The sequence below is a fragment of the Micrococcus sp. TA1 genome, from assembly GCF_014199555.1.
In the GTDB taxonomy this organism is placed as follows: Bacteria; Actinomycetota; Actinomycetes; order Actinomycetales; family Micrococcaceae; genus Citricoccus.
This window is the reverse complement of sequence record NZ_JACHNW010000001.1, coordinates 2,407,943-2,463,958: the sequence shown is the minus strand read 5'-3', so window position 1 is coordinate 2,463,958 and position 56,016 is coordinate 2,407,943. Positions and strand designations below refer to the sequence as shown.

At 73.1% G+C, this 56,016-nt stretch carries 49 protein-coding genes, 2 pseudogenes and 1 riboswitch (2 of these 52 only partly in view); of the genes and pseudogenes, 33 read left to right on the top strand and 18 right to left on the bottom strand.

Annotation, left to right across the window (positions count from 1 at the left end):
* The 4 genes in view from GGQ69_RS10850 to mnhG are tightly spaced (each overlapping or abutting the next) and all read left to right on the top strand, a layout consistent with a single transcriptional unit that may run on beyond the window.
* Window positions 1-1,624: the 3' portion of a Na+/H+ antiporter subunit D gene (locus GGQ69_RS10850; RefSeq protein WP_183527917.1), read on the top strand. Its footprint begins 197 nt before the window's first position; the window shows 1,624 of its 1,821 coding nt (coding positions 198-1,821); its start codon lies off the left edge, out of view; its stop codon occupies window positions 1,622-1,624.
* Window positions 1,621-2,214 carry a Na+/H+ antiporter subunit E gene (locus GGQ69_RS10845; RefSeq protein WP_183527915.1) on the top strand — a complete coding sequence of 198 codons (594 nt, stop codon included), beginning with the start codon at window positions 1,621-1,623 and terminating at the stop codon, window positions 2,212-2,214. The genes GGQ69_RS10850 and GGQ69_RS10845 overlap by 4 nt, the downstream gene beginning before the upstream one ends.
* Window positions 2,211-2,498 carry a monovalent cation/H+ antiporter complex subunit F gene (locus GGQ69_RS10840; protein WP_183527913.1) on the top strand — a complete coding sequence of 96 codons (288 nt, stop codon included), beginning with the start codon at window positions 2,211-2,213 and terminating at the stop codon, window positions 2,496-2,498. The genes GGQ69_RS10845 and GGQ69_RS10840 overlap by 4 nt, the downstream gene beginning before the upstream one ends.
* Window positions 2,491-2,925, top strand: coding sequence for a monovalent cation/H(+) antiporter subunit G (gene mnhG / locus GGQ69_RS10835; RefSeq protein ID WP_183527911.1), 435 nt, complete (start codon window positions 2,491-2,493; stop codon window positions 2,923-2,925). The genes GGQ69_RS10840 and mnhG overlap by 8 nt, the downstream gene beginning before the upstream one ends.
* Before the next feature lie 113 nt (window positions 2,926-3,038).
* Here the strand turns inward: mnhG and GGQ69_RS10830 are convergent, their stop codons facing one another.
* Together GGQ69_RS10830 and GGQ69_RS10825 are read right to left on the bottom strand one after the other, a co-directional pair.
* Entirely contained in the window at window positions 3,039-3,326 is a 288-nt protein-coding gene (locus GGQ69_RS10830) for a DUF4235 domain-containing protein (protein ID WP_183527909.1), read from the bottom strand.
* Between the two features lie 37 nt (window positions 3,327-3,363).
* Window positions 3,364-3,924, bottom strand: a complete 561-nt coding sequence (locus tag GGQ69_RS10825; RefSeq protein WP_370577154.1) for a MarR family winged helix-turn-helix transcriptional regulator — start codon at window positions 3,922-3,924, stop codon at window positions 3,364-3,366.
* A gap of 122 nt (window positions 3,925-4,046) precedes the next feature.
* On the opposite strand from GGQ69_RS10825, the gene idi reads away from it, so the two are divergent.
* From idi to GGQ69_RS10780, 9 genes are read left to right on the top strand one after another with little or no spacing between them, the layout of a single operon-like run.
* The gene (idi, locus tag GGQ69_RS10820) at window positions 4,047-4,613 is read left to right on the top strand and encodes an isopentenyl-diphosphate Delta-isomerase (RefSeq protein WP_183527907.1); all 567 of its coding nucleotides are present in this window, start codon (window positions 4,047-4,049) and stop codon (window positions 4,611-4,613) included.
* A complete protein-coding gene (locus GGQ69_RS10815; RefSeq protein ID WP_183527905.1) occupies window positions 4,610-5,782 on the top strand; it encodes a polyprenyl synthetase family protein in 1,173 nt (390 codons plus the stop codon). Before idi ends, GGQ69_RS10815 begins: the two co-directional genes overlap by 4 nt.
* Window positions 5,779-6,627: a squalene/phytoene synthase family protein gene (locus GGQ69_RS10810; protein ID WP_183527903.1), complete on the top strand. Its 849-nt coding sequence runs from the start codon at window positions 5,779-5,781 to the stop codon at window positions 6,625-6,627. Before GGQ69_RS10815 ends, GGQ69_RS10810 begins: the two co-directional genes overlap by 4 nt.
* Entirely contained in the window at window positions 6,624-8,309 is a 1,686-nt protein-coding gene (crtI, locus tag GGQ69_RS10805) for a phytoene desaturase family protein (protein ID WP_183527901.1), read from the top strand. The genes GGQ69_RS10810 and crtI overlap by 4 nt, the downstream gene beginning before the upstream one ends.
* Window positions 8,300-8,710: a lycopene cyclase domain-containing protein gene (locus GGQ69_RS10800; protein WP_183527899.1), complete on the top strand. Its 411-nt coding sequence runs from the start codon at window positions 8,300-8,302 to the stop codon at window positions 8,708-8,710. Before crtI ends, GGQ69_RS10800 begins: the two co-directional genes overlap by 10 nt.
* Window positions 8,707-9,075, top strand: a complete 369-nt coding sequence (locus GGQ69_RS10795) for a lycopene cyclase domain-containing protein (protein WP_183527897.1) — start codon at window positions 8,707-8,709, stop codon at window positions 9,073-9,075. Before GGQ69_RS10800 ends, GGQ69_RS10795 begins: the two co-directional genes overlap by 4 nt.
* A complete protein-coding gene (locus tag GGQ69_RS10790; RefSeq protein WP_183527895.1) occupies window positions 9,072-9,950 on the top strand; it encodes a prenyltransferase in 879 nt (292 codons plus the stop codon). The genes GGQ69_RS10795 and GGQ69_RS10790 overlap by 4 nt, the downstream gene beginning before the upstream one ends.
* Window positions 9,943-10,554 (top strand): hypothetical protein, encoded by a 612-nt coding sequence (locus tag GGQ69_RS16875; RefSeq protein WP_183527893.1) that lies wholly within the window; start codon window positions 9,943-9,945, stop codon window positions 10,552-10,554. The genes GGQ69_RS10790 and GGQ69_RS16875 overlap by 8 nt, the downstream gene beginning before the upstream one ends.
* Window positions 10,551-11,303 (top strand): glycosyltransferase family 2 protein, encoded by a 753-nt coding sequence (locus GGQ69_RS10780; RefSeq protein ID WP_183527891.1) that lies wholly within the window; start codon window positions 10,551-10,553, stop codon window positions 11,301-11,303. The genes GGQ69_RS16875 and GGQ69_RS10780 overlap by 4 nt, the downstream gene beginning before the upstream one ends.
* Here GGQ69_RS10780 and GGQ69_RS10775 read toward each other — a convergent pair.
* Entirely contained in the window at window positions 11,278-11,859 is a 582-nt protein-coding gene (locus GGQ69_RS10775; RefSeq protein ID WP_183527889.1) for a pyrimidine dimer DNA glycosylase/endonuclease V, read from the bottom strand. The two genes, GGQ69_RS10780 and GGQ69_RS10775, sit on opposite strands and share 26 nt — an antisense overlap.
* 55 nt (window positions 11,860-11,914) lie before the next feature.
* Complete coding sequence (locus tag GGQ69_RS10770) at window positions 11,915-13,288, bottom strand: APC family permease (RefSeq protein ID WP_183527887.1); 1,374 nt, start codon at window positions 13,286-13,288, stop codon at window positions 11,915-11,917.
* Window positions 13,289-13,454: 166 nt separating this feature from the next.
* Here GGQ69_RS10770 and GGQ69_RS10765 point away from each other — a divergent pair, with 166 nt between their 5' ends.
* The 4 genes and pseudogenes from GGQ69_RS10765 to GGQ69_RS10750 all read left to right on the top strand — a co-directional run bounded on the left by GGQ69_RS10765 (window position 13,455) and on the right by GGQ69_RS10750 (window position 18,416).
* On the top strand, window positions 13,455-14,972 hold the full coding sequence (locus tag GGQ69_RS10765) for an FAD-dependent oxidoreductase (protein ID WP_183527885.1): 1,518 nt from the start codon (window positions 13,455-13,457) through the stop codon (window positions 14,970-14,972).
* Window positions 14,973-15,041: 69 nt separating this feature from the next.
* Window positions 15,042-15,145, top strand: a riboswitch (TPP riboswitch).
* 93 nt (window positions 15,146-15,238) lie between these two features.
* A pseudogene (locus tag GGQ69_RS10760) lies at window positions 15,239-15,982 on the top strand (ECF transporter S component).
* Window positions 15,979-17,610: an ATP-binding cassette domain-containing protein gene (locus GGQ69_RS10755; protein WP_183527883.1), complete on the top strand. Its 1,632-nt coding sequence runs from the start codon at window positions 15,979-15,981 to the stop codon at window positions 17,608-17,610. Before GGQ69_RS10760 ends, GGQ69_RS10755 begins: the two are co-directional and overlap by 4 nt.
* Window positions 17,607-18,416, top strand: a complete 810-nt coding sequence (locus GGQ69_RS10750; RefSeq protein WP_183527881.1) for an energy-coupling factor transporter transmembrane protein EcfT — start codon at window positions 17,607-17,609, stop codon at window positions 18,414-18,416. Before GGQ69_RS10755 ends, GGQ69_RS10750 begins: the two co-directional genes overlap by 4 nt.
* 35 nt (window positions 18,417-18,451) lie before the next feature.
* On the opposite strand, the gene GGQ69_RS10745 is transcribed toward GGQ69_RS10750, so the two are convergent.
* Together GGQ69_RS10745 and GGQ69_RS10740 are read right to left on the bottom strand one after the other, a co-directional pair.
* Window positions 18,452-19,522, bottom strand: coding sequence for an aminotransferase class IV (locus tag GGQ69_RS10745; RefSeq protein ID WP_183527879.1), 1,071 nt, complete (start codon window positions 19,520-19,522; stop codon window positions 18,452-18,454).
* A 116-nt stretch (window positions 19,523-19,638) separates the two neighbouring features.
* Complete coding sequence (locus GGQ69_RS10740) at window positions 19,639-22,356, bottom strand: MMPL family transporter (RefSeq protein ID WP_183527876.1); 2,718 nt, start codon at window positions 22,354-22,356, stop codon at window positions 19,639-19,641.
* A gap of 198 nt (window positions 22,357-22,554) precedes the next feature.
* Between GGQ69_RS10740 and GGQ69_RS10735 the strand changes: the two genes are divergently transcribed.
* Both GGQ69_RS10735 and cls read left to right on the top strand, forming a co-directional pair.
* Window positions 22,555-23,157 (top strand): TetR/AcrR family transcriptional regulator, encoded by a 603-nt coding sequence (locus tag GGQ69_RS10735; protein WP_221243390.1) that lies wholly within the window; start codon window positions 22,555-22,557, stop codon window positions 23,155-23,157.
* 9 nt (window positions 23,158-23,166) lie between these two features.
* Window positions 23,167-24,666, top strand: a complete 1,500-nt coding sequence (gene cls, locus GGQ69_RS10730; RefSeq protein WP_183527874.1) for a cardiolipin synthase — start codon at window positions 23,167-23,169, stop codon at window positions 24,664-24,666.
* 23 nt (window positions 24,667-24,689) lie between these two features.
* Here the strand turns inward: cls and GGQ69_RS10725 are convergent, their stop codons facing one another.
* The 3 genes from GGQ69_RS10725 to GGQ69_RS10715 form a co-directional block, all read right to left on the bottom strand.
* Window positions 24,690-26,132, bottom strand: a complete 1,443-nt coding sequence (locus GGQ69_RS10725) for an FAD-dependent oxidoreductase (RefSeq protein ID WP_221243389.1) — start codon at window positions 26,130-26,132, stop codon at window positions 24,690-24,692.
* A gap of 34 nt (window positions 26,133-26,166) precedes the next feature.
* Window positions 26,167-28,338 (bottom strand): chorismate-binding protein, encoded by a 2,172-nt coding sequence (locus GGQ69_RS10720; protein ID WP_183527872.1) that lies wholly within the window; start codon window positions 28,336-28,338, stop codon window positions 26,167-26,169.
* A 97-nt stretch (window positions 28,339-28,435) separates the two neighbouring features.
* Window positions 28,436-28,933 carry a MarR family winged helix-turn-helix transcriptional regulator gene (locus tag GGQ69_RS10715; RefSeq protein WP_183527870.1) on the bottom strand — a complete coding sequence of 166 codons (498 nt, stop codon included), beginning with the start codon at window positions 28,931-28,933 and terminating at the stop codon, window positions 28,436-28,438.
* 126 nt (window positions 28,934-29,059) lie between these two features.
* On the opposite strand from GGQ69_RS10715, the gene GGQ69_RS10710 reads away from it, so the two are divergent.
* Entirely contained in the window at window positions 29,060-31,540 is a 2,481-nt protein-coding gene (locus GGQ69_RS10710) for an MMPL family transporter (RefSeq protein WP_255459480.1), read from the top strand.
* Window positions 31,541-31,640: 100 nt separating this feature from the next.
* On the opposite strand, the gene GGQ69_RS10705 is transcribed toward GGQ69_RS10710, so the two are convergent.
* The gene (locus GGQ69_RS10705; protein ID WP_183527868.1) at window positions 31,641-32,210 is read right to left on the bottom strand and encodes a Dps family protein; all 570 of its coding nucleotides are present in this window, start codon (window positions 32,208-32,210) and stop codon (window positions 31,641-31,643) included.
* A gap of 477 nt (window positions 32,211-32,687) precedes the next feature.
* Between GGQ69_RS10705 and dnaK the strand changes: the two genes are divergently transcribed.
* The 5 genes and pseudogenes from dnaK to GGQ69_RS10680 all read left to right on the top strand — a co-directional run bounded on the left by dnaK (window position 32,688) and on the right by GGQ69_RS10680 (window position 38,057).
* Window positions 32,688-34,571 (top strand): molecular chaperone DnaK, encoded by a 1,884-nt coding sequence (gene dnaK / locus GGQ69_RS10700; RefSeq protein WP_183527866.1) that lies wholly within the window; start codon window positions 32,688-32,690, stop codon window positions 34,569-34,571.
* A gap of 123 nt (window positions 34,572-34,694) precedes the next feature.
* Window positions 34,695-35,399 carry a nucleotide exchange factor GrpE gene (locus GGQ69_RS10695; RefSeq protein ID WP_183527857.1) on the top strand — a complete coding sequence of 235 codons (705 nt, stop codon included), beginning with the start codon at window positions 34,695-34,697 and terminating at the stop codon, window positions 35,397-35,399.
* A gap of 104 nt (window positions 35,400-35,503) precedes the next feature.
* Entirely contained in the window at window positions 35,504-36,520 is a 1,017-nt protein-coding gene (locus tag GGQ69_RS10690) for a DnaJ C-terminal domain-containing protein (protein ID WP_183527855.1), read from the top strand.
* A gap of 56 nt (window positions 36,521-36,576) precedes the next feature.
* Window positions 36,577-36,760: pseudogene (locus tag GGQ69_RS16870) on the top strand (MerR family transcriptional regulator); the annotation flags it as partial.
* Window positions 36,761-37,046: 286 nt separating this feature from the next.
* Window positions 37,047-38,057: an alpha/beta hydrolase gene (locus GGQ69_RS10680; protein ID WP_298044134.1), complete on the top strand. Its 1,011-nt coding sequence runs from the start codon at window positions 37,047-37,049 to the stop codon at window positions 38,055-38,057.
* A gap of 74 nt (window positions 38,058-38,131) precedes the next feature.
* On the opposite strand, the gene GGQ69_RS10675 is transcribed toward GGQ69_RS10680, so the two are convergent.
* From GGQ69_RS10675 to GGQ69_RS10665, 3 genes are all read right to left on the bottom strand, one after another.
* Window positions 38,132-40,120: a BCCT family transporter gene (locus GGQ69_RS10675; protein ID WP_183527853.1), complete on the bottom strand. Its 1,989-nt coding sequence runs from the start codon at window positions 40,118-40,120 to the stop codon at window positions 38,132-38,134.
* A gap of 141 nt (window positions 40,121-40,261) precedes the next feature.
* Window positions 40,262-41,206, bottom strand: coding sequence for a tRNA (guanosine(46)-N7)-methyltransferase TrmB (gene trmB / locus GGQ69_RS10670; protein WP_183527852.1), 945 nt, complete (start codon window positions 41,204-41,206; stop codon window positions 40,262-40,264).
* Between the two features lie 33 nt (window positions 41,207-41,239).
* On the bottom strand, window positions 41,240-43,303 hold the full coding sequence (locus tag GGQ69_RS10665) for a penicillin-binding transpeptidase domain-containing protein (protein ID WP_183527850.1): 2,064 nt from the start codon (window positions 43,301-43,303) through the stop codon (window positions 41,240-41,242).
* 64 nt (window positions 43,304-43,367) lie between these two features.
* Between GGQ69_RS10665 and GGQ69_RS10660 the strand changes: the two genes are divergently transcribed.
* A complete protein-coding gene (locus GGQ69_RS10660) occupies window positions 43,368-43,808 on the top strand; it encodes a YccF domain-containing protein (protein WP_183527848.1) in 441 nt (146 codons plus the stop codon).
* A 27-nt stretch (window positions 43,809-43,835) separates the two neighbouring features.
* Here GGQ69_RS10660 and GGQ69_RS10655 read toward each other — a convergent pair whose 3' ends face one another.
* Window positions 43,836-44,627 (bottom strand): DedA family protein, encoded by a 792-nt coding sequence (locus tag GGQ69_RS10655; protein WP_183527846.1) that lies wholly within the window; start codon window positions 44,625-44,627, stop codon window positions 43,836-43,838.
* Window positions 44,628-44,729: 102 nt separating this feature from the next.
* On the opposite strand from GGQ69_RS10655, the gene GGQ69_RS10650 reads away from it, so the two are divergent.
* From GGQ69_RS10650 to GGQ69_RS10640, 3 genes are all read left to right on the top strand, one after another.
* A complete protein-coding gene (locus GGQ69_RS10650; protein ID WP_183527845.1) occupies window positions 44,730-46,391 on the top strand; it encodes an alpha/beta-hydrolase family protein in 1,662 nt (553 codons plus the stop codon).
* Window positions 46,392-46,481: 90 nt separating this feature from the next.
* Complete coding sequence (locus GGQ69_RS10645) at window positions 46,482-49,391, top strand: cation-translocating P-type ATPase (RefSeq protein ID WP_183527842.1); 2,910 nt, start codon at window positions 46,482-46,484, stop codon at window positions 49,389-49,391.
* A gap of 34 nt (window positions 49,392-49,425) precedes the next feature.
* Entirely contained in the window at window positions 49,426-49,974 is a 549-nt protein-coding gene (locus tag GGQ69_RS10640; protein ID WP_183527840.1) for a VOC family protein, read from the top strand.
* 10 nt (window positions 49,975-49,984) lie between these two features.
* On the opposite strand, the gene GGQ69_RS10635 is transcribed toward GGQ69_RS10640, so the two are convergent.
* Window positions 49,985-50,593 carry a bifunctional 2-polyprenyl-6-hydroxyphenol methylase/3-demethylubiquinol 3-O-methyltransferase UbiG gene (locus GGQ69_RS10635; RefSeq protein ID WP_183527838.1) on the bottom strand — a complete coding sequence of 203 codons (609 nt, stop codon included), beginning with the start codon at window positions 50,591-50,593 and terminating at the stop codon, window positions 49,985-49,987.
* A 97-nt stretch (window positions 50,594-50,690) separates the two neighbouring features.
* On the opposite strand from GGQ69_RS10635, the gene GGQ69_RS10630 reads away from it, so the two are divergent.
* On the top strand, window positions 50,691-51,284 hold the full coding sequence (locus tag GGQ69_RS10630) for a hypothetical protein (RefSeq protein WP_183527836.1): 594 nt from the start codon (window positions 50,691-50,693) through the stop codon (window positions 51,282-51,284).
* Window positions 51,285-51,407: 123 nt separating this feature from the next.
* The gene (locus GGQ69_RS10625; RefSeq protein ID WP_183527834.1) at window positions 51,408-52,886 is read left to right on the top strand and encodes a glucose-6-phosphate dehydrogenase; all 1,479 of its coding nucleotides are present in this window, start codon (window positions 51,408-51,410) and stop codon (window positions 52,884-52,886) included.
* Here GGQ69_RS10625 and GGQ69_RS10620 read toward each other — a convergent pair.
* Complete coding sequence (locus GGQ69_RS10620) at window positions 52,883-53,524, bottom strand: sugar O-acetyltransferase (RefSeq protein ID WP_255459479.1); 642 nt, start codon at window positions 53,522-53,524, stop codon at window positions 52,883-52,885. The genes GGQ69_RS10625 and GGQ69_RS10620 overlap by 4 nt on opposite strands.
* A gap of 25 nt (window positions 53,525-53,549) precedes the next feature.
* Between GGQ69_RS10620 and GGQ69_RS10615 the strand changes: the two genes are divergently transcribed.
* Both GGQ69_RS10615 and GGQ69_RS10610 read left to right on the top strand, forming a co-directional pair.
* Window positions 53,550-54,104 (top strand): SRPBCC domain-containing protein, encoded by a 555-nt coding sequence (locus tag GGQ69_RS10615; RefSeq protein ID WP_183527832.1) that lies wholly within the window; start codon window positions 53,550-53,552, stop codon window positions 54,102-54,104.
* On the top strand, window positions 54,101-54,826 hold the full coding sequence (locus GGQ69_RS10610) for a Crp/Fnr family transcriptional regulator (protein WP_298044138.1): 726 nt from the start codon (window positions 54,101-54,103) through the stop codon (window positions 54,824-54,826). Before GGQ69_RS10615 ends, GGQ69_RS10610 begins: the two co-directional genes overlap by 4 nt.
* 84 nt (window positions 54,827-54,910) lie before the next feature.
* Here the strand turns inward: GGQ69_RS10610 and GGQ69_RS10605 are convergent, their stop codons facing one another.
* Both GGQ69_RS10605 and GGQ69_RS10600 read right to left on the bottom strand, forming a co-directional pair.
* Window positions 54,911-55,270: a cupin gene (locus GGQ69_RS10605; RefSeq protein WP_183527830.1), complete on the bottom strand. Its 360-nt coding sequence runs from the start codon at window positions 55,268-55,270 to the stop codon at window positions 54,911-54,913.
* A 63-nt stretch (window positions 55,271-55,333) separates the two neighbouring features.
* A protein-coding gene (locus tag GGQ69_RS10600) for a YihY/virulence factor BrkB family protein (RefSeq protein ID WP_183527828.1) crosses the window boundary here: on the bottom strand, window positions 55,334-56,016 show its 3' portion. Its footprint extends 457 nt past the window's final position; only the last 683 of its 1,140 coding nucleotides appear in the window; the start codon falls outside the window, past its right edge; the stop codon is at window positions 55,334-55,336.

The window sequence follows — 56,016 nt, the reverse complement described above, 5'->3', positions numbered from 1 at the left end:
GGGGTGGGAGGCCCCGTGGGGCATCACCATGGTGGTGGACCGGTTCTCGGCGCTGATGCTGGTGATCTCCTCGGCCGTCGTGCTCGCCGTCCTCGTCTACGCCTCCGCCCAGGGCGTCACGGACCAGGACCAGGGCGGGCCGGTCTCGATCTTCCACCCCACCTTCCTCATCCTGGTGGCCGGGGTGTCCAACGCGTTCCTCGCCGGGGACCTGTTCAACCTGTACGTCGGCTTCGAGATGCTGCTGACGGCGTCGTACGTCCTGCTCACCCTCGGCGGCACCGGGCCGCGGGTGCGGGCCGGCGTGACCTACGTGGTGGTCTCGGTCATCTCCTCGGTGGTCTTCCTGGCGGCCATCGCCATGATCTACGGTGCGACCGGGACCGTGAACATGGCGGACCTGGCCGGCAAGCTCGCCCAGCTCGACCCGGACGTGCAGATGGTGCTGCACGTGATGCTGCTCGTGGGCTTCGGCATCAAGGCGGCGGTGTTCCCGTTGTCCTTCTGGCTGCCGGACTCCTACCCCACCGCCCCCGCGCCGGTGACCGCGGTGTTCGCGGGGCTGCTCACCAAGGTCGGCGTCTACGCGATCGTGCGGACCGAGACCCTGTTGTTCCCCGGTGACCGGGTGAACGCCGTCCTGCTCTGGATCGCCCTCCTGACGATGATCGTGGGTATCCTCGGGGCCCTCGCGCAGAACGACATCAAGCGCGTGCTCTCCTTCACCCTGGTCTCGCACATCGGCTACATGATCTTCGGGCTGGGGATGTCCAACGTGCTCGGCCTGGGCGCCACCATCTTCTACGTGGTCCACCACATCACGGTGCAGACCTCCCTGTTCCTGGTCACCGGACTGATCGAGCAGCGTGCCGGCACGGCGAACGTGGACCGGCTGGGTGGACTGGCCCGGATCTCCCCGCTCATCGCCATCCTGTTCTTCCTGCCGGCCATGAACCTCGCGGGCATCCCGCCGTTCTCGGGTTTCCTCGGCAAGGTGGGACTCGTCCAGGCCGGCGTGGGGGCGGACAGCATGATGGCCTGGGCCCTGGTCATCGGCTCGGTGGTCACCTCCCTGCTCACCCTGCTCGTCATGGTCCGGGTGTGGACCCGTGCGTTCTGGCGCCGCGTGGAGGACGTCGAGCACCCGCCCGCCAAGCTCGTGCTGGCCATGGACTCCCACGAGGCCTCGCTGGCGTCCTCGACGGCCACCCGGGAGGCCGGAGACGGGAGGGGCCGTACGGTCCGCGGCCCGACGGTCGGCCTCGTCGCCCCGACCATCGGCCTGGTCGCCTTGGGACTGTCCTTCACGGTGCTCGCGGGGCCGCTGTACTCCTTCTCCGACCGTGCGGCCACGGACATGCTCGCGCGGACCCCGTACATCGAGGCCGTGCTGGGGGAGGAGGCCGCCGCGCAGGCCGCCCTGGACGTCGGCCAGCTCGAGGACCGGGGCATCGTGACGCCCCAGGAGCAGGAGAATTCCGGGCCGGGGACCTTCCGGCCGATCGACGGCGCTGACAGCGAGGGCGAGGACGCCGGCACCCGCCCGGGCGGAGAGGTCCCCGGCGACCCGGGCGGCTCGCAGGACGAGGACACGAGCCCGGGTACGGAAGGGGGCACGCCGTGAGCGTGAGCGATGACCAGCAGGACGGTCCTCCGTTCTGGACGCAGTGGCCCATCCTGCTCGGGCTGACGCTGACCTGGGGCGCGCTGTGGCAGGACTTCTCCCCGGGCGTGCTGCTCGCCGGCGTCCTGTTCTCGGTGCTGATCCTGTGGTTCTACCGGTTGCCCCGGGTGCAGTTCTCGGACCGGTTCAACCTCTGGTACTTCCTGGTCTTCACTGTGCGGTTCCTCGGGCACGTGGTGACGGCCTCGGTCAGCGTGGCCTGGGACGCCATCACCAAGGGCCCGAGCATCGTGAACTCGGTGGTGGCCGTGCAGCTGCGCAGCCACGACGACCTCATCGTCACCCTCACCGGCCATGCCCTCGCCCTGGTCCCCGGCTCGCTGGTCATCGACGTGGACCGGCCCAGCTCCACGCTGTTCCTGCATGTGCTGGACGCGGGGAACGCCGAGGCGGTCGAGGGATTCCGGAACGAGGCACTGGCCACCGAGGCCGCCATCATCCGCGCCATCGGCACGAAGGCCGACCTCGCCCTGGTCAAGGACGACGAGGCCCGACGCGCCACCGTGGGCACGGGGAGGGGGAGGTCATGAGCCTGCTGGACATCGCCGGGTACCTCAGCCTGGCCCTGCTGGCCGGGGGCGGCATCGCGGCCATCTACCGGATCGTGGCGGGGCCGTCCATCCTGGACCGCGCCATCGCCACCGACGTCCTGCTGATCGTCATCTCCTCGGCGCTGTGCGTGGAGATGGCCCTGAACCACCACACGGACAACATCGTGTTCGTGGTGGTGGCCTCCGTGATCGGGTTCGTCGGATCGGTGACGCTGTCCCGGTTCGTCGCCGAGCGCAAGAAGGAGCCGGTCGAGCATGCTTGAGTCGTGGCCCGAGATCGCCGACGGGATCGCCGCCGTCCTGCTGATCCTGGGGGCCTCCCTGTCCACCGTGGCCGGCATCGGCCTGCTGCGCTTCCCGGACCAGCTCTCGCGGATGCACGCCGGGACCAAGCCCCAGGTGCTGGGCCTGCTGCTGGTCCTGGTGGCCCTGGCCTTCGCGTGGCGGGCGTGGGTCTGGGTCCCCGTGCTGATCCTGGCCTGGGTGCTGCAGATGCTGACCGCACCGGTCTCCGCCCACCTGGTGGGCCGGGCCGGGTACCGGACCAAGCACCTGAAGCGGGAGATGCTCTTTACGGACGAGCTGGCCGACGTCGTGGCCAGCCACGACGACCAGGGCCGGCCGGCGGCCACCGCGGACCGGCGCACCGTGCCCCAGCCCGATCCCACGGACCATCACGGCCGGGACTGAGCGCCGAGCGCTCTGAGGGACAGGGTCCGAGGGGCTGGGGACTGAGAGCCTGGGACCAGGCCGGCCGGGAGCGCGGCTGCGCGAGGCGCAGGGCCCACTCCCGGCCGGCTGGATCAGACCTCCCCGCGGCCGACCTTGACGGACTTCGCGGACCGGGCCTGCATCCGCTCGATGGCCTCGTTGGCCCCGCGCTGGGAGGTCACCCGGATCAGCGCGGCGATGCCCGCGGCGATCGTGGCGAAGGCGATGGCCTCCCACATGTTGTTGTCCGTGTCCTCGAGGTCCTTGGGGGCATCGTGACCGGTGACCTTCTTCCAGCCGAACTCGACGACCTTGGTGCCGATGAGGCCGCCGGCGATCGTGACGCCGGTGGTGATGAGCTTGCTCACGAGGGTGTTCATGCGGGGTACCTCCGAAGACGATGGGCGATGTCCGGGTTCAGCCTATCGGCTCGTCGGACCCCTCAGGCGGCGGGGGTGCAGCCGTCAGCGGGCCCGCGACCTCGAGGGTGTCCTCGGCGCTGAGGCACTCCGCCATCTCCTCCAGGAACCGGGCCACGTCCGGCCGCGACGCCTCCGGGACGGCCTGGGCCACCTCCATCATGCGCCGGTGCATGAGCGACAGGCGCGCCCGGACCTCGGCGTGGGCGTGGTCGGTGGCCACGACGACCACGGAACGCCGGTCCCGGGGATGGGGTTCCCGGCGCAGGTGACCGGACCGGCCCAGCCGGTCCAGCAGCTTCGTGGTCGAGGCCGTGGAGATGCCCAGGTGAGTGGCCAGCGCGCGGGGAGTGACGGCCTCGCCGGCCCCCTGGCGGGCGATGACGAAGCGCAGGGCGTCCACGTCGGTGGCGTTCATGTCCATGCCCTCGCTCATCCGCCGGCGCATGTCCCGGTCGGCGACCCGGAACCGGCGCAGGGCGCGCAGGATCTCCACGGCGCCGTCCGACTCCTCGAACCAGTACCCGCGAGCCCGCTCATCACCCGGTAGATCGACCACGCCCCTGATGGTACGCTCAATTTCACTAGCCAGGCTAGAAACACTACGATCGTGATACATCGCATCCGGGACGCTTAGGCTATGAGCGACGACGCCGGCACCGCCCGGAAGGGGAACCCGCCATGGAGCAGACGACCGACGACCACGTGATCCTCGTGGACGACGAGGGCCGCACCGTGGGCCTGGCCCCCCGGGCCACCGTCCACGACGAGTCCACCCCGTTGCACCGCGCGTTCTCCTGCTACGTCTACCGCGACGACGGCCACGTGCTGGTCACCCGGAGGGCTCTGTCCAAGCGCGCGTGGCCGGGCGTCTGGACCAACTCCTTCTGCGGGCACCCCCGGCAGGACGAGGACGGCCTCGACACGGTGAACCGCTATGCGCGCCACGAGCTGGGCCTGGTGGTCGAGGACGTGCGCTGCGTCCTGCCGGACTTCCGGTACCGCGCCGTGGACGCCTCCGGGATCGTGGAGAACGAGCTCTGCCCGGTCTACGTGGCCCGGGCCGCCGGTGCCGTGCAGCCCAACCCCGAGGAGGCGATGGAACACCGGTGGGTGAGCCCGCAGGAGCTGGAACGGTGGGTGGGCGCGGCCCCGTGGTCCGTGAGCCCCTGGCTGGTCGAACAGCTCCCCGGCGTCCTGCCGGTCCTGGCCGGTGGTGTCCCGCAGCGCGGGGGGAGCGGGTCATGAGCGGCGTCGAGCGCGAGATCCAGGACGTCCTGGACGAGGGCGCGGCCCGGTCCGGGCGGTTCGGCACCGGACACCGGGACCTGTGGGCCGCCCTGGCCGCGGCGGTCGAGGGCGGCAAGCGCTTCCGGCCGCACCTGCTGACCGAGACCCACGCCGCGCTGGGCGGTACCGAGCCCGGACTCGTGGACCGCGTCGGTGCGGCCCTGGAGATCCTGCACACCTCCTTCGTGGTGCACGACGACGTCATCGACGGTGACGAGGTGCGGCGGGGCCGGCTGAACGTGTCCGGCACCTTCGCCGCGGAGGCCCGACGGCGGGGCGCGGCCGAACCGGTCGCCCACCACTACGGGGCGGCCGCAGGGCTGCTGGCCGGTGACCTGGCCCTCGTCACCGCCACCCGGATGATCGCCCGCTGCGGGGCGTCCCCGGAGGTGACCGAGGACCTGCTGGACCTGCTCGAGGACGCGGTGCACGCCTCCGCGGCGGGCGAGCTGGCCGACGTCGGGCTCGCCCTGCCGGTGGACGGGCGGACGGCGAGCGTGGCGGACGCCGTGCGCGTGGCCGAGCTGAAGACGGCCGTCTACTCCTTCGTGCTGCCCCTGCAGGCCGGTGCCGTGCTGGCGGGCGCCCCGGCGGCGGCGGTGGCTGCGCTGGCCCCGGTCGGGCGCCACCTCGGCATCGGCTTCCAGCTGCTCGACGACCTGCTCGGCGTGTTCGGCGACCCGGAACGCTCGGGCAAGGGCACCCTGTCCGACCTGCGCGAGGGCAAGCCCACCGCGCTGATCGCGCACGCCCGGTCCACCGGCGCCTGGACCGAGTTGCGCGCGCTGGTGGGGAACCCCGCCCTCGACGGCCGCGGCGCCGACCGCGCCCGTGCGCTGCTGACGGACTGCGGTGCCCGCCAGCGGGTCACCGCCCTGGCCAATGAGTTCCTCGACGACGCCCTGGCGGCCGCCGGCCGGCCACCCCTGACCCCGGCGCTGCACGCCGTGCTGGCCGGGATGGCCGAGGAGATCCGGCAGGCGGCGACGTCGGCCCTGCTGGCGGCCCCGGACCGCGGGCGGACGACCGCCCCGGCGTCGGACACGGTGCCCGGCGCGGTGCCCGGTGCCGCTCCCGCAGGCCTGTCGCGCCGCGAGGGGGCCCAGTCGATGGCGGGGCGGTCATGAGCGCCCCGGACCACCGCTATGACGACGTCGCCCAGGCCAGCGCCGCCCAGGTCATCGCCGGCTACTCGACATCCTTCGGCTGGGCGACCCGGTTGCTGGCCCGGCCGGTCCGGACCCACGTGCGGAACATCTACGCCCTGGTGCGGGTGGCCGACGAGATCGTCGACGATCCGGACCCGGCCCTGACCCCGGCATGGCGCCGGGAACAGCTGGACGAGCTCGAGGCCGAGACCTACCGCGCCCTGGACAGCACCCGCAGCTCCAACCTCGTGGTGCACGCCTTCGCGCTGACGGCCCGCCGGTTCGGGATCGGGCCCGGGCTCGTGGGGCCGTTCTTCGCCTCCATGCGCGCCGACCTGGTCCGCTCCCGGCATGACGCCCAGAGCCTGTCCGACTACGTGCACGGGTCCGCCGAGGTGGTCGGCCTGATGTGCCTGCGCGTGTTCACCGGTGGTGACGTGGCGGCCTACGAGCGGCTCCGGCCCGGGGCCGAGCGACTGGGTGCGGCGTTCCAGAAGGTCAACTTCCTCCGTGACCTCGCCGACGACCACGACCAGCTGGGCCGGACCTATTTCCCCGGCCTGGACCCGGCCGCGTTCAGCGACGCCCACCGGGACGAACTCCTGGACGACATCGACGCCGACCTCGCGGCCGCCGCGGAGGCCATCCGGCTGCTGCCCGACTCGAGCCGGCGGGCGGTGCGGGCGGCCCACGCGCTGTACTCGGCGCTGTCCAGGCGCCTGCGGTCCACGCCGGCGGCCCGGATCCGCGAGTCCCGCATCCGGGTCCCGGACGGACAGAAGGCCGTGATCCTGGTGAAGGCCCTGGCAGGAAGGACAGCATGAGCGAGCGAGTCGTGGTCATCGGCGGGGGGATCTCCGGACTGGCCTCCGCGGCCCTGCTGGCGCGGGACGGATACAGCGTGGACCTCGTGGAGGCCCGCGAGGACTTCGGCGGCCGGGCGGGGAGCTGGGAACGGGACGGCTTCCGGTTCGACACCGGACCGTCCTGGTACCTGATGCCCGAGGTCTTCGACCACTTCTTCCGCCTGCTGGGCACCTCCGCCGCCGCCGAGCTGGACCTGCAGCAGCTGGATCCCGGCTACCGGGTGTTCTTCGAGGGGGAGTCCCGGCCGCTGGACATCGCGGCGGACCGGCAGGCCAACGTGGAGCTCTTCGAACAGGTCGAGCCCGGAGCCGGCCGTGCGCTGGAGCGGTACCTCGACTCCGCGCAACGAACCTACGACATGGCCATCGGCCGGTTCCTGTACACCTCCTTCACCTCCTACCGCCCGTTCCTCGACCGCGACCTGCTCACCCAGCTCCACCGACTGGGTCCGCTGCTGCTGGAGTCCCTGGAGCGGTTCACCGGCCGGCACTTCACCGACCACCGGTTGCGGCAGGTGCTCGGTTACCCGGCGGTGTTCCTCGGTTCCTCCCCGGACCGGACCCCGAGCATGTACCACCTGATGAGTGCCCTCGACCTGACCGGCGGGGTGCTGTACCCGCAGGGCGGGTTCACCGGGCTGATCGACGTGATGGTGCGCCTGGCCCGCGAGTCCGGCGTCCGCCTGCACGCGGCGACCCCGGCCACGGCCATCCTCACGGAACCGGCCGGCACCGGTCGCCGCGGGAACCGCGGGGTGCGTGACCTGGTCTCGGGGGCCCGGGCCCGCGCCACGGGCGTGCGCGTGCGCGGACGGGACGGGGCCGAGCGCGTGCTGCCGGCCGACGTCGTGGTCTCCGCCGCCGACCTGCACCACACCGAGACCACCCTGCTCCCGCAGGGCCTGCAGACCTACCCGGAGGCGTACTGGCGCAAGCGCACGTCCGGCCCCGGCGCGGTGCTGGTGATGCTCGGGGTGCGCGGGGACCTGCCGCAACTGCCCCACCACTCCCTGTTCTTCACCCGTGACTGGGACGCCAACTTCGGGGCCATCCGCGCCGGTGACGTCCCGGACCCGGCCTCGGTCTACGTGTGCCGGCCCTCGGCCACGGACCCGCACGTGGCGCCGGCCGGCCACGAGAACCTCTTCGTCCTGGTTCCGATGCCGGCCGATCCCGGTCTGGGCGGCGGAGGGCCGGACGGTGGCGGGGACCGGGCCGTGGAGGCCATCGCCGACGCGGCCATCGACCAGGTCGCCCGCTGGGCGGACGTGCCGGACCTGGCCGAGCGGGTGGTGGTGCGGCGCACCGTGGGACCGGCCGACTTCGCCCGTGACCTCGGGGCCTGGCGGGGCGGCATGCTCGGCCCCGCGCACACCCTGGCCCAGAGCGCCATGTTCCGCACCGGCAACGTCTCCCGCCGCGTGAGGTCCCTCTACTACGCCGGCTCCAGCACCATCCCGGGCATCGGCCTGCCGATGTGCCTGATCAGCGCGGAGATCCTGCTCAAGAGGCTGCGCGGGGACCACTCCGCCAGTCCGCTGGCCGCACCGCTCCTTCCCACGATCGGTGGCCCGACGCCGTCCGGCCCGGTCCCGGCGGCCGGGCCGGCCCCGGTGGGGACGGGGGACTCATGGCGGTGATCTACCTCGTCTCACTGCTGGCCAGCCTCGGCTGCATGGCGCTGCTCGACCGCCGGTTCCGCCTGGTGCTGTGGCGCGCCCCGCGGGCCGGTGCCGTGGTCCTGGCCGTGGGACTGGCCTTCTTCCTGGCCTGGGACCTGGTCGCCATCGCCTCCCAGCACTATGCGGCGGGCACGAGCGAGGCCATGACCGGCATCATGCTGGCTCCCGAGCTGCCGCTGGAGGAGATCCTCTTCATCCTCTTCCTGTGCTACCTGACCCTGGTGCTGCGCGGGCTGCTCGTGCTGGCCCTGGGCGGACGGACACGGACGGAACAGGCGGACCGGACGGCCCGGACGGACCGCCGAGACCGGACTCACCGGCCGGCACGCCGGACGCTGGCGACGGGGGAGCGGTCATGAGCTACCCGGTCCTGGCCCTGGCCTTCCTGGCGCTCGCCGCGGCGGTGGCCGTGGTCGCCACCCGGCGACGGCGGCTCGGGCCGAGGTGGTGGGCCGTCACCGGCCTGACGGTCCTCGCCCTGATGGTCCTGACCGCCGTGTTCGACAACCTCATGATCGCCGCGGACCTGTTCCGGTACAACGAGGAGCTGCTGGTGGGCTGGTATCTGGGCCTCGCGCCCGTGGAGGACTTCGCCTGGCCGCTCGCGGCCGGACTGCTGCTGCCCTCGCTGTGGGAGCTGCTGCACCCCGCCCCCGCCTCTCCTGCCGGCCCCCGGACCAACGCCCGGACCGACGCCCGGAACCACCCCCGGGAGCGGCCATGACGATGGTGCTGGGTGAGGCGACGCGCCAGCTGCTGGGCTCCTCCCGGCCGGTGAGCTGGGTCAACACCGCCTATCCGTTCGCGGCGGCCTACCTGCTCTCGGGCGGCGGGCTCACCGCGGAGCTGGTGATCGGGACCCTGTTCTTCCTGATCCCCTACAACCTGTTGATGTACGGGATCAACGACGTCTTCGACTACGAGTCCGACCTGCGCAATCCGCGCAAGGGCGGCATCGAGGGCATCGTGCTGTCGGACCGGTGGCACGGGGTGACCCTGTGGGCCTCCGGCCTGCTGGCCCTGCCCTTCGTGGTGGCCCTCGTGGCGTTCGGGGACCTGGTCTCGACCCTCGTGCTGGCCGTGACGCTGGCCGCGGTGGTCGGTTACTCGGCCCCGCGGATCCGGCTCAAGGAACGACCGGTGCTGGACTCGATGACCTCGTCCACGCACTTCGTGGGCCCGGCCGCATTCGGCCTGGCCCTGGCCGACGGCGCCTGGACGGTGACGGCGGCCGCCTCCCTCGTGGCGTTCTTCCTGTGGGGCATGGCCTCGCAGGCCTTCGGCGCCGTGCAGGACGTCACCGCGGACCGCGAGGCGGGCATCGGGTCGATCGCCACGGTCCTGGGGACCGCGACCACCGTGCGCGTGGCCATCGGGCTCTACGCGGCGGCCGGCGTCGTGATGGTGCTGGCCGGCTGGCCCGGGGTGCTGGCGGGACTGCTGGCGATCCCGTACATCCTGAGCATCCTGCCGTTCCGGTCCCTGCCCGATGATCGCTGCGAGGCGGCCAACGCCGGCTGGCGGCGGTTCCTGTGGCTGAACATGCTCACCGGTTTCGCGCTCACGATGCTCTTCCTCTGGATCGGCCTGCGTGGCTGAGCGGACCCGCACCCGGACCCGGGCACGGCCCCTGCGGACGGAGGCCTGGCGGACCCTGAAGGTCGAGGGACGGTGGACCGGACTCGTCGCGGACGCCGCAGCCGTGCTCACCGTGGTCAGCCTGCTGGCCGGCCTGCTCGACGGTGCCGTGGCGGTCGCCCTGTTCGCCCTGGTGCTGCTGGGCCACGTGGTGATCCGGCTCGCCCCCCTGCGGCCCGCCGTGCAGGCCGCGACCGCCGTGGCCCTGCCGGCCGCCGCCGGGGCGGCCATGGCCGACGCCTACCAGCGGGTCTCCTGGCTGGACATCGCCGCGCACTTCGCCGTGACCGGGCTGCTCGCCGTCCTGGTCACGGCCGGGGTCTACCGGGCGGGCTGGCTCCGCCCGGGTGGGGCCGCCGCCGGGACCGTCCTGCTCGCCACCGCCCTGGGGGTGCTGCTCGCCGTGGCCTGGGAGTTCGGGGAATGGGTGGGCCACACCTATCTGGATCCGGCCATCCAGGTCGGGTACGACGACACGATCGGGGACCTGGCCGCCGGCCTGGCCGGTTCCCTGACCGCGGGCGTGCTGTACCGCCGGCTGACCGCGGACGGCAGGACGCCGTGACCGCGGGCGACCACGACGTCACCGTGGTGATCCCCGCACGCAACGACGCGGTCCTGCTGGATCGGTGCCTGCGCGCACTGGCCCGCCAGACCCGGGAGCCGGCGGAGGTGATCGTGGTGGACAACGCCTCCACCGACGCCACGGGCGAGGTCGCACGGGCCCACGGGGCCACCGTGGTCCAGGAGGAGCGGATCGGGATCTGGGCCGCCGCGGCGGCCGGTTATGACGCCGCGTCCAGTCCGGTCATCGCCCGGCTGGACGCGGACTCCGTGCCGCCCGCGGACTGGGTCCAGAAGGTGGCGGCCGGGCTGCGGCGCCGGCCGTCCGCCGTGGCGCTCACGGGCTGGGGGGTCTTCGAGGACCTGCCCAGGCCCGTGGGGGTGCCGGTGGCGACCCTCTACCTCGGCGCCTACTACGTCCTGGGCCACGCGGCGGCCGCGGGCCCCGTGCTGTGGGGGTCGAACATGGCCCTGCGCCGCACGGCCTGGCACCAGGTCAGGGATCGGGTGCACCGCTGGGAGCGGGAGGTGCATGACGACATGGACCTCGCCCTGGTTCTCGGCCCCGGCCAGGCGGTGAGCTTCGATCCCCGGCTCGTGGTCGGCGTCTCCGCGCGATCGCTCAAGGGGGCCTCCCAGCTCGTGCGGCGGGTGCGTCGTGCCCGGCGCACCCTGGAGCTGAACTTCCGCGAGGCCCAGCCGTGGGAACGGTGGGCGGAACGGCTCAGGGCCGCTCCCAGTCCTCGATAGGACCCGGCACCACCTGGAACAGCGGATGGACCTCCGGATCGGTCACCGCGCGGAGTGCGGCGTGCCGGTCCGGGCTGCGCTCGGCGAGCTTGGCCAGCAGGTGCTGCCACTCGAAGGCCACCTGGCCCTCCGTGACCGGGATGGGCCTCACCGGCATCGTCGGTGACACGGGCGGCACGGGCGGCACGGGTGGCACGGGCGGGATGCCCGGGGGTGTCACCGACGGGGTGCCCTCAGCCCCGGATGCCCCGGGCGCTCCGGGTGTCCCGTCCTTTGTGCCCGTACCCGTACCCGTCTCGGACGCCGCCGGCGGACAGTCGATCCGGGAGCGGTCGAAGCGGTAGCCGCGCCGCTCGGCCTCGTCGGCCAGGGCGGCCAGGTACGCACCCATCGCCGCAGGGGTGTCCGCGTGCCGCCGGAAGCGGACCAGCTGTGGATGGGATCGGTAGCCGCGCGTGCGCCCCGCCAGGACCGCCTGGGCCAGCAGGGCCTCCCGCCAGCCGCCGGTCAGGCCGGGTCGGTCGAGGTACCGGGGGTGCAGGGTCCACAGGCGCATGCACCCATCCTCTCGCGGATGCCGCCCACCCGTTCCCGATGCGCTCCCGGAGGGGTCAGCGGGACCGGCCCCGGCCGGCGTCGATCGTCTCGACGGCCGGTTCATCGGTCGCGCCGGACCGGGCCCGCCGGTGGCGCCAGGCGGCGATCCCCGCGAGGACGGCGGCGCCGGCCAGGAACGGCAGGCCCAGCCGCCACACCTCCCACTCCACCTGCGTGGCCAGCGCGATGCAGGACATCAGCCCGGCGACCGGCAGGAACGCGGGCACCCGGAAGTGACGGTGCCCCACCGCGTCGCGGCGCAGCACGAGCACGGCGGCGTTGACGGCCGCGAACACCACCAGCAACAGCAGGACCATCGTGCTGGCCAGGATGTCCAGGGTGCCGGTGAGGGCCAGGACCAGGGACAGGGCGGTGGTGACCAGGATGGCCACCCACGGGGTGCGGCGCCGGGGCAGCAGCGCGGCCAGCACCGGCGGCAGCAACCCGTCCCGGGCCATCCCGTAGGCCAGCCGGGAGGACATGATGCCGGTGAGCAGCGCGCCGTTGGCCACCGCCACCAGGGCGATGACGCTGAAGACCACGGGCGGGATGATGCCGGCGGCCTCGACCACCTGCAGCAACGGGGCGGTGCTGGCGGCCAGCTCCTCGGTGGGGATCACCGCCGAGGCGGCCATGCCGACCAGGGCGTAGACGACGCCGGCCACGGCCAGCGCCCCGAACAGGGCCCGCGGGTAGGACCGTGAGGGGTCCTTGGTCTCCTCGGCGACGTTCACGCTCGTCTCGAAGCCCACGTAGGAGTAGAAGCCCAGGACGGCACCGGCCAGCACCGCGGAGACCGGACCGCGCTCCGGCGTGCCCAGCTCGACCAGCCGGCCCAGGTCCCCCTCGCCGCGGGCGAGCACGACCACGCCCAGGGCGATCACGAGCAGCAGGCCGGAGACCTCGATGATCGTCGCCACCCGGTTGGCCCCCATCGACTCCGTGATGCCGCGGGCGTTCAGCGCGGCCAGCAGTCCCAGGAACACGATGACCACCAGGGCCGTGGGCAGGGTGATGAACTCGGTCAGGTAGTCGCCGGCGAAGCCGAGGGCCAGGGCTCCCACGGAGACGATCCCGGCGGACAGCATGCAGAACCCGACGAGGAATCCGGTGAACGGCCCGAAGGCACGGGTGGCGTAGTGCGAGGAGCCCCCGGCCCGCGGGTACTTCGTCGCCAGTTCGGCATAGGACCCCGCGGTCAGCAGGGCCAGCACCAGGGCCGCCACCAGGGGGACCCAGACGGCCCCGCCGGAGAGGCCGGCGATCTCGCCGACCAGGACGTACACCCCGGCCCCGAGGACGTCACCCAGGATGAACAGGAACAGGCCCGTGGTGGTGACCGTGCGGCGCAGGGACCGGGTCTCGCCGGAGGCTGTGGTGGAGGGCATGGGATCACAGTAGACGGCGCCGGGGCGGGGTGCCGAGTCCCCGTGCGCATCCGGGGTCTGAGAGGGTGCGATGCGCACGGGGCCCCTCTACGATGACGGTGTTCGCCTCCCCGCGCGGGACGCGTCCGCCATCGGATCCCGCAGGACGGAACAGGACGGATGCAGCATGGACCCCAGGACGTCCCTCTGGCATGACACCCACCCGGTCCCCGCCACCGGCACCGACCACCTCTCCCCGGGTGACCGGTTCGACACCGTGGTCGCCGGCGCGGGCTTGACCGGGCTGGCCACCGCCGTCCTGCTGGCGCGCGCGGGCCAGCGCGTGGCCGTGGTCGAGGCCCGCTCGGTGGGGGCCGTGGCCACCGGGAACACTACCGCGAAGGTCTCGCTGCTCCAGGGCACCACCCTGGCGGAGATCAGCCGTCACCAGTCGGACCAGGTGCTGCGCTCCTACGTGGAGGGCAACCGCCGGGGGCAGTCCTGGCTGCTGCGCTACCTGGACGAGAACGGGATCGACTACCAGCGCAGGCCCGCCTACACCTACGCCACCACCCACGAGGGCCTGTCCCGGCTGCACTCCGAGCTGGAGGCCGACCGCGCCGCGGGCCTGGACGTGACCTGGACACGGGAGACGGACCTGCCCTACCCCGTGGCCGGGGCGATCCGGCTGGAGGACCAGGCGCAGGTGCACCCGATGCAGGTGCTCGACGCCCTGGCCACCGAGTTCCGCCGGCTCGGCGGGACGCTGGTGGAGGGGGTGCGGCTCACGGGCGCGGGCTACCGGTCCCCGCTGGCCGTGCACACCTCCGCGGGGGAGATCAGGGCCGGGCAGCTGGTCCTGGCCACAGGGGCCCCGGTCCTGGACCGCGGCGGTTACTTCGCCAAGCTCAGTCCACACCGTTCCTACGCACAGTCCTACCGGGTGCCGGGGCCCGTTCCCCAGGCGATGTACCTCTCCGCGGACAGTCCGTCCCGCAGCCTGCGCACGGCCCCCATCGACGACGGTGAGCTGCTGCTCGTGGGCGGCAACGGCCACGTGGTGGGGCGATCGGCCTCACCGCAGGCCGCCGTGGACGCCCTCGAGGCGTGGACCCGGGAGCACTTCCCCGGAGCGGAGCGCACGCACGCCTGGTCCGCGCAGGACTACCGCTCGGCCAACCTCGTCCCCTTTGTGGGGACACTGCCCCGCGGCGGTGGCCACGTCTACCTGGCCACCGGCTTCAACAAGTGGGGCCTGACCAACGGCGTGTCGGCCGCCCTGCGGATCTCCGCGCAGATCCTCGGCGGTGCCACGGACTGGGCCAGGCCGATGGATCGTCGCCTCACCTCGCCGGCCGACCTGCTGACCGGCCTGAGGGACAACGCCGCCGTCGGTGCCCGGTTGGCCGGCGGCTGGACGTCGGCCGCACGCAGACCCCTGCCCCAGGAGCCTCCGGCCGAGGGCCAGGGCACGGTGGGCCGGGACCACGGCCGGCCCGTGGCGGTCTCCACGGTGGACGGGGTGACCTGCCGGATGTCGGCGGTCTGCCCGCACCTGGGCGGCATCGTCTCCTGGAACGACGCCGAGCGCTCCTGGGACTGCCCACTGCACGGATCACGCTTCACCGCGGACGGCACCCTGCTCGAGGGGCCGGCGGTCACGGGCCTGCGGGCACCCACGGATGCCAGGGGGCGGGCGGACTGAGAGCCGTTCCCCGCAACGGGAGGACCGTGGCCGAGGGGTCGGGGGTGGTGCCCTATGCTGGTGCCACATCGTGAACGACAGGGGAGCGCCGCCCGGCGCTGAGAGTGCGCCCAGCGCAGACCCTCGAACCTGCTCCGGTTAGTACCGGCGAAGGAAGTCGAGTTCTCCGATGGAGCGTGGGGCCCGGTGCCTGACGCGCCCGGATCCCGAGGGTTCGGGCGGCGTGCGTTCCATTCCCCTCCTTGGATCCTTGAGGAGGACATCACATGGTCTCGACGCAGACCCCCGGCAGTGATCACCAGGCCACCCCGCCGGCCGGTACACCGGACCGTCCCGGGCGCTCCCGCCCACACCACGACCCGCGCGGCCCCGCCCACCGCACCTCCGCCCACCGCACCTCCGCCCACCGCACCTCCTCCCGCCACACCTGGCGCGTGGTGGACATCGTCGTGGCCGCCGTCGTCGCCGTGGCCAGCGGCGTGGTCTTCTAGGCCTGGAACCTGGCCTATGCGGGACTGGGCGGGGTGTTCCTGGCGTTCCCGCCGTCGTCGGGACTGGTCGCCGGCATGTGGCTGTTCCCGGCGGTCCTGGGTGCACTGCTGATCCGCAGACCGGGTGCCGCGCTGTTCACGGAACTGGTGGCTGCCGCCGTCTCCGCGTTGCTGGGGTCCCAGTTCGGCCTGACCGTGCTGGCCTCCGGACTCGTCCAGGGCATCGGGGCCGAGCTGGTCTTCCTCCTGTTCCTCTACCGTCGCTTCACCCTTCCCGTGGCCCTGCTGGCCGGTGCCGCCGCGGGAGTGGCCTGCGGTCTCAACGAGGCCTTCCTGTTCGCCTGGTTCCCCGAGTACACGCTGGCCTGGAAGTGGCTCTACGTGGGGTTCACCGGCATCTCCGGGATCGTCATCGCCGGCCTGCTGAGCTGGCTGGCCACCCGCGCCCTGGCGGCCACGGGCGCACTGGCCGCCCTCCCGTCCCGCGGCGCCCACCGGGAACCGGCGGGCCGGGGGTGACCGCGGCCACCGTCACCGCGCAGGGCTGGGGCTGGCGGCACGCCGGACGCGACCGGGCCGCCGTCGCCAGCCTGGACCTGACCATCCCACCGGGGCAGCGGGTCCTGCTCGCCGGGCCCTCCGGGGCCGGGAAGTCCACTCTGCTGCACGGACTGGCCGGCGTGCTGGACCCGGCGGACGACTCGGAGGAGACCGGCCGGCTGCTGCTGGACGGCGTGCCCACCCGCGAGCTGCGCGGCCACGCCGGGTTGGTGCAGCAGGACCCCGAGACACAGGTGATCCTCTCGCGCGTGGGGGACGACGTGGCCTTCGGCGCGGAGAACCTCCGCGTCCCGCCGGACGAGATCTGGGACCGGGTCCGACACGCCCTGGCCGCGGTCGGGCTGGGGGAGGACGAGGGCATCGCCCTGTGGCGGGACACGTCGCGACTGTCCGGCGGGCAGAAGCAACGGATGGCCCTGGCCGGGGTCCTGGCCATGCGCCCGCCGCTGGTCCTGCTCGACGAGCCGACCGCCAACCTCGACCCCGCCGGTGTGCTCGAGGTCCGCGACGCCGTCCTGGCGGTGGTCGAGGCCATCGGCGCCACCCTCGTGGTCGTGGAGCACCGGCTCGGGACGTGGGCCCGGCACGTGGACCGGTTGCTCGTCCTGGAACCGGGCGGGGGCATCAGCCACGACGGCACCCCCGCCGCGCTGCTCGCACCCGGCCCCGTCCGGGAGGAACTGGCCGCGGCCGGGGTGTGGGTGCCCGGGGTGGTGCCCGAACCCGTCACCCCCGCCCCCGGCGGTCCGCGGCCGGCCGCGGAGCCCTCCGGACCGGCACGGAGCCCGCGACGGGACCCTGCCGGTCACCGGGACCCTGCCGGTCACCGGGACCCTGCCGGTCACCGGGACCCCACGGGGACAGCGCTGTTGTCCGCCCGGGACCTGGCGGTGTCCCGGCACGCGGTGAGGCCCGGCTGGCGCCGCCGCCTCGGGCCACCGCCGGTCCCGGTGCAACACGGACTGGACGTGACCGTGGAGGCCGGGGAGGCCGTCGTCGTGACCGGGCCGAACGGGGTGGGCAAGTCCACGCTGCTGTTGACCCTGGCCGGGCTCATCCCGGCCCACGCCGGGACGCTGACCACCACCGCCGCCCTGAAGGGACACGGGGTCCGGCTGCCGGACGACCCCCACCGCTGGCCCGCCCGGGACCTGGTGAGCCGGATCGGCACGGTGTTCCAGGAGCCCGAGCACCAGTTCGTCGCGGCCACGGTGCGCGAGGAACTGGCCTTCGGGCCGCGTCACGCCCGGGACCACCGGACGGGCACGCTGCGGTGGTCGGCCGCACAGGCCCGGGGCCGCGCCGACGAATTGCTCGAGGCCATGGGACTAACCGGACTGGCCGAGGTCAACCCCTTCACGCTCTCCGGTGGGGAGAAGCGCCGGTTGTCCGTGGCCACCGTGCTGGCCACGGGCCCGGACGTGGTGTTCCTCGACGAGCCGACCTTCGGGCAGGACGCCAACACCTGGGCGGTGCTGACCGGGATGCTGCGCCGGCTCGTCACCGAGGGCAGCTCCGTCGTCGCGGTGACCCATGACCAGGACTTCGCCGCGGCCCTCGACGCCCGGGTGGTGGAGCTGACATGAGCGCCGTCCTGACCGCCCCGGCCCCCTCCCGCCCCGTGGCGGGCTCCCCGATGGAGCGGGCCCACCCGCTGGCGAAACTGGCCGCCCTGCTGCCGGTCACCGCCGTGCTGGTGGCGTCCATGGACTGGGTGTCCTCGGGCCTGGTGCTGTTGGCGGCGGTGGCCCTGCTGCCGTTCTCGGGCATCCGCGCCGGGGAGTTCCTGCGCCGGGCGTGGCTGCTCGTGGCCGCCGCGCTGGCCTCGGCGTGGGGCACCGCGCTGGTCGGCCAGGACACGGGGCGGATGCTGCTGGAGGCCGGACCGGTGTCCGTCTCGGAGGGGTCGGCGCTGGCCGGAGCCGCGACGGGCCTGCGCATCCTGGCGGTCGCCCTGCCCGGAGTGATCGTCTTCGCGACCACGGATCCCACCGACCTGGCCGACGCGCTGGCCCAGCGGCTGCGTCTGCCCGCGAGGTTCGTGCTCGGCTCGCTGGCCGCCTTCCGGCTTCTCGCCATGCTGACCGAGGAGTGGCGCGTGCTGGGCCACGCCCGGCGTGCGCGGGGCGTGGGCGCCGGCGGGGGCCCGGTCCGCCGCACGACGTCGTGGCTGGGACAGGTGTTCGGGCTGCTGGTGCAGGCCATCCGCCGTGCCAGCCGGCTGGCCGTCACCATGGAGGCCCGAGGCTTCGGGGCCGGCGCCCGGACATGGGCCCGGACCTCGGTCTTCACCGCGGGGGACGTCCGGCTCGTCCTCGGTGGGTGCGCCCTGGCCGCGCTGGCCGCCGGCCTGGCCCTGGGGACGGGGGCGTGGAACCTGGTCTGGGCCTGAACCCGCCCCGGGCCTGAACCTGCCCGGGGCCGGACTCAGTGCAGCGGGCCGTGCCGCCCGGGGGACCTGTCCTCGTCCAGGAAGGCCGAGAGCCGGTCGGTCAGGTCCCGGTCCACGTCCAGCGCGACCCCGTCCAGGGAGGTCACCGGGGCCACCCCGCGCACGGAGGACACGAGCCACACGCCGTCCGCGTCGAACAGGTCCGACGGCTCCAGCGGACCGTAGCCGAGGTCCCAGCCGGCCGCCTGGGCGGCGGCGAAGATGGTGCCCTGGCTGGTGCCCGGCAGGATCCCGGAGCTGCGCAGCGGCGTGACCAGCTCCACGGCGTCCGGGCCGTCGGCGGCCGGGATCCGGCGGGCCAGCAGCACGGTCGAGGTGGGGCCCTCGAGCACCTTGCCGTCGGAGGAGACGAAGATGACGTCGTCGGCCCCCTGGGCGGCGGCGAAGCGCATGGCCGCCATGTTCACGGCGTAGCTGAGGGTCTTCGCGCCCATCAGCAGCCACGGGGCCCGCTCGGAGACGGAGGAGTCGAAACCGCGGTCCAGGAGCAGGACGGACAGGCCGCGCTCGCGCCCGGACGCCAGGCCGGGGGAGACGGGGGAGACCAGTACCCAGTACGTACCGGTCAGTGCGGGTGCGTCCGGGGCGGTCCCCGCGGTGATGTCCTTCAGCTCGCCGTCGGATCCGGTGTCCGCGGTGCCCCGCACGTAGTGCCCGCCGCCGGGGGCGCCCTCGGGGCCCCGCGTGGCCACGAGCTTGACCACGGCGTCCCTGCCCGGGTTCCCGGCCGCGTACGCGCTCAGCCCGGTGACCGCCGCCTGGCGCCAGGCCTGGGCGTCCGGGACCGGCAGGTCGAGGGAGGCGGCCGAGGAGATCAGCCGCTCCAGGTGGGAGTCCTCCTTGCGGATCCGGTGCCCGGTGTCCCCGGCGAGGGCGGTCATCGTCTCGAAGATCCCGTCCCCGCGGGTCAGGCCCTGGTCCGTGACCAGCACGGCAGGCTGCCGTGGATCGGCGACCCGGGTGCCGACCCCGTCCGCGGACGGGTCGAGGAACACGACCACGGAGCCGCCGGGCTCCGGGATGAATGATGCGGAGTGGTGCGTCATGGACCCCAGACTACGCATCCGTCCCCGCGTTCCGAGCACACCGTCGGGTGCGCGCCGGCACCGGCACACACCCGACGGTGGCCTCGGCCGGGCGGGCAGCGGACCGCGCGGTCCCGTCAGACCCGGGCCGGTTCCGGTTCGGGGGCCGCCTCGCCGGCGCCGTCACCCGGGGTGCCCTGCCTGGCCGCGTCAGCCGCCGGCCGGCCGGGCTCCGCGGAGGCGTGGTCGCGTTCCAGGGCGGCGCCCTCCACGTCCACGTTCGGCAGGATCCTGTCCAGCCACCGCGGCAGCCACCAGGCGGCGTCGCCGACCAGGTGCATCAGGGCGGGCATCAGCAGCAGCCGCACCAGGAAGGCGTCCAGCAGCACCCCGAAGGCCAGGCCGAAACCGATGGGCCGGATCATGGCGGACTCGGCGAAGACGAACCCGCCGAACACGGAGATCATGATGATCGCCGCGGCGGCGACCACGGCCCGGCCCGCGTGCAGGCCGTCCATCACGGCCACCCGGGCCGGGGCCCCGTGGGCGTAGGACTCGCGCATGCCGGAGGAGATGAACAGCTGGTAGTCCATCGCCAGGCCGAACAGCACGCCCACCATGATGGTCGGCAGGAAGGCCAGGATCGGCCCCGGGTTGTGCACCCCGAACACCGCGGACAACCAGCCCCACTGGTAGATGGCCACCACGCCGCCCATGGCCGCGAAGACGGACAGGATGAACCCGCCGGTCGCGATCAGCGGGACCACCAGCGAGCGGAACACCAGGATCATGATGAGCAGGGACAGCCCGACGACGACGCCCAGGTAGAGCGGCAACGCACCGGAGAGCTTGTCCGCGACGTCGATGAACCCACTGGTCATGCCGGCCACGGCCAGGCCGGAGGCCTCTCCGGCCGGGGCGGTGGCCCGCAGGTCGTGCACCAGTTCCTCGGTCGAGACCGCGTTGGGTCCCTCGGCCGGGATGACCTGGAACATCATCATGGTGGAGTCCTCGTTGACGGCGGCCGGGACCACCACCTCCACGTGCTCCAGGGACGCCAGCTGCTCGCCGACGGCGACCTGCTGGTCCATGACCTCGCCCTCGTCCAGGCCGGCGGGCAGATCGGCGGTCACCACGAGCGGGCCGTTGTACCCCTCCCCGAAGGCCTCACCGAGGGCCGTGTAGGACTGGTACGCGGCCGACTCCGGCGGTTCGGAGCCACCGTCCGGCAGTCCCAGGCGCATGGAGAAGAACGGGATGGCCACGATCGCCAGGGCGAGCACGGAGCCCAGGGAGATCAGCACGGCCCGGCCGGTGGGCATGGCCGCGCGCCGCGGGCCGGCACCGTGGGACCGGCGGGCCTGAAGATGGCCGGCGGAGGCCGACTCGCGGCCGCGCTCCTCCTGGCGGCGCAGTCCCGCCTCCACCGCGCGGACCTCCTGCTCCCGCTGCAGGCGCCCGCGTTCCGTGCGGCTCAGCGCGCGGTGGCCGATCAGCCCGAGCAGCGCGGGGGTGAGGGAGACGGCGATGAGCACGGCGATCAGCACGCAGAAGGCGCCCACGGTGCCCATCAGGCCCAGGAACGGGATGCCGGTGACGTTCAGCGCGGCCAGCGCGATGATCACGGTCAGGCCCGCGAACACCACGGCGTTGCCGGAGGTGCCGTTGGCCAGGCCGATCGACTCGTGCAGCGGGGCGCCGTCCTTGAGCTGGCGGCGGTGCCGGTTGACGATGAACAGCGCATAGTCGATGCCCACGGCCAGGCCGAGCATGAGGCCCAGCACGGGGGTGACCGAGAGCATCTCGATCATGCCGGAGAACGCCAGGGACCCGGCGGCCCCGATGCCCACGCCGATCAGGGCGGTGAGGATCGGCAGGCCCGCGCCGATGAGGGTGCCGAGCATGATGACCAGCACGATGGCGGCCACGACCAGGCCGATGACCTCGGCCGGGCCCACGATGTTGGGGATGGTCTGGGACAACGAGGTGGTCGGCAGCACCTCGACGCCCTCGATGTCCGCGTCCTCCAGGGCGGAGACCACGGCGCCCTGGATGTCCTCGGTGACGTCCAGGGTGGGCCGGTCGAACACCACGTTCCCGACGGCGGTGCTCCCGTCCTCGGAGACGGTGCGGTAGTCCCCGGCCAGGGCCAGCAGGTCCTCGCCGCGGTCGAGGTCGGTGCTCCCGGCCTCGGCCTCCACCGCGCCCTCCTCCAGCTGCGTCCGCTGCTGCTCGAGCTGGGCGCGGCCCTCCTCGAGCTGGGCGCGGCCGGCGTCCAGCTGGGCCTGCTGGGCGTCCAGCTGGGCGGTCACCGCCGGCGGGGCACCGGCCGCCTCTGCCTGGGCCCGGCCGGCGCCGAGTTCGGCCTGTCCGGCGTCCAGCTGCCGCTCGGAGGCGTCCAGCTGCTCCTCGGCCCGGGCGATCTGTTCCCGCCCGGACTCGACCTGCTCCTGCCCCTCGGCCAGCTGGGCGCGGCCGTCCGCGATCCGGGCACGCTGGTCGGACAGCTCGGCCTCGGTGGTGAAGGGGTCCACCACGGAGTCCACGCCCTCCAGGCCCTCGACCTCGGAGAGCACCTCGCCGATGCCCTGGCGCTGGTCCTCGGTGAGCTCCGTGCCGTCGGTGGTGCGGAACACCACCGAGCCGGTGCCGTTGGCCGCCTCGGGGAACTCCTCCTGCAGCCGGTCCGTGACCTGGGACGTCGGGGTGCCGGGGATCGTGATGGAGGTGGTGAGGGTGCCGCCGAAGGCCAGGAACCCGCCCACGGACAGGGCCAGCGCCGCCAGCCAGGCGACGATGGCGACCCAGGGCCGGCGGGACGAGGCGAAACCGAGGCGGTAGAGCAGTTCGGCCATGAGGGGCGCTCCTTCGGGAGGGAAAGGCTGCAGCGGGGACCGGGGGCGGCGCATCATGGGCAGAGTCCGCCGGCGGGTCCGGCGACCACTATAGTAGACGGACCGTCTCGTATTGAAACAGGGTCCCCACCGGCCCCCGGTGCCCGAGAGGGTGCCAGGCACCCGGGGCGGGGGACCGGCCGGCACAGGAGGTCATCGGTGAACGCAGCATCAGAGCCTGCTTCCGCAGAACAGCGGGGGCGTCCGCGCAGTGAGAGGGCCCGCGTCGCCGTCCTGACCGCCGCCGCCGACCTCATGCTGGTCGGCGGATTCGAGCACCTCACCGTCGAGGGCATCGCCGCGGCGGCGGGCGTCGGCAAGCAGACGGTCTACCGCTGGTGGGGATCCAAGGCCGAGGTGGTCGTGGAGGCCATCGCCGAGAAGTACCTGGACGTGCCGATCGGCGGGCCGGTGGACACCGGGGACCTGCGGGCGGACCTGCGGGCGTGGCTGCTGGAGATCCGTGACCGGGTCGAGGAGGGGGACACCTCCCGGCTGGTGCAGGCCATCATGTCCGCCCTGGCCGCGGCGGGAGAGACGGCCGAGGCGATCGACGAGGCCCTGATCCAGCCGATCATGACCGGCCTCGACGCCAGGTTCCACGCGCATGACCGCGCCCACCCGCGCTCCCTGCCGGCGCCGCCGTCGTTCCTGGCCGAGACCGTGGGCGCGAACCTGCTGCTGCACGTGATGTTCGGCCGGCCGCTGGACGAGGAGCGGATCGGGCGGTTGCTGGACCTGGTGGCTCCGGCCGCACCGTAGGCTGAGGGGATGCTCTGGCCGCTCGCCGAGTTCGGCAACTATCCCCAATGGCTGACGATCCTGTCCTGGATCATCGACGTCGGCATCCGCGTGCTGCTGCTCGGCATCGTGCCGGGCGGCCGCCGGCCCGCCGTGGCGATGGCCTGGCTGCTGGTCATCTTCTTCCTGCCGCTGCCCGGTCTCGTGCTGTTCCTGCTGCTGGGCTCGTTCCGGCTCGGTGGCCAGCGCCGGTCCCGGCAGCGCTCGGTCAACGAGGCCCTGGGCCGCGCCACCTCGCACCTGACCCTGCCCAACGAGGCCGGCCACGCGCCCCTGTACGTGGCCTCGGCCGCGCAGCTGACGCGGAACCTGACCAGTTTCCCCATGCTCGACGGCAACCACTTCGAGTTCATCACCGACTACCGCGCCTCGATGCAGCGGATGGCCCAGGACATCGACCGGGCGACGGACTACGTCAACCTGGTCTTCTACATCGCGGCGCTGGACCCCGAGGGCCGCGAGGGGTACACCAACGAGGTGCTGGACGCCCTGGAACGGGCGAAGGCCCGCGGGGTGCGGGTGCGGATCCTGTTCGACCACATCGCCTCGCTGCGCGTGCCGGGATACCGGAAGCTGGTCCGCCGGCTGGACGCGGCCGGGCTGGAGTACCACCCGGCCATGCCCGTGATGCCGCTGCGCGGCAAGTACCAGCGCCCCGACCTGCGCAACCACCGCAAGATCCTCGTGGTGGACGGGCTGATCGGCTACACCGGGTCGCAGAACCTCATCGAGCCCGGGTACAAGCGGCGCTCGGCCCACCGCATGAACCGGCAGTGGGTGGACCTGATGGCCCGGATCACCGGGCCCACCGTGGCCTCACTGGACCTGGTCTTCGCCACCGACTGGTTCTCCGAGACGGGGGACACCCTCGAGGGCCAGCTGCGGGACCCCACCGAGGAGGAGCTGAACGAGCAGGACGGTTCGATCGCCCAGGTGGTGCCCTCCGGTCCCGGGTTCTCCAACGAGAACAACCTGCGCCTGTTCAACCACCTCTTCTACGCCGCCAAGCGCCGGCTCGTGGTGGTCTCGCCGTACCTGGTGCCGGACGACTCGATGCTCTACGCCCTGACCACCGCCGCCCAGAAGGGCGTCCACGTGGAACTGTTCGTGTGCCGCAAGGCCGACCAGTTCATGGTCCACCACGCCCAGCAGTCCTACTACGACGCCCTCCTGGCCGCCGGCATCCGCATCTGGCGCTACCCGGATCCGAACGTCCTGCACGCCAAGCTGTTCACCGTGGACGACGACGTGGCCGTCTTCGGGTCCTCCAACATGGACATGCGCTCGTTCTCGCTGAACATGGAGGTCTCCGTGCTCACGGTGGGCTCGGAGATGGTCGAGGCCCTCACCGAGGTGATCGAGCAGTACCGGGAGGTCTCCGAGGAGCTGACCAAGGAGGAGTGGGACGCCCGTCCGCGGGCCCAGCGCTGGGTGGACAACGTCTTCCGCCTCACCTCGGCCCTGCAGTGAGCCGGTGAGGCTCCCGGACCGGTTCAGGCCAGCTGGCCGAGCACCTCGTTGAGCGCCTCCGTCGAGGAGGGGTGGGTCCAGATGCCGTCCCGCAGCGCGGAGGCGGTGACCTGCGCCCGCATGGCCAGGGCCACGAGGTTGACGACCTCCTGGGAGTCCACGTGGAACAGCCGGGCGCCGAGCACCTGGTCGGTGTGCGCGTCCACCACCACCTTGATGACCCCGCGCGGGTCGTCGACCGCCTTCGGCCGCGGCATCGCCTTGATCCCGGTCACCTTCGCGAAGGCCACCCGCACGTCCCGGCCGGCCTCCCGGGCGGCGCGTTCGGTCAGGCCCACGGAGGAGAACGGCGGCGTGAGGAAGAGGGTGGCCGGCACCCCCGCCCGGTCGCCGACCCGGCGTGAGCCGTCCCCGTCCAGTGCGCTGAGCACCACCCGGTGGTCGTCCAGGGACAGGTAGGTCTGCTGCTGCCCGCCGTGCACGTCACCCATCGCGAAGACCCGGTCGGCGGAGGTGCGCAGCTGGTCGTCCACCACGATCGCGCCCCGGTCGTCCACCTCGATCCCGGCGGCGTCCAGTCCGAGCCCCTCGGTGGCCGGGCGCCGTCCGGTGGCGAACAGCACCGCGTCCACCGTGGGGCCGGTGCCCTCCTCGAGCTGGACCGTCACACCGTCCGGCCCGTCCTGCAGTCCCGTGACCGAGGCGCCGGTGCGCACGGTGATGCCCGCACCGATGAGCACCTCGGCGACGGCGTCCGCGACGTCCTCGTCCTCATGCGGCAGGATGCGCCGGCCGCGGTTCAGCACGGTCACCTCGGCACCGAAGCCGGAGAACATCGAGGCGAACTCCAGCCCCACCGGCCCGCCGCCGACGATCGCCAGCCGCCGCGGGAAGGGCCTCACGTGCTGCAGGGAGGTCGAGTCGTGCACGCGGGGCCCGTCCGCACCCGGCAGGTCCGGGACCACCGGGGCGGAGCCGGTGTTCACCACGACGGTGCGTCCGGTGATGCGCATCCGCTCGGCCCGCCCGGACCCGCCGGCGGAGGGCGTCACCTCGACCTGGCGCTCACCGACGAAACGGGCCCGGCCGTCCACGACGGTGACGGTGTCACGGTCGAAGAGCAGGTGGAAGCTGGTGTCGTTGAGCCTGCCGGTCAGCGAGTCACGGCGCCGGACGGCGGATTCGAAGAACTGCTGCACATCGTCCTGGTCACGGCGGGTGGAGGCCGAGTGGATCAGGGCCTTGGTGGGCACGCAGGCGACGTTGATGCAGGCACCCCCGTACATGGCCGCCGACTGTTCCACGAGGGCCACGGTCCTGCCGGTCCCGGCGGCCGCCGCGGCGAAGGTCTTGCCTCCCTTGCCCCAGCCGATGACCAACACGTCCACCTCGAGGTGGCGCGGCGTGCCGCCGGCCCGGGTGGTCGCGTCAGGGGTGGTCCGGGGTGTTCGGGCGGGATCGGTCATGGTCCTCACCGTAGTCCCGCGCGCAACCGTCCTGTCAGTACCGCGGTCCCTCGGCGTCGTCGTCGGGGAACGCCGCCCCGAGCACCCTGAGGACGCCGTGGGCCTTGGTGCGCACCTCGTCCCACTCCTCCTCCGGCACCGAGTCCGCGGTGATGGCCCCGCCGACGCCGAGCGACAGCCGCGTCCCGCCGCTCCCGGGCCCCGCCGGGCCGGTGGCGACCAGGGTGCGGATCAGCACGCTGAGGTCGGCCGCGCCGTCGTCGGACAGGTACCCGGCCACGCCCGAGTAGACCCCGCGCGGTCCGGACTCCAGTCGCTCCAAGATCTCCATGGTGGAGATCTTCGGGGCGCCGGTCATCGACCCCGGGGGGAAGGCCGCCGCCACCGCCTCCGCCCGGGCGACGCCGGGTTCCAGGTGCGCGGTCACCGTGGACACCATCTGGTGGACGGTGGGGTAGGACTCGATCGCGCACACCCGCTCGGTGGCCAGCGTGCCGGGCACGGCCACCCGGGACAGGTCGTTGCGGGCCAGGTCCGTGATCATGATGTTCTCCGCCCGGTCCTTGGCCGAGGACGCCAGTTCCCCGGCCAGCGCCGCGTCCCGTTCCGGCGTGCGCCCGCGGGGACGGGTGCCCTTGATCGGTTCGGTCACCATGCGGCCGGCGGCGGAGATGGCCAGGAACCGCTCGGGACTGGTCGAGAGCAGTTCGACGACGGCCGGCCGACCGGACCCGGATACCGCCGCCGGGTCCGACACCGGGTCGGCCGCCGGGGCCGTCGCCCGCAGGTACAGCGTGAACGGCGCCCGGTTGGCCGCCACGAGCCGGCGGTAGGTCCGCCAGCCGTCGAAGGGCGCGGTGCCGGGCCGGCCCCGGGTGGACGTCTCGAGGGACGCCTCCAGCATGGTCGTCAGGCAGACCTCGTAGGTGTTGCCCTCGTGGATCTCGTGCTGGGCGGCGCGGACCTTCTCCAGGTAGCCCGCGCGGCAGTCGCGGAGCGTGAACACGGGGACCGGCCCGGCACTCGCGGCCACGACGCCCGTGTCCCCGACGCCCGCCGCCGCGGCGACCCGATCCGCCCAGGCCGCGCCGGCGTCGTCGTCCGCGGGCCACCACAGCGTGGTGGTGCCGGCCCGGTGGTCCACCGTGGCCACCCGTGAGGGGCGGAACAGCAGCGCGTCCGCCGGCCCCTCGCCCGCTCCGCGCAGGGTGGCGGCCCCGTCCGGGGAACCGGCCTCGCGCTTCAGGCCGTACCCGAGCCAGCCCATCCAGCCGGACCGGAAGGGTGCCTCCGGGGCGGGTGCGGCGGTCGGCGCGGAGGCAGGCGCGCCGGCCGGCCAGACCCCGGCCAGCCAGCGGAACCACGGGCCCACCCGTCTGACGGTGACCGGGCCCTGGCGCACCACCGTGACCCCGTCGGCATGCTCGGCGACCGGGTCGTCATCGCTCGCCAGGCCGAGGATGGCGTGCCGGCTGCGGCCGGGGGAGGGCGTGGTGGCGTGGTCCGAGCTCTCCAGCAGCATCGCCACCGAGGCCGCCGGGCCCCCGGCGGCCTCGAACAGGGACTGCGGGTCGCCGGCGCCGGCGACCGTGCGGTGGTGCAGGGGCGGCCGGGCCGGCGCGGGCACCAGGGCCAGGGAGGTCTCCCAGCCCGGCAGGGTGCGCAGGGCCTGGACGAGCAGCGGCGCGGCGCCGGCCGTCCCGGTGGTGCTGTCCACGGTGATCCCCGCCTGGGACGCGGGGTCCTCGAGGGCCAGGTACGCGTCCTCCTGGGCGGCCCACCGGTCCCAGTGCGGGGCGAACGTCCTCCCGTCCCGGCCCAGGGCCCGGTCCTTGCGGTCAGCGGCCGGCAGCTCGACCCACACCAGGGCGTCCAGTGCGGCGCGGGCGGCACCGGTCCCGGCGCCCACGCCCTCCAGGATCACGACGTCGACCGGCCGCGTGCTGCCCGCCCGGCCCGGCCGCCCGCCCTCCCAGTCCCACCAGCTCCAGTAGGCGGTGCGGCCGGCGGACAGGGGGATGACGACCTCGGCGGCGTAGGTCTCCAGGGCGGCGGCGAGCCCGTCCCAACCGGGGTAGATGGAGTCCAGGTGGAAGACCTCGACGTCCAGGTGGGGGCGCAACAGGGCCGCGAGCTCCAGGGCCAGGGACGTCTTGCCCGCACCGGAGCGGCCGTCCACGGCCAGCAGCAGGGGGCGACGGGCCACGGTGGTCTCCGGAGGGTCGAGGGCGGTGGTGCGGGGGTGTGCTGGGGGTGCGGGGCGTCGGCTCCGCGAGCACCCGGACCAGTCTACCGAGGTGGGGTCACGGCCCGTCGGTGAGGGGCCCGGTGACGTCCAGCTCCTCCAGCGCGGCGGTCGCGGCCGCGACGACCTGCGCGGCCGTGTCCATCTGCTGCGGCGTGAACTGGGCCAGGTGTTCCATCATCAGCCGGCTCATGGGGGAGAAGATGGCCCGGCCCTCGGCCTGTGCGGAGGGCGTGTGCTGGACGAACACGCTGCGCCGGTCCGTGGTGGAGCGCCTGCGCTCGGCGTGCCCGTTGGCCACGAGGCGGTCCACGAGTGCCGTGGTGGAGGCGGAGGTGAGGTTGAGCAGCTGGCCCAGGTCCTTGGGGGTGGTCTGCAGCCCCTCGGCCTGCCGCTGCATCAGCAGGGACAGGGCGCGCAGGTCCGTCCGGTACATCCCGTGCTGGTTCCCCGCGGCCTCGACCATGCGGTCCGAGGCCTCGGCGTAGCGCCGCAGGGCGTGGATGAGGAGACGCATCTGCTCGGAGTCATCGGGGGCCTGAGGGGCATCCGGCATGCGCTTCTCCTTCGTGCGGCGGTGGATGACAGGCCGTCCATTCTACGTCCCGGCCGCCTCCACCACCCTACCTGCCTAGCCTAGAAAGTATCTTGAAGATCAAGATATATGCGCTACGCTGGGCCCATGCAGCCAACACTCACCCCTGAACGGGCCCCGAGCGCCACCGGGTCCTCGTCCCCGTCCTCTCCCGGCGCTCCACGCGGGTCCTCGTCCGTGAAGTCCATCGGCCTGCGCGTGGGCGTGGCCATCGTCCTCGTCCTGGCCTGGCTGGCCGGGACGGGTATCGGCGGCCCCACCTTCGGCAAGCTCTCGGAGGTGTCCTCGAACGACCAGTCCACGTTCCTGCCCGCATCCGCCGAGTCCACCCGCGCCGGGGAATGGGTGGGCGAGTTCAGCGGGACGGACCAGATCCCGGCCCTCATCGTGGCCGGGCTGCCGGACGGCCAGGCCATCCCGGAGGACGCCCGGGGTGAGCTGGACGCGCTGGCCGCCCTCGGTGAGGACCTCGGTGCGGCCGAGGGCGTGGACCAGGTCGTGGGGCCCAACGTCTCCGAGGACCGCGAGGCGGTGCAGTACATCGCGATCATCGACACCGCTGCCGCCGAGCCGGACGTGGTGGTCGAGGAGCTGCGCGGGCTCGTCCAGGATGCCTCCGGCGGCCTGGAGACCGCCGGGGACGGCGCCCTGTCCGGGGTCGAGGTGCACGTGGCCGGCCCCGCCGGCCTGGCCACGGACCTGGCGGGCGCCTTCGCCGGCATCGACGGCCTGCTGCTGGCCGTGGCGCTGGGCGTGGTGTTCGTCATCCTCGTGCTGGTGTACCGCTCCGTGCTGCTGCCGATCCTGGTCCTGCTGAACTCGGTGGCCGCCCTCAGCGTGGCCATCCTGGCGATCTACTGGATGGCCAGGGCCGACTGGATCAGCCTGAACGGCCAGTCCCAGGGCATCCTGTCGATCCTCGTGATCGGCGCGGCCACGGACTACTCCCTGCTGATGGTGGCCCGCTACCGCGAGGAGCTGCGCCTGCGGCCGCAGGCCTTCGACGCCCTCAGGGCCGCCTGGAAGGGCTCCTTCGGGGCCATCACCGCCTCGGCGGCCACGGTGGCCATCGCCCTGCTCTGCCTGCTGGTCTCGGACCTGAACTCCAACAGCTCACTGGGACCCATCGCGGCCTCCGGCATCGTCCTGGCCTGGGCCGCCACGCTGACGTTCCTGCCCGCGATCCTGTACCTGACGGGGCGGGCCGCCTTCTGGCCGTCGATCCCGCGCGCGGGCGTCCCCCTCACGACGAGGAAGGCCTTCACCCAGCCGGAGGACGCCACCGGTCGGCCCATCGCCGGACTCGAGGAGAGCCACGGCGTGTGGACCCGGATCGGCGCACTGGTGGCGCGCAGGCCGCGCGCCGTGTGGATGGTCACCGCCGCCGTGCTGGCCCTTGGCGCCATCGGCGCCACCCAGCTGCAGGCCAGCGGCGTGGCCCAGACCGACGTGATCCTGGGGGAGTCCGACGCCAAGGCCGGACAGGTCGTCCTGGAGGAGCATTTCGACGCGGGCACCGGCTCGCCGGCGACCGTCATCGCCCCGGCCGACCGGGCCGACGAGGTGCTCGAGGCCGTGGAGGGCACCGACGGCGTCGGCTCGGCCTACCTGACCGCCGAGGGCGGCGCACCGGCCGGGACCCCGGACCCGGAGGCGCTGGCCGAGCTCCAGGAGCAGGCCGCGGCCGCCGGCCGGGGGCAGGGCCAGGCACCCGAGGGTGCCGCCGGACCTCCCGCTGGACCCCCCGCCGGGGTGAGCGGAGGGGCCGGCGACGGGGCCCCGGAGACCGCCGGGCCGCCGTCGGGCATTCCGGCGGAGGTGCCCACGCTCCAGCCGCAGGAGGTCGACGGCCGCGTGTACCTCCAGGCGACCCTGCAGGACCCGGCCGACTCGAAGGAGGCCGAGCAGACGATCATCGAGCTGCGCGAGACGCTGCACGCGATCGACTCCGAGATCCTGGTCGGCGGCACCTCCGCCACCGCCCTGGACTCCAACACCACGGCCCAGCAGGACCTGCGCACGATCATCCCGCTGGTTCTGCTCGTGGTGCTCGTCATCCTGATGATCCTGCTGCGCTCGATCGTGGCCCCGGTGCTGCTGGTCCTGGCCACCGTGCTGAGCTTCGGCACCGCCATCGGCGTCTCCGCGCTGGTGTTCAACGAGGTGCTCGGCTTCCCGGGGGCAGACCCCTCCGTGCCGCTGTACGGGTTCGTGTTCCTGGTCGCCCTGGGCGTGGACTACACCATCTTCCTGATGACCCGAGCGCGGGAGGAGGCGGTGATCCAGGGCACCCGGCCCGGCGTGCTCAAGGCCCTGACCGTCACGGGCGGGGTCATCACCTCGGCGGGCATCGTCCTGGCGGCCACGTTCGCGGCACTGGTGGTCATCCCGCTGATGTTCATGGTGCAGCTGGCCTTCATCGTGGCGTTCGGCGTGCTGCTGGACACCTTCCTGGTGCGCTCGCTGCTGGTGCCGGCCCTGACCTACGACATCGGTCCGAAGGTCTGGTGGCCCTCGAGGCTCTCCCGGGCCGCAGGTGGCGGCGGGGGCCGCCACGTGGCCGGCTGATCCCCGGATCCCCTCCACCACGGCGCAGGGCCCCGGCATCGTCACGATGCCGGGGCCCTGCGCCGTGCCGGCGGTCCGGCCGGCCGATCCTGCGGGAGGATCAGGACTTTTTGGCGGCGCCCTTCCGGGCCGCGCCCTTCTCCGTGTGCTCTCCGGCGGTGCTCAGCTCGCCCGCGGCGTTGGTCAGGAACGAGCGCAGGAACCACTGGAACTGCTCGAGGCCGCCGGTCTGGCCGATGAGGATGTCCTCGGTGACCGGGTCCAGCTTGCCGGCCTCCTCGATGGCGTTGCGGTGATCGGCGATGACGCCGTCGTAGACCTGGTCCAGGGCGGCGATGTGCTCGATGGTGTCCGCGCGGCCCAGGTCGTAGTCGTCCCAGGTCCGCTCCTTCACCAGGGCGCCGGGGGTGCCCGTGGGGGAGACGCCCAGGGTCGCCATGCGCTCGGCCAGCACGTCCACGGCGGCACGGACCTCCTCGATCTGGGGATCGAGCATCTCGTGCACGCCGATGAAGTTCTGGCCGACCACGTTCCAGTGGGCGTGCTTCAGGGTCAGCTGCAGGTCGTTCAGTGCGTGCAGGCGCAGCTGGAGGATCTCGCCGACACGGTGGCCGTCCTCGAGTTCGAGTCCGGGAACGGTGTACGTCGCAGGGGTGTCCTTGGCTGCCATGATGACTCCTTTCCGGGCGGCGCCACAGACGTGCTGCGGGCGCCGCGGTGGGTGATGTCCTCACTCAAACACCCGGAACGTCGCCGTGCAAGAAGCGCCCAGGTCGACGTCAGGAAACTCCCAGCACATTCACATGGTCGCCATCGGTGCTGGTGGGGGCCGTCCGCCCCTGGCCACCGGGGCGGGGGTGCGCCCCCACCCACCCGGTGCCCGGCCGCCTGCGCCCGTGGGCACCGGGTGCGCGGTGATGGACTCCAATCATGGCCGGGAATGAATCCCGGACCGCCCCGGTTGTACTCGGCGACACAAAGTTGAGTCAGATGGACTCAAGGCAGATTGACACGGAACTCCCGGCCATGAAACCTTGAGTCCTGAACGCTCAGGTGGCTGGATGGCAACGGGTCGACATCGGCTCGCGTCACCTCTCACCGGGCGTCTGAACCGCATCACCTCCAATCGTCAGGGAAAGGAACCGCCATGTCCCGTGCAGTGGGAATCGACCTCGGTACCACCAACTCCGTCGTCTCCGTCCTCGAGGGCGGCGACCCCGTCGTCATCGCGAACGCCGAAGGCTCCCGGACCACCCCGTCCGTCGTGGCCTTCTCCAAGTCCGGGGAGGTGCTGGTCGGCGAGATCGCCAAGCGCCAGGCCGTGAACAACCCGGAGCGCACCATCGCCTCCGTCAAGCGCCACATGGGCACCGACTGGTCCACCGAGATGGACGGCAAGAAGTACACGCCGCAGGAGATCTCCGCGCGCACCCTGATGAAGCTCAAGCACGACGCCGAGGACTACCTGGGCGAGAAGGTCACCGACGCGGTGATCACCGTGCCGGCGTACTTCAACGACGCCGAGCGCCAGGCCACCAAGGAGGCCGGTGAGATCGCCGGCATGAACGTGATGCGCATCATCAACGAGCCGACCGCGGCCGCGCTGGCCTACGGCCTGGAGAAGGGCAAGGAGGACGAGCTCATCCTGGTCTTCGACCTCGGCGGCGGCACCTTCGACGTCTCCCTGCTCGAGGTGGGCAAGGACGAGGACGACTTCTCCACCATCCAGGTCCGCTCCACCGCCGGTGACAACCGGCTTGGCGGCGACGACTGGGACCAGCGGGTCGTCGACTGGCTGCTGGCCCAGGCCAAGTCCAAGGGCGCCGACCTGTCCAAGGACAAGATCGCCCTGCAGCGCCTGAAGGAGGCCGCCGAGCAGGCCAAGAAGGAGCTGTCCTCGGCCACCTCCACGAACATCTCGCTGCAGTACCTGTCCGTCACCCCGGAGGGCCCGGTGCACCTGGACGAGCACCTGTCCCGCGCCAAGTTCCAGGAGATGACCTCGGACCTGCTGGAGCGCACCCGCCAGCCGTTCAAGGACGTCATCAAGGAGGCCGGCGTCTCGGTCTCGGACATCGACCACGTCGTGCTCGTGGGTGGCTCCACCCGCATGCCGGCCGTGGCCGACCTGGTCAAGGAACTGGCCGGCAAGGAGCCCAACAAGGGCGTGAACCCGGACGAGGTCGTGGCCGTGGGCGCCGCCCTGCAGGCCGGCGTGCTCAAGGGCGAGCGCAAGGACGTGCTGCTGATCGACGTCACCCCGCTCTCCCTGGGCATCGAGACCAAGGGCGGCGTGATGACCAAGCTCATCGAGCGCAACACGGCCATCCCGACCAAGCGCTCGGAGACGTTCACCACCGCCGAGGACAACCAGCCCTCCGTGTCCATCCAGGTCTTCCAGGGTGAGCGCGAGTTCACGCGGGACAACAAGCCGCTGGGCACCTTCGAGCTGACCGGGATCGCGCCGGCCCCGCGGGGCATGCCGCAGATCGAGGTCACCTTCGACATCGACGCCAACGGCATCGTCCACGTCTCCGCCAAGGACAAGGGCACCGGCACCGAGCAGTCCATGACCATCACCGGCGGCACCTCGCTGTCCGACGAGGACATCGACCGCATGGTGAAGGACGCCGAGGCCCACGCCGCCGAGGACAAGGAGCGCCGCGAGGCCGCCGACCGCCGCAACCAGGCCGAGCAGACCGCCTACTCGGTGGACAAGCTCCTCAAGGACAACGGCGACAAGCTGCCCGAGGAGATCAAGACCGAGGTCCAGGCCGACGTCGACGCCCTCAAGGCGGCTCTCGAGAAGCAGGACAACGACACCGAGATCAAGGCCGCCTACGAGAAGCTGCAGGCGTCCCAGACGAAGATCGGTGAGGCCCTGTACGCCTCCCAGTCCGCGGAGGCCGGCGCAGCCGGCGCCGATGCCGGGGCTGCCGGCGGCGAGGGCGCCGGGACCTCCGCCGACGAGGACATCGTCGACGCCGAGGTCGTGGACGAGGACGAGCCGAAGGACGCGGGCTCCAAGTGATCCCCGCCCCCCAGCACCCCTGACACCCGGTCCGCGTGAGCGGACCACCGGACCCGGGCCGGCCGCCCTGCCACACGGCGGGACGGCCGGCCCGCAGGGCACCGGAGGAAAGGACGAGAGACCATGCCCCATCACGGACACGACGAAGAGCACGAAGAGCGCGAGGAGCCGGTGAGCTTCCAGGACAAGCGCCGGATCGACCCCGAGACCGGACAGGTGCGCCAGTCCGCCGGCGGGCAGCAGGCCGCCGACGGCGCGGCCGCGGCGGGTGCCGGCGAGGACGGCGACGCGCTGTCTCAGGCCGAGCGGATCCTCAACGAGGCCGCGGCGGACGCCGAGGGCGATGCCGCGGACGCGGGGATCACGGGCGCCCAGGACCCGGACACGGCCGGCGCCTCCGTCCGCGAGGAGGAACTGCGCACCGACCTGCTGCGCGTGCAGGCGGAATTCGTGAACTACAAGCGCCGCGTGGAGCGGGACCGGAACGTGGCCAAGGACACCGCCATCCAGTCCGTGCTGAGCGCCCTGCTTCCGGTGCTCGACGACCTGGACGCCGCCCGGGCCGCGGGCGACCTGACGGAGGGACCGTTCGCCGCGATCGCCACCAAGTTCGACACGGTGCTCTCCGGGTTCGGGCTGGAGCGGCAGGACCAGGAGCACCTGGCCGGACAGCCGTTCGACCCGGCCCAGCACGAGGCGATGCTGCGCCAGCCCAGCGCCGACGTGCCGGAGGAGCACATCGTGCAGGTCTTCCGCAACGGCTACGTGCGCGAGGGCCGCGTGCTGCGTGCCGCCCAGGTGATGGTCTCCGCCGGCGCGGAGGGCTAGTCATCACCGCCCCGGGCCCCCTCGCCGAACCGAACCGAACCGACCCGAACTGAACTGACCCGAACTGAACTGACCCGAACTGAACTGACCCGAAAGGAGGCACCATGGCCTCACAGGATTGGGTGGACAAGGACTTCTACGCCATCCTCGGTGTCTCCAAGGACGCCTCGGAAGCCGACATCAAGAAGGCCTACCGGAAGCTGGCCCGGAAGTACCACCCGGACCAGAACCCCGGGGACGACGCGGCCGAGAAGAAGTTCAAGGAGATCACCGAGGCCAACGCCGTGCTCTCGGACCCGGAGGAGCGCCAGCAGTACGACGCCATCCGGGCGATGGGCTCCGGTGCCCGGTTCAGCGCCCCCGGCGCGGGGGCCGGTGGCCCCGGCGCCGGCGGCGGGGGCTTCGAGGACCTCTTCGGGGGGCTGTTCACCAGCGGCTCCGGGGGCCGCCGGTCCTATTCCACGTCCGGGGACATCCCGCCGGAGTTCGCCGACCTGTTCGGCGGCTTCAGCGGCGGGGGCGGGGGATACGGCGGGCCCTCCGGAGGCCGCGGCGGGTTCGGCGGCTACGGGACGCCGACCAAGGGCGCGGACCGCACCGCCACCACCACGATCTCCTTCGCCGGCGCCGTGCGCGGGACCACCATCTCGCTGCGGGAACCCGACGGGGACGTCATCGACGTGCGCATCCCCGCCGGCATCAAGGACGGGCAGAAGGTCCGGGCCCGCGGCAAGGGTGCCCCCGGCGCGGCCGGCGCCGGGGACCTGCTGGTGACCGTCAAGGTGCGCGAGCACCCGTTCTTCCACCGCGAGGGCGACAACCTGCGCATCCACGTGCCGATCACCTTCGACGAGGCCGCCCTGGGCGCCACCATCCAGGTGCCCACCCTGGACGGCTCCGTGAAGGTGAGGGTCCCGGCCGGGACCTCCTCGGGGCGGGTGCTGCGCGTCAAGGGCCGCGGCGTGAAGACCTCCAAGGCCAGCGGCGACCTGCTGGTCGAGCTGCAGGTGGCGGTGCCGGCATCCCTGTCCGAGGAGGCCCGCGCCGCCGTCGAGTCCTATGCCCGGGCCGCGGCCGGCCACGACCCGCGGGCCGCACTGGCGGACAAGGCGCGGCTGTGACCACCGCCTGGGAGGACCCGCTGTACGTGATCTCGGTGGCCGCCGAGCTGGCGGGCATGCACCCGCAGACCCTGCGCCAGTACGACCGCATGGGCCTGGTGGTCCCGCAGCGCCAGGGCGGGCGGCAGCGCCGCTACTCCCGGCAGGACGTGGACCGGCTCCGCACCATCCAGCAGCTGTCCCGCGAGGGCGTGTCCCTCGAGGGCATCCGGCGGATCGTGGCCCTGGAGGACGAGGTCGAACGGCTCCAGCAGACGGTCGCCGACCTGGCCGGCCAGATCCAGGCCTTCCAGGCCTACGCCCGGTACCCGCGCGTGTTCGCCGCCGGCGCGCAGGGAGACGTGACCACCACCTTCGACGCCGGGCCGGACCGTGAGGCCGCCGAGCAGGGATACGCGGCCGCCCGGCGGCGAGGGGCCGGCCAGCGCGGCTGGCCCCGACGGCGCCCGGCCGCCGCCCTCACCGCCGGCCCGTCGTCGTCGTCGGCACTCACCCCCTCGGCCCGGACCGTGTCCGGGGTCCTGGTGTGGAAGCCGAAGAACTGAGCCCGGCGCAGGTCGCCCGGCGGGACATCTGGGACCCCGTCGAGCGGCGGGCCACCCGCGAGCGGCTGCGGGCGGACATGCGCCGCCGCCACCTGCTCGGACCCAAGCAGCGGGCCGCCCTCGACGGGATCGTCCACGCGCTCAAGCCCGGTGCCATGGACCCCTCCTTCCCCGACCGCGTCCTGCTCGCCTACGACCTCGGCAACGCCCTTCGCCCGGCGGCCGGGGTCGTCGCCGTCGGGGAGCCGGCCGACGCCACCCACCTGACCTGGCAGGTCTCCGGGATGGGGATCTTCGTGCACTCGGCCATGTGGGGCAGCGCGCGGGAGGCCGGTCAGCTGTGGGCCGCCCAGCGTGAGGCCGGGGCGGCCAGTCCCTGCGTGGTGAGCTGGCTGGGCTACCAGCCGCCGGGGCCGTGGGGAGCGCTCTCCGGCCGGCATGCCCTGCGCGGCGGCGCCCGGCTCGCCCTGCACATGGCCGGCTGGTACGACTACCGCGAGCGGATCGCCGCGGACGGCCCCGGGGACCGCCAGGGCTCCGGGGCCACGGACCCGTTCCCACACACCGCCGTGGAGGCACACTCCTACGGCAGCATCGTGGCCGCCCGGGCCCTGCAGATGCTGCAGCGCCGCAGGCCACCGCGGTCCGTGGACGCGCTCGTGGTGTCCGGGGCCGTGGGCCTTCCCCGGGACCTGGCCGGGAACCCGCACCTGCTCGGACTGACGCGGGACCAGGTCTACTTCGCGCTGACGGACTCGGACTACCTGTCCTGGCTCGGGTTCCGGCTCTCCGGCCGCAGGCCGTGGACGAAGATGACCCGGCTGACGATCGCGGCGGACGAGGCGCTGGACCTGGCCGCCGCCGTCGGGCACAACACCTCCCGCTTCCGTCCGGGCGCCGGCCCGTTCCGCCGCGGTCACGGCTACCGGGACGCGGGCACGGCCTCCCTGTACCGCATCGCCCGCGCCACCGCGGGCCTGCCCCTCGACTGACACCTCCCGCCCGGGCCCGCCGGCGCGGAGGTCCCGCGCCGCGGACGCGGGGTCCGGCGGGGTCGGGCGCGGGGTCAGGCGCGGGCCGGTTCGACCGGGCCCTCCGTCGGGCCGGAACCCGCACCGGAGGCGGGGTCCGCGGCGTCGTCGGCGTAGGTGCCGGTCTCGTAGTCGTACTCCACGGGGTTGCCCTCCTCGTCCGTGCGGCGGTACCACTCCGTCACCTCTTCGGCCGTGGAGTCGAAGTCGGCCCCGGCACCGCGGCCCGCGGGGGCCCGGCGCACGGACAGCTCGAAGTCGTCACCGTGGTCCTCGATGCCGCGGCGGACGGCGTTGGACAGAGCGGTGACCGCGAAGTCCCGGCGGATCGCCACCGGGTCGGTCATCAGGTCACGGATGAACGCCACGATCATCAGCAGCAGCACGATCGAGAACGGCAGGGCGATGAGGATCGTCAGGTTCTGCAGACCCGTCAGCGCGGTCTCGCCCCCGGTCAGCAGCATCACCACCGCGATGCCCATCATGCACAGGCCCCAGAACACCACGACCCAGGTCCGCGGCGCCGGCGTGCCCCGAGAGGACATCGTGCCCATGACCACGGAGGCCGAGTCGGCGGAGGTGACGAAGAAGATGGCCAGGATGGTGATCAGTACGAAGGGGGTGAACTGGCTCAGCGGGAACTGGCCGAACATGCTGAACAGCACCTGCTCCGGCGTGGCGCTGCCGTCGAAGCCGGGCACGCCCTGGGTGTTCATCCAGATCGCGGTGCCGCCGAAGATCGAGAAGGCCAGCACGAGGATCGCCGTGGGCACCCCCATGGCCACGAGCACGAACTCACGCAGGGTCCGCCCGCGCGAGATCCGGGCGATGAACATGCCCACGAACGGCGTCCACGCGATCCACCAGGCCCAGTAGAACGCGGTCCAGGCGGACTGGAACTCCACGGCCTCCGCACCCCAGGACAGCGACTTGCCCATCATCGCGAACATCTCGTCGAAGTAGTGCATGACGCCGGAGGGGACGAGGTTGAGCAGGAACAGCGTGGGCCCGGCGATGAAGACGAACAGCACCGCGCCCAGGGTCAGCGTGATGTTGATGTTGGAGAGGTAGCGGATGCCCCGGGTCACCCCGGACACGGCGCTGACGATGAAGGCCAGGGTCAGCACGGCGATGATGACGAGCAACGCGGTGTTGCCCAGCGGACCCGCCCCGGAGATGATCGACACGCCCTCGCCGATCTGGATGGCGGCGATGCCCAGAGTCGCGGCGGTGCCGAACAGGGTGGCGATGATGGCGAAGATGTCCACGATCTTGCCGGCCACCCCGTCGGTGTGCCGTTCACCGAACAGCGAGCGGAACACCGAGCTGACCAGCGAGACGCGGCCGCGTCGGTAGGAGGAATAGGCGATGGCGCCGCCCACCAGCGCGTAGAGCGCCCAGGCGTGCAGTCCCCAGTGGTAGTGCGACTGGGCCATGGCCTGGTGCAGGGCCTCCGAGGTGCCGGCCTCGACCGTGTGCGGCGGGGGAGAGGTGTAGTACGCCAGCGGCTCGGAGGGGCCGAAGAAGAAGATGCCCACGCCGATGCCCGCGGAGAACATCATGGCGACCCAGGAGAACCGGGAGAACTCGGGCTCCTCGTCGTCCTTGCCCAGCCGGATGCGGCCGAAGCGCCCGAAGGCCAGGACCACCATGACGACCACGCAGACCATCAGCGTGATGTTGAGCAGCCAGCCGGCGTTGGTCATGGCCCAGCCGAAGGCGGTGGCCGAGACCTGGCCCACCGACTCCGGGGCGGTGACGCCCCAGGCCACGAAGGCGACGATCAGCGCCGCCGTGATCCCGAAGACCACCCAGTCCAGCCCGAAGCGGTTGCGCTGCTCGTCCACCCCGATCCCGGGGACCAGTCCCGGGTGGATGTCGTGCGGGTAGAGGCCGACGGCGCCGGTGCTGGCCCCGGCGTCCTGCGCGGCGTCCGCCGGCGGGCCGGCGGGAGAGGCCGCGGTGGATCGGTCGTGTGGTGCGGGGGAGGACGAGGCGTCAGGCACCCGGGGTCCCTTCGTCATGACCCGGCCCTCACGACGGCGGCCGACGCCCGGCGGGCGAAGGACTGGCGCCCGGGGGTCCACGGTCGGTGGTCGGTGGTTCGGCGTCCAAGTATCCCCGGTGACGCGCCGGGCCGCAAAGCCGGGGCCGGGCGCGCACCCTCAGCGGCGGCGGTAGGCGAGGTCGAACACGAGGCGACCGGCCCGCAGGGCCTTGGCCTCGAAGCTGGTCAACGGGCGGCCGTCGAAGCGCGGTGCCCAGCCGCCGGCGTGGTCCACCGGGTCCTCGACGCCGGCCCCCGCGGCCGCCTCGCTCAGCCCCGCGCGCGAGCCCAGCGAGTCCGGGGTGATCGGCTGCGCGCCGACCTGCAGTTCCCGGCCCTCGACCCGCACCCGGGTCAGCGGGGACTCCTGGCCGGCGGAACGCCCCGGATACAGGTTGGCGAACTCCGGGTGCCCCTCCATGACCCGGCGCATGTGCACGGCGTAGCTGGACCAGTCGGTGGCCAGCCGCAGCACGCCGCCGGGCGCCAGGACGCGGGCCACGCGGTCGGCGAAGGCGGGGGAGACCAGCCGGCGCTTGTGGTGGCGCGTCTTGTGCCACGGGTCCGGGAAGAACACCCAGACCTCCTGCACGGACCCGGGGGCCAGGAGGTGGTCCAGCACCTCCGGGGCGTTGGCCTGCACACCGCGGACGTTGGTGAGACCGCGGTCCTCGATCTCCATCAGCAGCGCGGCCAGGCCCGGGGTGTAGACCTCCACGGCCACGAAGTCCGCCTCGGGACGGTCCACGGCACCCTGGACCGTCGACTCCCCGAGGCCGCAGCCGATGTCCACCACGAGCGGGGCGCTGCGGCCGAACACCGCGGACCAGTCCACCTCGGTGCCGGCCGCCACGGAGGTGGTGGCGTGGTGCCGGGGGACCTCCACGATGTAGGTGCCGCGGGCGCGGTCCCACGTCTTCTGCCGCCGCGGGTTCAACCGCTCCCCGCGGCGCACGAAGGAGACCGGCTCGGTGCGGTACAGGTCCGGGTCCGGGTGGGGGTTGTGGCCGTGGGCGTGCTGCGCCGGGGCGGGGTGCTCGGGGGGAGTCTGGTCGCTGCTCATCAGGCCTTCAAGGCTACCGCCGCCGGGGTCCGATCACTCCGAGGGGACGATCTTCTCCACCGCGGTCAGGAAGTCCCGCACGACCGGACCGTTGTCGTGCCCGCCGCCGAGGCCCTCGTTGAAGAACAGCGCGACGGCCAGGTCCCCGTGGATCGCGATGAGCCAGGTGTGGGCGAGGTCCTCGCCGTCGGCCACGAACTGGGCCGTGCCGGTCTTGGCCAGCACCGGGGCACCGGGGACGTCCTGCAGCATCTCCGCGGTGCCCGTCTCCACCACGCCGGACATCAGGGACCGCAACCGCCCCGCCTCCGCCTCGGTGACCCCCGTGGCCGGGGGCGCCGCGGTGTCCACGGCCGGATCGGACACGAACACGGGACGCACGGTCCGCCCGGCGGCCACCGAGGCCGCCACCGTGGCCATGCCCAGCGGCGAGGCCTCCACCACGCCCTGGCCGAAGAGGTTGGCCGCGTGCTCGGTGCCGGTGGAGTCGTCCGGGACGGACCCGAGGAAGGCGGCGTCGAGCCCGGTCACCGGGTCCGGGTCCAGCCCCAGGGCCTGTGCCGCCTCCGCCTCCTGCGCAGCCGAGACCTCCTGGTGCGCACCGACGAAGACGGTGTTGCAGGACTCGGCGAAGGCCTCGGCGAACGGGATGGTGCCCACCGAGGCGTCCGGGTAGCCGTCGTAGTTGCCCACGACCATGCCGCCCACGGTGAGGGTGGCCGGGCACTGCACGGGGTCCTGGGGGGCGAGGCCGGACCTCAGCAGCGCCAGGGCGGTGACGACCTTGAACGTCGAACCCGGCGCGTAGGACCCGGACACCGCCACCGGCCATCCCTCCGGCCCGGACGCGGCGGCCAGCACGTGACCGTCGGAGGGGCGGATCGCCACCAGCCCGGCCGGGACCTCGGAGGCGCCCACCACCTTCTCGGCCGCCGCCTGGATCCTCCGGTCCAGGGTGGAGGACAGGGCCGTGCCGGCCACGGGCCCGGCCTCGAAGGCGGTCACGTCCGGGCCGGGCGCCGCGGGCCCGGCCCCGGACCCGGCGTCGTCGGCGCTGTCGGGGTTCTCCGGCTCGTCGGGGTTGTCGACCGTGATGGTGATCCCGGGAGTGCCGGCCAGGTGGTCCTGCCACGTGGACTGCAGGCCGGAGAGCCCGACGGCGACGCCGGCCTCCAGCTGCCCGTCCGAGTCCTCCACCTGCTCGGCGGAGGGCTCCCCGTAGGTGCCCAGCACGTCCCGGGCGAAGGCGCGGCTGGGTGCCAGGACGGCGGTGTCCTCGATGACCCGCCCGCCCGGGACCCTCGCGAGCGCGTCCACGGGGATGTCGGTGGACCCGTCGGCTCGCAGGGTGATGGCCTCCACGAACGCCTGGTCCCCGGCGGCCTCGGCGCGGGCCACGAAGGCCTTCGCGTCCACCTCGGCCAGTTCGGCCACCTGCCGGGCGGAGCCGGCGACCTCGTCCGGCTCGATGCGGGCCTTGTCCAGGCCGACTACGGCCACGTCCCGTTCCGTCATGAGCGGTTTCCCGGCGGCGTCCAGGATGTCCCCGCGGTCCGCCTCCGTGCGCCGGACCGTCACGGTGCCCCCGGGGGCCAGGCCGGCCACGAGGTCATCGGGCCGCAGGTCCGCGCGCCACTGCCGGCCGTCCTCGTCCCAGACGAGTTCGGCGTCCGTGCGGTAGGTCCACTCCTGGCCCTCCAGGCCCAGGGCGCCGAGGTCGCGCCGGACGGTGTACTGCGCGGTGGCCCGGTCCGGGTCGTCCTCGTGCACGGTGACGGCGTCCGTGGTCACGGTGACGGTGGCCTCCCCGGGGCGCAGCGCCGCGGGGAGCGCCCCGAGGACGGCGGAGGGGACGGAACGGCCAGCGTCCGTCAGGGGGACCCCGACGTCACCGGTGGCGATCCCCGCGCCGAGGGCGGTCGCGGCGTCCTCGGGGGAGGGGCGGGAGGGGCCCAGGCAACCGGTGGTGGACAGCAGTAGGGCGACCGTCACGCCCAGGGTCACGCCGCGGGCCAGTCGGGACGGGCTGGCGGGACGGGCGAGGGGGCGCCCAGCCCCGGAGCCGAGCTGCGGACGTCGCGGACTGCGCTCTGACATGAGGTTCTTTCGGGTCGGCGGCCTGGCACTCGTCAGCGTAGCGCCAGGCTGGGACGATGGGGACATGAACCGTGCCCTGAACCTCGTGCTCAACATCATCTGGCTGGTCTTCGGCGGGTTCTGGCTGGCCCTGGGCTATGCGCTGGCCGGGATCGTGTGCTGCGTCCTCATCGTCACCATCCCGTTCGGCATCGCCTCGTTCCGGATCGCCGGTTACGCCCTGTGGCCCTTCGGGCGAGTGGTCGTGGACGAACGGCCCGGCGGGGACTTCTGGTCCGGCCTGGGCAACATCATCTGGCTGGTCGTGGCCGGGCTGTGGATCGCGATCGGGCACGTCCTGACGTCCATCCCGATGTTCCTGTCCATCATCGGCATCCCGCTGGGGATCGCGAACCTGCGGATGATCCCGGTCTCCCTGCTGCCGCTCGGCAAGCGCATCGTCAGCTCCGGCCAGGCGCGGTCACTGCCGAGGTACGTCCCCGCGGCACCGGTCGGCTACCGCTGAACCGGCGGGCCCCGGTCTCCGGCCGGTTCAGCGGCGCCGGCCCGGCTCCCCGAGCAGCTCGTCCATGCGGGCGGCGGCGGCCTCGGCCGAGGGCGCCACGAAGTGCGGGTCCCGCGCGCGGCGGCGGTTGCGCAGCACGCGGGCGACGATCCACCAGGCCAGGAACACGATCACGGCGATCATCACGATGTTGGAGAAGACGTCCGCGTAGTCCGAGACCAGGTGCCAGTTGTCCCCGAGCAGGAATCCGCCCCAGACGAAGATCGTGTTCCAGATCGCCGAGCCCAGCAGGCTGTAGAGGGTGAACAGCCCCAGGTTCATCCGCTCGATACCGGCCGGGATGGAGATCAGCGAGCGGAAGATCGGCACCATCCGGCCCAGGAACACGGTCCAGTAGCCGTACTTGTTGAACCAGCGCTCGGTCTTCTCCACGTCCTCGATGTCCACCAGGGGCAGCCAGTCGACGATCCGGTACATGCGGCGACGGCCCAGCCAGGCACCGATGCCGTAGAGCATCAGGGCACCCACGACGGAACCGACCGTCGCCCAGATGGTGGCCTCCCACGGGCCGAACGCCCCGCCGGCCGCGGTGAACCCGGCCAGGGGCAGGATCAGCTCGGACGGGATCGGGGGGAACAGGTTCTCGGCGAAGACGGCCAGGGCCACGCCGATGGGGCCGATGGCCTCCATGATCGTCACCACGATGTCCCCGAGCCAGCCGTAGGACTCCCCACCGCCCGATCCGCTGCCGGCCGCGCTCGCGAGCACGGTCGGCGCGGAGGACACGGAGGACAGGCCGGCGTATACAGGTGAGGTCATGGATCCCATTGTCCCCGGGATGGCCTCCGATCGCCGAACCGGCAGGCAGGCGGCCGGCGGGCGGGGGGCATCGGACCTGATCGGATGGGCATAATGGGGACCATGCGGTTCAGACCTGACGGGGCAGGCATCGCCGGTGCCCACGTCATGAGCTGGGTGTCGCTGTCGCCCAGCTTCATCCCACGGACCTGGTGGATGACGTCCATCGCCACCGCCGTCTCCCAGACCTTCGGCTACGCCGTCGGGGCCACCGGCCGCGCGGCGGTGCGCGGCGCCGGCCGCGCCCTGGGCATCTCGGTCACGGTGGACCCGGAACGGATCGGGCCGCTGCGGAAGGCCGCCCCGTGGTTCATGTTCGGGGTGAGCGGACTGTCCTGGCTGCGCAGCCTCAAGGCCCAGGCGGAGATCGCCGGGCTGATGGAGACCCGTCCCGTCCGGACCCGGGAACACGTCCTCGGCGTCGCCGGCGGGCTCGCCCTGACGGCCGGGCTGGTCGGTATCGGACGCGGCGTCCACGGCGTGGCCGGCACCGCCTCCCGGGCCCTCACGCCGGTCCTGCCCGCCCCGGTCGCGACCGCCGTCGGCGCCGGGGCCACCGCCGCCGGCACGGCCTTCGTGCTGGACAAGGTGGTCTACCGCCGGCTGCTGGAACGGTTGTCCAGGGCGGCCCAGGAGACGAACTCGAGGCTGCTGCCGGGCCGGGTGCCACCGATCGAGCCGGAACGCTCCGGTTCCGCGGCGTCCCACGAGTCCTGGGCCTCGCTCGGGGCCAAGGGTCAGGCCGTGGTCTCGGACGGCCCGCGGGCCGTGGACATCGCCGAGGCCACCGGCGAGCCCGCGATGACCCCGATCCGGGCCTATGCCGGCTGGCAGGAGGGCCGGGACCTGCAGGGCACGGCGGCGGCCGTCGTCGCCGAGCTGCGGCGCACCGGCGCCTTCGAGCGTGAGGTGCTGCTGGTGCTGACCACCACGGGCACCGGCTGGTTGCAGGAGTGGTCCGCGTCCTCGGTGGAGTTCCTCACCGGCGGCAACTGCGCCCTGGCCTCGATGCAGTACACCTACCTGCCCTCGGGGGTGGCGTTCTTCGCCGACCGCGCCACGCCCGTGCTCGCCGCGGACACCCTGCTGACCGCCATCGAGGCCGAACTGGACAGGCTTCCGGCGGGTCACCGGCCGAAGCTGCTGGTCGGCGGGGAGTCCCTCGGGGCCCTCGGGGGCACCGAGGCCTTCGAGGACCTGGAGGACATGATCGCCCGCGTGGACGGGGCCGTCTGGTCCGGGCTGCCGCGGTTCACCGCCTTCTGGCAGTCCCTCGCCCCGTTCCGTAGGCGCGGCACCCCCGAGATCGCGCCCGTGGTCGACGACGGCCGGCACGTCCGGTTCGCCACGCGCCCCGAGGACCTGGTCACCGACTACAACGGGGTCCCGTTCGGTGCGTGGGACGCCACCCGGATCGTGGTGGCCCAGCACGCCTCCGACCCCGTAGTGTGGTGGAGCCCGGAGCTGCTGTGGCGCAAGCCCGACTGGGCGAAGGAGAGGGCGGGGCTGGACGTGTCCCGGAACCTGCGCTGGATGCCGTGGGTGACGTTCTGGCAGGTCGCCTCGGACATGCCGCAGTCCGTGGCGGTGCCCGGGGGCCACGGGCACCGGTACATGGAGGACATGCTGCACTACTGGGCGGCCGTGCTGGGCAAGGACCCGCTGGCCGACTACTCACGCATCGCCCAGGCCATCCGCCGCACCATCGTCCCCACCTACGCCTGAACCGGCCGACGCCCGCCCGTCACGCGCCCGTCGTGCCGGGGGAGTATCCTGCGCCCCAGAATCCCCGACGAGCCCAGTCCAGGAGGGCCCATGGCGCAGGACGCCGACCCGCAGCACGTGGCCGCCGCGACCCCGGCCGCCGGACGGGACTGGACGCAGGCCGCGGCGGAGGACGTCGTCCGGCACGTCGCCACGGACCCGGACCGCGGGCTGTCCGCCGCGGAGGCCGCCGGGCGGCTCGGGGCGTACGGGCCGAACGAGCTGGCCACGGCCCCGCCCGAGCCCGGCTGGAGGCGGTTCCTGCGCCAGTTCACGGACCCGCTGATCTACCTGCTGCTGGCCGCCGTGGCGGTCTCCCTGCTCGTCTGGGCGGTGGAGGGTGCCGCGGGGGTGCCGGTCGACGCCGCGGTCATCTCCGTCATCGTGGTCTTCAACGCCGTCCTCGGTCACGTCCAGGAGGCCCGGGCGGCGGACGCGGTGGCGGCACTGCAGGACCTCACCGCCGTGACCGTCTCGGTCGTCCGGGACGGCCGCACCGAACGGGTCCCCGCCACGGACCTGGTGCCCGGGGACCTGCTCGTCCTGGCCGAGGGTGACTCGGTGGGCGCGGACGCCCGGCTGCTGAGCGCCTCCTCGCTGCAGGTCGCCGAGGCCGCCCTGACCGGGGAGTCCGTCCCGGTCACCAAGTCCACGGCCGTCCTGGAGGCGGCCGTGCCCCTGGGCGACCGGGTCAACATGGTCTTCAAGGGCACCGCCGTGACCCAGGGGGTCGGCCGGGCCGTGGTGACGGCCACCGGCATGGACACCGAGATGGGGTACATCGCCGCGCTGCTGGCCGGCACGGAGCGGGAACCGACCCCGCTGACGCGGGAGCTCGACGGGATCGGCAGGACCCTGGGGATCGCGGTCGTCGTCATCGCCGTGGTGGTGATGGCGGCCATCGCGTTCACGAGCGGGGTCTCCTCGCTGCAGGACGCGGTGGACGTGCTGCTGGTCGGCGTCTCGCTGGCGGTGGCGGCCGTGCCCGAGGGACTGCCGGCCGTCCTCTCGGTGGTGCTCTCGCTCGGCGTGCAGGCGATGAGCCGTCGCCATGCGATCGTCAAGGACCTGGCCTCCGTGGAGACTCTCGGCTCGGCCTCCGTCATCTGCTCGGACAAGACCGGGACCCTGACCCGCAACGAGATGACGATGCTCAAGGTCCGGTCCTCCTCCGGGGAGTCGCACGTCACCGGGGTGGGTTACGCCCCGGGCGGGGAGGTGCTGCTGGAGGGCACCCCGCTGCTGGAGAACGACCCGGAGCTGGACCTGCGCGAGGAGGACATCGTGGTCCTCGCCGGCGGCACCCTGGCCTCCGACGCCGAGGTCCGCCAGGACGAGGACGGGCACTGGGTCGTGGTCGGTGATCCCACCGAGGCGGCGTTCGTCGTGGCCGAGCGCAAGGCCGGGCTGTCCGGGATGCGCGAGGCGCGGTTCGAGCGCGTGGCGGAGGTGCCCTTCACCTCCGAGCGCAAGATGATGTCGGTCATCGTGGACGACCGGGACCACACGGATCCGGGCGCTCCGGCGGACGCCGGCTGGCCCGGTGCCGGCCGGCCGGTCCTGGTGGCCAAGGGGGCGCCGGACGTGCTGCTGCGCCACTGCACCCGCGTCCGCACCGGGCTGGAGGTGGCCCCGCTCACCGAGGCCGACCGGGCCGCCGTCGCCGCCGACGTGGAGTCGATGTCCCGCGAGGCCCTGCGCACGCTGGCCGTGGCGTACCGGCCGCTGACCGTCCTCGAGTACGCGGGCGCGGTCGGCCCGGACGGTGCCTTCGACGCCGGGGCGGGCCTGGCGCTGGAGCAGGACCTGATCTTCGTCGGCACGGTGGGGATCATCGACCCGCCGCGCTCCGAGGTCGCCGAGGCGGTGGCGCAGGCCCGCCGGGCCGGGATCCGCGTGGTGATGATCACCGGCGACCATCCGGCCACGGCGCTGCGGATCGCCCAGGACCTGGGGATCGCGCACGCCGGGCAGGGGGCGGTCACCGGTCCCGAACTGGACGCCCTGGACGCGGCGCAACTGCGGGCGGCGGCACGGCGGGCCACGGTGTTCGCGCGGGTCGCCCCCGAGCACAAGCTGCGCATCGTCGAGGCCCTGCAGGCGGAGGGCCACGTGGTGGCCATGACCGGCGACGGCGTGAACGACGCCCCGGCCCTGAAGAAGGCGGACATCGGGGTGGCCATGGGCATCACGGGCACGGAGGTCTCCAAGGAGGCCGCCGCCATGATCCTCACGGACGACGACTTCACCACCATCGTCGCCGCGGTGCGCCAGGGCCGGGTGATCTTCGGGAACGTCCGGAAGTTCCTGCGCTACCTGCTGTCCTCCAACACGGGGGAGGTCCTGACCATGTTCCTGGGTGTGCTCCTGGCGGGGTTCCTGGGCCTGGCCGGGCACGACGACGGGATCGTGGTGCCCCTGCTGGCCACCCAGATCCTGTGGATCAACCTCATCACCGACTCCGGCCCGGCCCTGGCGATGGGCGTGGACCCCGAGGCGGAGGACGTCATGGCCGGGCCGCCGCGCGGGGTGCGGGACCGGGTGGTCGACGGGCGGATGTGGGCCGGGATCCTCTGGACCGGGCTGGTCATGGCCGTGGTCACCCTGTTCGCGATCGACCTCCACCTGCCCGGCGGACTGGTGGAGGGCGCGGAGACGGTGGAGGTGGCGCGCACCGCCGCGTTCACCACGCTCGTGTTCGCCCAGCTGTTCAATGCCCTGAACTCCCGGTCCGAGACCGTCTCCGCCTTCCACCGGCTGTTCACCAACGGCTGGCTGTGGGCGGCGATCGCCTTCGGCGCGGTGACCCAGGTCCTCGTGGTGCACCTGCCGTTGCTGCAGGGTGCCTTCGGCACGGCGGCCCTGGGCTGGGACCAGTGGCTGGCGTGCCTGGCGCTGGCCTCCGGGGTGCTGTGGTCCGGCGAGCTGCGCAAGGTGGTGCTCAGGGCCCGGGCGGCGTGACAATGGATCACAACGCCGACGAAGGGTAACCGTCATGACCGAGTCAGGATCCCGGCCCCAGCTGGTCACCTGCCTGTGGTCCACCGGGCAGGCGGAGGAGGCCGCGCGGTTCTATGTGGACGCGTTCTCCGCCTACCGGCCCGACACCCACCTGGACGAGATCCGGCGCAGCGCGATCGACGTGGTCCCCGGCGGGGACCAGGTGCACCTGCGCGCCGGTGACGTGCTCACGGTGTCCTTCACCCTGGACGGCCAGCGCTTCGTCGCGCTCAACGACCCCGCCCGGCCGGTGCCGTACACCGACGCCGTCTCCCTGCAGGTGCTGTGCGGGAACCAGGAGGAGGTGGACCACTTCTGGTCCGCGCTCACGGCCGGCGGCGGGACGGAGGTCGCCTGCGGCTGGCTCCAGGACCGCTTCGGGATGCGCTGGCAGGTGGTCCCCACCGTACTGCCGGAACTGCTGGCCGGGGAGGACCGCGACGCCGCCGCCCGGGTGCAGCGGGCGATGATGGGCATGGTGAGGCTCAGCATCGAGGGGCTCATGGACGCCGCGCAGGACGCCTTCGGCGCCGAGGAGCAGTGACCCCGGGCCCTCAGCGCACCAGCAGCGCGACCAGGAAGTCCGCCTCCGGGGTGAACTCGTCGAGCTGCCACGTGGCGAACCGGCCCTGCAGCCGGAACCCGGCCTGGCCGGCGTCGTCCACGAACTCCTCGAAGTCATAGCCGCGCCCCGCGCCGAAGCCGACCACCGCGCGACCGCCGTCCCGCAGGGCGGCGTGCAGGTGGCGCAGCACGTCCTGCCGGGACCCGGGGGAGAGGAAGCCGAAGACGTTGCCCGCCGAGAAGATCAGGTCGAAGGGCTCCTCCTCACCCAGCTCGGCGAGGGTGGCCGCGTCCAGGGTCTCCAGGTCGGCCACGTACCAGTCGGCGTCCGGGTGGTCCTCGCGGGCCACGTCGATCAGGTGCTCGTCCAGGTCCACACCGGTGACGCGGTGCCCCGCGCGGGCCAGGTACCCGCCCACCCGGCCGGTGCCGCAGCCGGCGTCCAGGACGCGCGCGCCCCGGGGGCACAGGGCGTCCACCAACCGGGCCTCGCCGTGCAGGTCCATGCCCTCGGCGGCCAGGGACCGCCAGCGCTCTGCGTAGCGGCGGGAGTGCTCGGGATCGTTGGCCACCATCCGGGCCCAGAGGTTCTCGGTCATGTCCCCAGTATCGCGCGTTCACCGGCACGTGCACTTCTGCCCCCGGGTGGTTATAAGGTGAGACAGGAACGAGCCCGAATACCGGAAGGACCACCCCATGAGCATCGCGCAGATCCCGCTCCGGCTGACCGCCGGCGCCTTCATCCTCAACTCGGGGATCAACAAGACCAAGATCTCGGAGGAACAGGCCGAGCAGATGCGGGACCTGGCCGCCAACGGCGTGCCGTTCCTGAAGGACATGACGCCGAAGCAGTTCAAGCAGTTCCTCATCGCCGGGGAGCTCGGGGTCGGTGCCGCGTTGCTGCTGCCGTTCGTGCCGGGCTGGCTCGCCGGTGCCGCGCTGACCGCCTTCTCCACGGGGCTGCTGTCGATGTACAAGAACACCGAGGGCATGACGGAGCCCGACGGCATCCGGCCGACCGAGCAGGGCACCGCCGTGGCCAAGGACGTGTTCCTCTTCGGCATCGGCACCGCCCTGATGGTGGACGGCGCCGTGAACCGGGTCGGCCGCAAGAACGCCGCCGCCGCCCGCCGCGCCAAGAAGCTCACCGCCGCGGCCGAGGTCAAGGCCGACGCCATCCGCTCCGCCGCGGACGCCAAGGCCGAGGCCATCAACAAGGCCCGCGAGGAGCAGACGCAGGCGCTGCGCGCGGCCCGCAAGAAGCTGCAGGAGACCCGCAAGAGCATCTGATGCCCTGAGGGTCGCCGCCAGGGGCCCGTCCCGGTTCTGCCGGGGCGGGCCCCTGGCGCGTCCGGCAACCCTGCCCCCCACGACCCTGCCCCGACGGGCCGCGTCCGGCGCTACGGTGGCACCATGAGCGATGCCGATCCCGCCGACGTCCCTGCCGGCCAGGACGTCCCCGGCCCCGGCCCCGGGGCACCGGACCTGGGCACCCTCGCCATCCTGGGAGCCGGTGGGGACCTGACCCGCCGGCTGCTGCTGCCGGGACTGGCCACCTGCCTGGCCGCCGGGGTACCCCAGCACGGGATCACCGTGATCGGCGTCGGCCGGACCGAGGACGTGGACTTCGCCGCCACCGTGCGGGAGGCCTTCGCCGAGGTGCTGGACGAGGTCCAGCTCGGGCTCCCCGCGGTGCGGGCCACCCTCGAGTCCGTCCGCTGGGTCACCGGGGACGCCGCCGACGCCGGGGACCTGGCCGCCCTGCTGGCGGCGGCGCAGGGTCCCACCGGGCTGTACTTCGCGCTGCCCCCGGGCGTCACGGAGGACGCCTGCCGGGAGCTGGCGGGACTGCACGCGGAGGGACGGCTGCCCCCGGACACCGTCCTGGTGCTGGAGAAGCCCTTCGGGTCCGGGCAGGAGTCCGCACGGCGCCTGAACGACCTGCTGGCCGGGTTCCTGCCCGAGGAGCGGGTGTTCCGGGTGGACCACTTCCTGGCCACGCCCGGGGTGCTCGGACTGGTGGGGCTGCGCTTCGCCAACCGCATCCTGGAACCGGTGTGGAACCGGGACCACGTGGAACGGATCGAGATCACCTACGACGAGACCCTGGGGCTGGAGGGCCGCGCCGGGTTCTACGACGGCACGGGGGCGGCCCGGGACATGATCCAGTCCCACCTGCTCCAGGTGATGGCCCTGGTGATGATGGACCCGCCGGAGCGGTTCGACGGCGTGGCGGTCCCGGCCGGCACCGAACAGGTGCTGCGGGCCACCCGGTTGTGGCCGGACGGGCCTGACGGGCCCGACCACGGCGTGGACGTCCCCGTGGTGGTCCGTGGCCGGTACACCGCCGGCACCGTGGACGGGCGCACGCTGCCCTCCTACGTGGACGAGGACGGCGTGGACGCCTCGCGGCAGACCGAGACGTTCGCGCAGGTGATCGTGGAGGTGGACTCCCGGCGATGGAGCGGGGTGCCCGTGGTGCTGCGCTCCGGCAAGGCCATCGGCTCCCCGCGCCAGGAGATCTCGGTGGTGTTCCGCCGCCCGCCGCTGGACGCCGGGCACGTCCCGGCGGGCGGGCCACCGCCGGCCAACGTGCTCCGGATCGGCTTCGAGGACGAGCGGATCGCGCTGGAGCTCAACGCCGGCGGGCCGTTCGACTCCCGCGGGATGACCCGCACCGTGCTGTGCTCCGAACTGCCCGAGCCCGGCCTCACCGCCTACGGCTCCCTGCTGCACCGGGTGCTCGCGGGCCGCGGGGCCTTCACCGTCAGCGGCGAGGGGGCCGAACAGGGCTGGCGCATCACCGAGGGCATCACCGCCGCCTACGGCTCCGGGGCCGCCCCGCTGCTGGACTACCCCGCCGGGTCCTCCGGCCCCCGGGCCGGGGGCTAGTCGCCCTCGACCGCCATCCGGGACCAGCCGCCGTCGGGATCCGCGGGCAGCTCGCGGATCACGCGTGCGGGCACGCCCACGGCCACCACGTTCGCCGGCAGGTCCGAGGTGACCACCGCGCCGGCGCCGACCACGGTGTTCTCCCCGATGGTGACGCCCGGGCCCACGATCACGCCGCCGCCGAGCCACACGTTGTCCCCGATGGTGATCGGCTGGGCGCCCTCCCACTTGTCCCGGCGGGGACCCGGTTCCAGGGGATGGGTGGCCGTGAGCAGTTGCACGTTCGGGCCGATCTGGGCATCCGCACCGATGCGGATCGGCGCGCAGTCCAGGGCGACGAGGTTGAAGTTGGCGAAGGTGCGGTCCCCGACGTGGAGGTTCACGCCGTAGTCCACGCGCAGCGGCGGACGGATCACGATGCCCTCCCCCCGGGTGCCGAGCAGCTCACCGAGCAGGTCCCGGCGCTCGGCGAGCTCGGTGACCGTGGTGGCGTTGTACCGCTCGGAGAGCAGCTCGGCGCGCGTGTTCAGTTCCTCCAGCGTGGGGTCGTCGGCGAGGTACGGCTCCCCGGCGAGCATCCGCTCGTGCATGGAGCGCTCGTCCGGGAAGTACGGGGAGGTGAGGGCTGGGTTCGTCATGGTCCCAGCGTGCCAGAATGGCCGCATGAGCACCCCAGGCACCACGCGCGAGCCCACCGGCCGGATCATCGACGGGCCCGAGGGCCGGGCCATCCAGATCACCAGGATACTGCCGCACGCGGTCGAGGACGTGTGGAACCACCTGGCCGAACCGGGCCTGCTCTCGAGGTGGTACGGCACCTATACCGGGGACCCGGCCACCGGCAGCGTCCGGCTGGCCATGGTCGAGGCCCCGGACCAGCCGGGGGAGTGCACCATCGAGGCCTGCGAGCGGCCCCACCGCCTCCACGTGGTGCTGCAGGACCCGTCCGGGGCGGCCTGGCGCCTGCGCCTCACCCTGGACTCCGCTGACACCGGGGCGGGCACCGCGCTGGTCTTCACCCAGCCGATCTCCGGGTTCGAGCAGATGGCCCCCGACGTCGGCCCCGGCTGGGAGTACTACCTGGACCGGTTGCAGGCCGCCCTGGACGGCGACGACGTGGACGCCGTGGACTTCGCCGACTTCCACCCGCACCAGCGGGACCACTACACGCCCGTGGAGCCCACCACGAGCGGTCCGGAGGAGGACGGCCGGGGGTGAAGCGGGAGGTGAGGCCCGAGGTGAGGCCGGACGAGGGGGACCTGCTCGATCACGAGCACCGCTTCGCCTGCGTGTCCTCGGTCCCGCTGTTCAGCGGGGTGGAGGAGGAGGACCGGCACCGGATCGCCGAACGCGTCATCACCCGGCCCTACCGGCGCGGCGAGGTGGTCTACTCGATCGGGGACAGCCCCGGCCTGCAGATCGTGCACTCCGGACGGGTCAGGCAGTCCCGGGTGCTGGAGAACGGCAACGAGCAGCTGCTGCGGGTGCTCTCCCCCGGGGACTTCACCGGTGAGCACGCACTGCTGAGCGACGAACCGGTCACCTCCCTGGCCGTGGCGGCCACGGACGCCCAGGTCTGCTCCCTGGCGCGCGCGGACATGGACCGGTTCCTGGCGGACTACCCTCGGGTGGCGATGACCATGCTGCGGACGGTGGCCCACCGGCTGGAGGCGACCGAGCACCAGGTCGCCGAGATCACCGGCCGCTCCGTGGAGTCCCGGCTGGGGGAGTACCTCGTGGCCGCCGCCGCGGAGGCCGGCGCGGCACCGGGGGCCGGGTACAGGCTGCCGATGCCCAAGAAGGACCTCGCCTCCTACCTCGGCACCACCCCGGAGACCCTGTCCCGGCGCCTGCACGCGCTCGCGGACCGGGGACTGATCACCCTGGGCCGCGGCAACCGGGTCACCGTGCTGGACGAGCCCGGACTGCTCCGGCTCTGAACCGCCCGGGAGTCACCGCAGTCACCGCGGCCCGTCCGCGTACCGTCCACGTCCTGACGGGCCCCTCCGCCGGCCGTGGGCCGGTCAGCCGTGGCTCTCCTCCTCGACCCCGGTGACGGTGGTCAGCAGGAACACGCTGTCCTCGAGGGCGAGCACGCCGTGGCGCTCCTTGGTCAGCTGCACCAGTTGCCCCACGCCCAGCCGCTGGTCACCCCCGGTCCCGGCGGTGACCTCCAGGGAGCCCTGGAGCACCTGGAGGGTGGCGGCCGGCGGGGCGTTGTGGTCGGCCAGCCGGGCGCCGTCGGTCAGCGCGATGATCGACTGGCGCAAATGGCCGTCGCGCAGCAGCAGGTCCCCGTGCCGGCCGTGCGGATTGGCCCGGGCGGCGTCCAGGGTGCTGCCGATCAGTGCGGTCAGGTCGTGGGGTCCGGGCGAGTAGGTCATGGGATCACCGTAGCCGGTGAGCCTCGGCCGGGGCACCCGTGGGCGCGGGGGCCAGGACTGGATCTACCCGGCGTGGTTCCCGGCGTCATACGGCTGCCCGGTCGAGACCTCCCGGTCCAGGGCGTCGACCGACCAGAACGTGTCGGCCTCGGCGAGCCACGGGCTGGCCGGCATCGTCACGGGCTCGCCGGTCCGCGCCGACCGTGCCACCGCGCGGGCCGTGGCGCGTGCCCTGGCGGTGTCCTCGTCGAGGAACTCCAGCACCCCGGTGTGGCGGGTGCGCAGTTGCAGCACGTCCGCCGCGGGCAGCCCCGCGGCCAGCTGGCGCCCGCGCAGCAGCTCGGCGTCGAAGGCCGCCCCGGCCACCAGCACGATGTAGCTGATCCACACGACCATCATGATCACCACGAGGCCGTTCAGGGTGCCCAGGATCCGGTCGAAGGTGCCGAAGCGCTCGGCCAGCCAGCCCAGCAGCACGGTCATGGCGAACAGGATCAGCACGGCCGCGAGCCCGCCCCAGGACATCCAGCGGAAGTGCGGCTGCACCACGTTGGGCCCCCAGTGGTAGGCCACGGTGACGGCGAACGCGATCAGCGCCAGGATCACCGGCCACTTCAGCAGGTTCCAGGCGGCCACGGTGGTCGCGGGCAGGCCCAGCAGGTCCCCGAGCCGCTCCGAGAGCCCGCCGCCGATCAGCACGAGCAGCAGCACGGCGATCACGGCGATCATCAGCGTCAGCGTCTCGA

Coding starts and splice junctions, on each gene's coding strand:
- GGQ69_RS10795 (WP_183527897.1), top strand. CDS start 8,707: ATGAGCTACCCGGTCCTGGCCCTGGCCTTCCTGGCGCTCGCCGCGGCG.
- trmB (WP_183527852.1), bottom strand. CDS start 41,206: ATGAGCAGCGACCAGACTCCCCCCGAGCACCCCGCCCCGGCGCAGCAC.
- GGQ69_RS10725 (WP_221243389.1), bottom strand. CDS start 26,132: ATGACCGATCCCGCCCGAACACCCCGGACCACCCCTGACGCGACCACC.
- GGQ69_RS10810 (WP_183527903.1), top strand. CDS start 5,779: ATGAGCGCCCCGGACCACCGCTATGACGACGTCGCCCAGGCCAGCGCC.
- GGQ69_RS10705 (WP_183527868.1), bottom strand. CDS start 32,210: ATGGCAGCCAAGGACACCCCTGCGACGTACACCGTTCCCGGACTCGAA.
- GGQ69_RS10630 (WP_183527836.1), top strand. CDS start 50,691: ATGAGCATCGCGCAGATCCCGCTCCGGCTGACCGCCGGCGCCTTCATC.
- GGQ69_RS10640 (WP_183527840.1), top strand. CDS start 49,426: ATGACCGAGTCAGGATCCCGGCCCCAGCTGGTCACCTGCCTGTGGTCC.
- GGQ69_RS10665 (WP_183527850.1), bottom strand. CDS start 43,303: ATGTCAGAGCGCAGTCCGCGACGTCCGCAGCTCGGCTCCGGGGCTGGG.
- GGQ69_RS10840 (WP_183527913.1), top strand. CDS start 2,211: ATGAGCCTGCTGGACATCGCCGGGTACCTCAGCCTGGCCCTGCTGGCC.
- GGQ69_RS10770 (WP_183527887.1), bottom strand. CDS start 13,288: ATGCCCTCCACCACAGCCTCCGGCGAGACCCGGTCCCTGCGCCGCACG.
- GGQ69_RS10710 (WP_255459480.1), top strand. CDS start 29,060: ATGCAGCCAACACTCACCCCTGAACGGGCCCCGAGCGCCACCGGGTCC.
- GGQ69_RS10800 (WP_183527899.1), top strand. CDS start 8,300: ATGGCGGTGATCTACCTCGTCTCACTGCTGGCCAGCCTCGGCTGCATG.
- dnaK (WP_183527866.1), top strand. CDS start 32,688: ATGTCCCGTGCAGTGGGAATCGACCTCGGTACCACCAACTCCGTCGTC.
- GGQ69_RS10695 (WP_183527857.1), top strand. CDS start 34,695: ATGCCCCATCACGGACACGACGAAGAGCACGAAGAGCGCGAGGAGCCG.
- GGQ69_RS10815 (WP_183527905.1), top strand. CDS start 4,610: ATGAGCGGCGTCGAGCGCGAGATCCAGGACGTCCTGGACGAGGGCGCG.
- GGQ69_RS10765 (WP_183527885.1), top strand. CDS start 13,455: ATGGACCCCAGGACGTCCCTCTGGCATGACACCCACCCGGTCCCCGCC.
- cls (WP_183527874.1), top strand. CDS start 23,167: ATGCTCTGGCCGCTCGCCGAGTTCGGCAACTATCCCCAATGGCTGACG.
- GGQ69_RS10620 (WP_255459479.1), bottom strand. CDS start 53,524: ATGACGAACCCAGCCCTCACCTCCCCGTACTTCCCGGACGAGCGCTCC.
- GGQ69_RS10645 (WP_183527842.1), top strand. CDS start 46,482: ATGGCGCAGGACGCCGACCCGCAGCACGTGGCCGCCGCGACCCCGGCC.
- GGQ69_RS10650 (WP_183527845.1), top strand. CDS start 44,730: ATGCGGTTCAGACCTGACGGGGCAGGCATCGCCGGTGCCCACGTCATG.
- GGQ69_RS10740 (WP_183527876.1), bottom strand. CDS start 22,356: ATGGCCGAACTGCTCTACCGCCTCGGTTTCGCCTCGTCCCGCCGGCCC.
- GGQ69_RS10655 (WP_183527846.1), bottom strand. CDS start 44,627: ATGACCTCACCTGTATACGCCGGCCTGTCCTCCGTGTCCTCCGCGCCG.
- GGQ69_RS10615 (WP_183527832.1), top strand. CDS start 53,550: ATGAGCACCCCAGGCACCACGCGCGAGCCCACCGGCCGGATCATCGAC.
- GGQ69_RS10715 (WP_183527870.1), bottom strand. CDS start 28,933: ATGCCGGATGCCCCTCAGGCCCCCGATGACTCCGAGCAGATGCGTCTC.
- idi (WP_183527907.1), top strand. CDS start 4,047: ATGGAGCAGACGACCGACGACCACGTGATCCTCGTGGACGACGAGGGC.
- GGQ69_RS10775 (WP_183527889.1), bottom strand. CDS start 11,859: ATGCGCCTGTGGACCCTGCACCCCCGGTACCTCGACCGACCCGGCCTG.
- GGQ69_RS10790 (WP_183527895.1), top strand. CDS start 9,072: ATGACGATGGTGCTGGGTGAGGCGACGCGCCAGCTGCTGGGCTCCTCC.
- GGQ69_RS10625 (WP_183527834.1), top strand. CDS start 51,408: ATGAGCGATGCCGATCCCGCCGACGTCCCTGCCGGCCAGGACGTCCCC.
- GGQ69_RS10605 (WP_183527830.1), bottom strand. CDS start 55,270: ATGACCTACTCGCCCGGACCCCACGACCTGACCGCACTGATCGGCAGC.
- mnhG (WP_183527911.1), top strand. CDS start 2,491: ATGCTTGAGTCGTGGCCCGAGATCGCCGACGGGATCGCCGCCGTCCTG.
- GGQ69_RS10635 (WP_183527838.1), bottom strand. CDS start 50,593: ATGACCGAGAACCTCTGGGCCCGGATGGTGGCCAACGATCCCGAGCAC.
- GGQ69_RS10690 (WP_183527855.1), top strand. CDS start 35,504: ATGGCCTCACAGGATTGGGTGGACAAGGACTTCTACGCCATCCTCGGT.
- GGQ69_RS10660 (WP_183527848.1), top strand. CDS start 43,368: ATGAACCGTGCCCTGAACCTCGTGCTCAACATCATCTGGCTGGTCTTC.
- crtI (WP_183527901.1), top strand. CDS start 6,624: ATGAGCGAGCGAGTCGTGGTCATCGGCGGGGGGATCTCCGGACTGGCC.
- GGQ69_RS10750 (WP_183527881.1), top strand. CDS start 17,607: ATGAGCGCCGTCCTGACCGCCCCGGCCCCCTCCCGCCCCGTGGCGGGC.
- GGQ69_RS10745 (WP_183527879.1), bottom strand. CDS start 19,522: ATGACGCACCACTCCGCATCATTCATCCCGGAGCCCGGCGGCTCCGTG.
- GGQ69_RS10675 (WP_183527853.1), bottom strand. CDS start 40,120: ATGACGAAGGGACCCCGGGTGCCTGACGCCTCGTCCTCCCCCGCACCA.
- GGQ69_RS10830 (WP_183527909.1), bottom strand. CDS start 3,326: ATGAACACCCTCGTGAGCAAGCTCATCACCACCGGCGTCACGATCGCC.